The 57,288-nt window shown below is 37.1% G+C and carries 62 protein-coding genes and 1 riboswitch (1 of these 63 running past the window's edge); of the genes, 41 read left to right on the top strand and 21 right to left on the bottom strand.

The features are described from left to right. From E0E32_RS16960 to E0E32_RS16945, 3 genes are all read left to right on the top strand, one after another. On the top strand, positions 1–368 hold the end of the coding sequence (locus tag E0E32_RS16960) for an arsenic transporter (RefSeq protein ID WP_042533125.1). Its footprint begins 931 nt before the window's first position; only the last 368 of its 1,299 coding nucleotides appear in the window; its start codon lies beyond the left edge, outside the window; the stop codon is at positions 366–368. A 14-nt stretch (positions 369–382) separates the two neighbouring features. Next, positions 383–802 (top strand): arsenate reductase (thioredoxin), encoded by a 420-nt coding sequence (gene arsC / locus E0E32_RS16955; RefSeq protein WP_066186216.1) that lies wholly within the window; start codon positions 383–385, stop codon positions 800–802. A gap of 528 nt (positions 803–1,330) precedes the next feature. Further along, entirely contained in the window at positions 1,331–1,570 is a 240-nt protein-coding gene (locus E0E32_RS16945) for a hypothetical protein (RefSeq protein WP_042533132.1), read from the top strand. 69 nt (positions 1,571–1,639) lie between these two features. Here E0E32_RS16945 and E0E32_RS16940 read toward each other — a convergent pair whose 3' ends face one another. The 3 genes from E0E32_RS16940 to E0E32_RS16930 all read right to left on the bottom strand — a co-directional run bounded on the left by E0E32_RS16940 (position 1,640) and on the right by E0E32_RS16930 (position 4,114). After that, a complete protein-coding gene (locus E0E32_RS16940; RefSeq protein ID WP_042533134.1) occupies positions 1,640–2,551 on the bottom strand; it encodes a C40 family peptidase in 912 nt (303 codons plus the stop codon). A gap of 311 nt (positions 2,552–2,862) precedes the next feature. Next, the gene (locus tag E0E32_RS16935) at positions 2,863–3,210 is read right to left on the bottom strand and encodes an AbrB/MazE/SpoVT family DNA-binding domain-containing protein (protein ID WP_042533136.1); all 348 of its coding nucleotides are present in this window, start codon (positions 3,208–3,210) and stop codon (positions 2,863–2,865) included. Positions 3,211–3,508: 298 nt separating this feature from the next. Beyond that, positions 3,509–4,114, bottom strand: coding sequence for a YdhK family protein (locus E0E32_RS16930; protein ID WP_042533140.1), 606 nt, complete (start codon positions 4,112–4,114; stop codon positions 3,509–3,511). Positions 4,115–4,346: 232 nt separating this feature from the next. On the opposite strand from E0E32_RS16930, the gene E0E32_RS16925 reads away from it, so the two are divergent. The 9 genes from E0E32_RS16925 to E0E32_RS16885 all read left to right on the top strand — a co-directional run bounded on the left by E0E32_RS16925 (position 4,347) and on the right by E0E32_RS16885 (position 15,052). After that, positions 4,347–4,616 (top strand): SHOCT domain-containing protein, encoded by a 270-nt coding sequence (locus tag E0E32_RS16925; protein ID WP_052485020.1) that lies wholly within the window; start codon positions 4,347–4,349, stop codon positions 4,614–4,616. Positions 4,617–4,793: 177 nt separating this feature from the next. After that, the gene (locus E0E32_RS16920) at positions 4,794–5,525 is read left to right on the top strand and encodes a cytochrome c biogenesis CcdA family protein (protein WP_042533142.1); all 732 of its coding nucleotides are present in this window, start codon (positions 4,794–4,796) and stop codon (positions 5,523–5,525) included. A gap of 9 nt (positions 5,526–5,534) precedes the next feature. Further along, positions 5,535–6,923 (top strand): sensor histidine kinase, encoded by a 1,389-nt coding sequence (locus E0E32_RS16915; RefSeq protein ID WP_042533144.1) that lies wholly within the window; start codon positions 5,535–5,537, stop codon positions 6,921–6,923. After that, complete coding sequence (locus E0E32_RS16910; protein ID WP_066186214.1) at positions 6,916–7,590, top strand: response regulator transcription factor; 675 nt, start codon at positions 6,916–6,918, stop codon at positions 7,588–7,590. The genes E0E32_RS16915 and E0E32_RS16910 overlap by 8 nt, the downstream gene beginning before the upstream one ends. Positions 7,591–7,690: 100 nt before the next feature. Beyond that, positions 7,691–9,820, top strand: coding sequence for a copper-translocating P-type ATPase (locus E0E32_RS16905; RefSeq protein WP_042533148.1), 2,130 nt, complete (start codon positions 7,691–7,693; stop codon positions 9,818–9,820). 829 nt (positions 9,821–10,649) lie between these two features. Continuing rightward, positions 10,650–12,176 (top strand): multicopper oxidase family protein, encoded by a 1,527-nt coding sequence (locus E0E32_RS16900; protein WP_042533150.1) that lies wholly within the window; start codon positions 10,650–10,652, stop codon positions 12,174–12,176. A 439-nt stretch (positions 12,177–12,615) separates the two neighbouring features. Beyond that, positions 12,616–13,017 (top strand): mercury resistance transcriptional regulator MerR, encoded by a 402-nt coding sequence (gene merR, locus E0E32_RS16895; protein ID WP_042533153.1) that lies wholly within the window; start codon positions 12,616–12,618, stop codon positions 13,015–13,017. 38 nt (positions 13,018–13,055) lie between these two features. After that, a complete protein-coding gene (gene merA, locus E0E32_RS16890) occupies positions 13,056–14,696 on the top strand; it encodes a mercury(II) reductase (protein WP_042533157.1) in 1,641 nt (546 codons plus the stop codon). A gap of 140 nt (positions 14,697–14,836) precedes the next feature. Next, a complete protein-coding gene (locus tag E0E32_RS16885; protein WP_066186211.1) occupies positions 14,837–15,052 on the top strand; it encodes a helix-turn-helix domain-containing protein in 216 nt (71 codons plus the stop codon). 248 nt (positions 15,053–15,300) lie between these two features. Here E0E32_RS16885 and E0E32_RS16880 read toward each other — a convergent pair whose 3' ends face one another. After that, positions 15,301–15,951 (bottom strand): hypothetical protein, encoded by a 651-nt coding sequence (locus tag E0E32_RS16880; protein WP_042533181.1) that lies wholly within the window; start codon positions 15,949–15,951, stop codon positions 15,301–15,303. A 651-nt stretch (positions 15,952–16,602) separates the two neighbouring features. Between E0E32_RS16880 and E0E32_RS16875 the strand changes: the two genes are divergently transcribed. From E0E32_RS16875 to E0E32_RS22685, 4 genes are all read left to right on the top strand, one after another. Further along, a complete protein-coding gene (locus E0E32_RS16875) occupies positions 16,603–16,749 on the top strand; it encodes an SHOCT domain-containing protein (protein ID WP_042533183.1) in 147 nt (48 codons plus the stop codon). Between the two features lie 56 nt (positions 16,750–16,805). Next, positions 16,806–18,557: a recombinase family protein gene (locus tag E0E32_RS16870; RefSeq protein WP_066186208.1), complete on the top strand. Its 1,752-nt coding sequence runs from the start codon at positions 16,806–16,808 to the stop codon at positions 18,555–18,557. A gap of 189 nt (positions 18,558–18,746) precedes the next feature. Further along, a complete protein-coding gene (locus E0E32_RS16865) occupies positions 18,747–19,223 on the top strand; it encodes an NUDIX hydrolase (protein WP_066186205.1) in 477 nt (158 codons plus the stop codon). A 318-nt stretch (positions 19,224–19,541) separates the two neighbouring features. Continuing rightward, positions 19,542–19,730 (top strand): hypothetical protein, encoded by a 189-nt coding sequence (locus E0E32_RS22685; RefSeq protein WP_235817427.1) that lies wholly within the window; start codon positions 19,542–19,544, stop codon positions 19,728–19,730. 243 nt (positions 19,731–19,973) lie between these two features. On the opposite strand, the gene hepT is transcribed toward E0E32_RS22685, so the two are convergent. Together hepT and mntA are read right to left on the bottom strand one after the other, a co-directional pair. Continuing rightward, complete coding sequence (gene hepT / locus E0E32_RS16855) at positions 19,974–20,384, bottom strand: type VII toxin-antitoxin system HepT family RNase toxin (RefSeq protein WP_066186200.1); 411 nt, start codon at positions 20,382–20,384, stop codon at positions 19,974–19,976. Continuing rightward, the gene (gene mntA, locus E0E32_RS16850) at positions 20,377–20,787 is read right to left on the bottom strand and encodes a type VII toxin-antitoxin system MntA family adenylyltransferase antitoxin (RefSeq protein ID WP_066186198.1); all 411 of its coding nucleotides are present in this window, start codon (positions 20,785–20,787) and stop codon (positions 20,377–20,379) included. The genes hepT and mntA overlap by 8 nt, the downstream gene beginning before the upstream one ends. A gap of 290 nt (positions 20,788–21,077) precedes the next feature. Here mntA and E0E32_RS16845 point away from each other — a divergent pair, with 290 nt between their 5' ends. The 3 genes from E0E32_RS16845 (at position 21,078) to E0E32_RS16835 (ending at position 29,206) form a co-directional block, all read left to right on the top strand. Beyond that, positions 21,078–21,305, top strand: coding sequence for an SDR family NAD(P)-dependent oxidoreductase (locus tag E0E32_RS16845; protein ID WP_066186195.1), 228 nt, complete (start codon positions 21,078–21,080; stop codon positions 21,303–21,305). Between the two features lie 569 nt (positions 21,306–21,874). Continuing rightward, positions 21,875–28,783: a lamin tail domain-containing protein gene (locus E0E32_RS16840; protein WP_130860292.1), complete on the top strand. Its 6,909-nt coding sequence runs from the start codon at positions 21,875–21,877 to the stop codon at positions 28,781–28,783. Positions 28,784–28,876: 93 nt separating this feature from the next. Beyond that, a complete protein-coding gene (locus E0E32_RS16835; RefSeq protein WP_434059218.1) occupies positions 28,877–29,206 on the top strand; it encodes a hypothetical protein in 330 nt (109 codons plus the stop codon). A gap of 91 nt (positions 29,207–29,297) precedes the next feature. Here the strand turns inward: E0E32_RS16835 and E0E32_RS16830 are convergent, their stop codons facing one another. Further along, a complete protein-coding gene (locus tag E0E32_RS16830) occupies positions 29,298–30,194 on the bottom strand; it encodes an AraC family transcriptional regulator (protein WP_066186181.1) in 897 nt (298 codons plus the stop codon). 218 nt (positions 30,195–30,412) lie between these two features. Between E0E32_RS16830 and E0E32_RS16825 the strand changes: the two genes are divergently transcribed. From E0E32_RS16825 to E0E32_RS16815, 3 genes are all read left to right on the top strand, one after another. Then, positions 30,413–31,558: a sugar efflux transporter gene (locus tag E0E32_RS16825; protein ID WP_078059889.1), complete on the top strand. Its 1,146-nt coding sequence runs from the start codon at positions 30,413–30,415 to the stop codon at positions 31,556–31,558. Between the two features lie 477 nt (positions 31,559–32,035). Further along, a complete protein-coding gene (locus E0E32_RS16820) occupies positions 32,036–32,887 on the top strand; it encodes an aldo/keto reductase (RefSeq protein WP_066186174.1) in 852 nt (283 codons plus the stop codon). A gap of 92 nt (positions 32,888–32,979) precedes the next feature. Continuing rightward, positions 32,980–33,255, top strand: coding sequence for a Rossmann-fold NAD(P)-binding domain-containing protein (locus E0E32_RS16815; RefSeq protein WP_066186171.1), 276 nt, complete (start codon positions 32,980–32,982; stop codon positions 33,253–33,255). A gap of 406 nt (positions 33,256–33,661) precedes the next feature. Here the strand turns inward: E0E32_RS16815 and E0E32_RS16810 are convergent, their stop codons facing one another. Beyond that, a complete protein-coding gene (locus E0E32_RS16810) occupies positions 33,662–33,877 on the bottom strand; it encodes a hypothetical protein (RefSeq protein WP_165445065.1) in 216 nt (71 codons plus the stop codon). Between the two features lie 70 nt (positions 33,878–33,947). Here E0E32_RS16810 and E0E32_RS16805 point away from each other — a divergent pair, with 70 nt between their 5' ends. Both E0E32_RS16805 and E0E32_RS16800 read left to right on the top strand, forming a co-directional pair. Continuing rightward, positions 33,948–34,634 (top strand): ABC transporter permease, encoded by a 687-nt coding sequence (locus E0E32_RS16805; RefSeq protein WP_066186168.1) that lies wholly within the window; start codon positions 33,948–33,950, stop codon positions 34,632–34,634. Between the two features lie 30 nt (positions 34,635–34,664). After that, entirely contained in the window at positions 34,665–35,186 is a 522-nt protein-coding gene (locus E0E32_RS16800; protein WP_130860289.1) for a hypothetical protein, read from the top strand. 95 nt (positions 35,187–35,281) lie between these two features. Here E0E32_RS16800 and E0E32_RS16795 read toward each other — a convergent pair whose 3' ends face one another. After that, positions 35,282–36,787 carry an alkaline phosphatase gene (locus E0E32_RS16795; RefSeq protein ID WP_066186160.1) on the bottom strand — a complete coding sequence of 502 codons (1,506 nt, stop codon included), beginning with the start codon at positions 36,785–36,787 and terminating at the stop codon, positions 35,282–35,284. 259 nt (positions 36,788–37,046) lie between these two features. Here E0E32_RS16795 and E0E32_RS16790 point away from each other — a divergent pair, with 259 nt between their 5' ends. Together E0E32_RS16790 and E0E32_RS16785 are read left to right on the top strand one after the other, a co-directional pair. After that, the gene (locus E0E32_RS16790; RefSeq protein ID WP_078059878.1) at positions 37,047–37,430 is read left to right on the top strand and encodes an OsmC family protein; all 384 of its coding nucleotides are present in this window, start codon (positions 37,047–37,049) and stop codon (positions 37,428–37,430) included. A 50-nt stretch (positions 37,431–37,480) separates the two neighbouring features. Then, on the top strand, positions 37,481–38,062 hold the full coding sequence (locus E0E32_RS16785) for a class D sortase, LPxTATN-specific (RefSeq protein WP_066186158.1): 582 nt from the start codon (positions 37,481–37,483) through the stop codon (positions 38,060–38,062). 43 nt (positions 38,063–38,105) lie between these two features. Here the strand turns inward: E0E32_RS16785 and E0E32_RS16780 are convergent, their stop codons facing one another. Together E0E32_RS16780 and E0E32_RS16775 are read right to left on the bottom strand one after the other, a co-directional pair. After that, a complete protein-coding gene (locus E0E32_RS16780) occupies positions 38,106–38,792 on the bottom strand; it encodes an LrgB family protein (protein WP_066186154.1) in 687 nt (228 codons plus the stop codon). Beyond that, positions 38,785–39,153: a CidA/LrgA family protein gene (locus E0E32_RS16775; protein ID WP_066186152.1), complete on the bottom strand. Its 369-nt coding sequence runs from the start codon at positions 39,151–39,153 to the stop codon at positions 38,785–38,787. Before E0E32_RS16775 ends, E0E32_RS16780 begins: the two co-directional genes overlap by 8 nt. Before the next feature lie 257 nt (positions 39,154–39,410). Here E0E32_RS16775 and E0E32_RS16770 point away from each other — a divergent pair, with 257 nt between their 5' ends. Continuing rightward, positions 39,411–39,830, top strand: a complete 420-nt coding sequence (locus tag E0E32_RS16770) for an RrF2 family transcriptional regulator (RefSeq protein ID WP_066186150.1) — start codon at positions 39,411–39,413, stop codon at positions 39,828–39,830. A 34-nt stretch (positions 39,831–39,864) separates the two neighbouring features. Here the strand turns inward: E0E32_RS16770 and E0E32_RS22345 are convergent, their stop codons facing one another. Then, positions 39,865–40,032, bottom strand: a complete 168-nt coding sequence (locus E0E32_RS22345; protein WP_161485664.1) for a hypothetical protein — start codon at positions 40,030–40,032, stop codon at positions 39,865–39,867. A gap of 280 nt (positions 40,033–40,312) precedes the next feature. On the opposite strand from E0E32_RS22345, the gene E0E32_RS16765 reads away from it, so the two are divergent. After that, positions 40,313–40,855: a GNAT family N-acetyltransferase gene (locus E0E32_RS16765; protein ID WP_066186146.1), complete on the top strand. Its 543-nt coding sequence runs from the start codon at positions 40,313–40,315 to the stop codon at positions 40,853–40,855. Between the two features lie 45 nt (positions 40,856–40,900). Further along, a complete protein-coding gene (locus E0E32_RS22845) occupies positions 40,901–42,619 on the top strand; it encodes a phosphotransferase (protein ID WP_066186143.1) in 1,719 nt (572 codons plus the stop codon). Positions 42,620–42,671: 52 nt separating this feature from the next. On the opposite strand, the gene E0E32_RS16755 is transcribed toward E0E32_RS22845, so the two are convergent. From E0E32_RS16755 to E0E32_RS22505, 8 genes are all read right to left on the bottom strand, one after another. Then, a complete protein-coding gene (locus E0E32_RS16755) occupies positions 42,672–43,286 on the bottom strand; it encodes an RIO1 family regulatory kinase/ATPase domain-containing protein (protein WP_066186137.1) in 615 nt (204 codons plus the stop codon). Beyond that, a complete protein-coding gene (locus E0E32_RS22680; RefSeq protein ID WP_262361269.1) occupies positions 43,286–43,411 on the bottom strand; it encodes a hypothetical protein in 126 nt (41 codons plus the stop codon). The genes E0E32_RS16755 and E0E32_RS22680 overlap by 1 nt, the downstream gene beginning before the upstream one ends. A gap of 325 nt (positions 43,412–43,736) precedes the next feature. Further along, complete coding sequence (locus E0E32_RS16750; protein WP_130860288.1) at positions 43,737–44,825, bottom strand: HAMP domain-containing sensor histidine kinase; 1,089 nt, start codon at positions 44,823–44,825, stop codon at positions 43,737–43,739. After that, positions 44,812–45,495, bottom strand: a complete 684-nt coding sequence (locus tag E0E32_RS16745) for a response regulator transcription factor (protein ID WP_130860287.1) — start codon at positions 45,493–45,495, stop codon at positions 44,812–44,814. The genes E0E32_RS16750 and E0E32_RS16745 overlap by 14 nt, the downstream gene beginning before the upstream one ends. A gap of 37 nt (positions 45,496–45,532) precedes the next feature. After that, the gene (locus tag E0E32_RS16740) at positions 45,533–46,156 is read right to left on the bottom strand and encodes a redoxin domain-containing protein (protein WP_130860286.1); all 624 of its coding nucleotides are present in this window, start codon (positions 46,154–46,156) and stop codon (positions 45,533–45,535) included. A 27-nt stretch (positions 46,157–46,183) separates the two neighbouring features. After that, positions 46,184–46,774 (bottom strand): redoxin domain-containing protein, encoded by a 591-nt coding sequence (locus tag E0E32_RS16735; RefSeq protein ID WP_066186125.1) that lies wholly within the window; start codon positions 46,772–46,774, stop codon positions 46,184–46,186. 16 nt (positions 46,775–46,790) lie between these two features. Next, a complete protein-coding gene (locus E0E32_RS16730) occupies positions 46,791–47,549 on the bottom strand; it encodes a cytochrome c biogenesis CcdA family protein (RefSeq protein WP_066186122.1) in 759 nt (252 codons plus the stop codon). Then, a complete protein-coding gene (locus tag E0E32_RS22505; protein WP_207302296.1) occupies positions 47,536–48,195 on the bottom strand; it encodes a hypothetical protein in 660 nt (219 codons plus the stop codon). The genes E0E32_RS16730 and E0E32_RS22505 overlap by 14 nt, the downstream gene beginning before the upstream one ends. A 370-nt stretch (positions 48,196–48,565) precedes the next feature. On the opposite strand from E0E32_RS22505, the gene E0E32_RS16720 reads away from it, so the two are divergent. The 6 genes from E0E32_RS16720 (at position 48,566) to E0E32_RS16695 (ending at position 53,398) form a co-directional block, all read left to right on the top strand. After that, positions 48,566–48,856, top strand: a complete 291-nt coding sequence (locus E0E32_RS16720; RefSeq protein WP_130860285.1) for a hypothetical protein — start codon at positions 48,566–48,568, stop codon at positions 48,854–48,856. Positions 48,857–49,279: 423 nt separating this feature from the next. Further along, complete coding sequence (locus E0E32_RS16715; protein ID WP_207302295.1) at positions 49,280–50,200, top strand: Rpn family recombination-promoting nuclease/putative transposase; 921 nt, start codon at positions 49,280–49,282, stop codon at positions 50,198–50,200. A 272-nt stretch (positions 50,201–50,472) separates the two neighbouring features. After that, positions 50,473–50,685 carry an Rpn/YhgA-type helix-turn-helix domain-containing protein gene (locus E0E32_RS16710; RefSeq protein ID WP_130860284.1) on the top strand — a complete coding sequence of 71 codons (213 nt, stop codon included), beginning with the start codon at positions 50,473–50,475 and terminating at the stop codon, positions 50,683–50,685. Positions 50,686–50,908: 223 nt separating this feature from the next. Continuing rightward, positions 50,909–51,010, top strand: a riboswitch (purine riboswitch). Positions 51,011–51,198: 188 nt separating this feature from the next. After that, complete coding sequence (locus E0E32_RS16705) at positions 51,199–52,272, top strand: SulP family inorganic anion transporter (protein WP_130860283.1); 1,074 nt, start codon at positions 51,199–51,201, stop codon at positions 52,270–52,272. 15 nt (positions 52,273–52,287) lie between these two features. After that, positions 52,288–52,827, top strand: coding sequence for a phosphoribosyltransferase family protein (locus E0E32_RS16700; protein WP_066186106.1), 540 nt, complete (start codon positions 52,288–52,290; stop codon positions 52,825–52,827). A gap of 151 nt (positions 52,828–52,978) precedes the next feature. Continuing rightward, positions 52,979–53,398 carry a hypothetical protein gene (locus tag E0E32_RS16695; protein ID WP_066186104.1) on the top strand — a complete coding sequence of 140 codons (420 nt, stop codon included), beginning with the start codon at positions 52,979–52,981 and terminating at the stop codon, positions 53,396–53,398. 156 nt (positions 53,399–53,554) lie between these two features. Here E0E32_RS16695 and E0E32_RS22340 read toward each other — a convergent pair whose 3' ends face one another. Then, positions 53,555–53,743, bottom strand: coding sequence for a hypothetical protein (locus tag E0E32_RS22340; protein ID WP_165445064.1), 189 nt, complete (start codon positions 53,741–53,743; stop codon positions 53,555–53,557). A gap of 28 nt (positions 53,744–53,771) precedes the next feature. Here E0E32_RS22340 and E0E32_RS16690 point away from each other — a divergent pair, with 28 nt between their 5' ends. The 6 genes from E0E32_RS16690 to E0E32_RS16665 all read left to right on the top strand — a co-directional run bounded on the left by E0E32_RS16690 (position 53,772) and on the right by E0E32_RS16665 (position 57,259). Next, on the top strand, positions 53,772–53,975 hold the full coding sequence (locus E0E32_RS16690; protein WP_066186101.1) for a hypothetical protein: 204 nt from the start codon (positions 53,772–53,774) through the stop codon (positions 53,973–53,975). Between the two features lie 81 nt (positions 53,976–54,056). Then, positions 54,057–55,055: a LytTR family transcriptional regulator DNA-binding domain-containing protein gene (locus E0E32_RS16685; RefSeq protein WP_161485663.1), complete on the top strand. Its 999-nt coding sequence runs from the start codon at positions 54,057–54,059 to the stop codon at positions 55,053–55,055. A gap of 17 nt (positions 55,056–55,072) precedes the next feature. After that, a complete protein-coding gene (locus E0E32_RS16680; protein ID WP_066186099.1) occupies positions 55,073–55,771 on the top strand; it encodes an ABC transporter permease in 699 nt (232 codons plus the stop codon). 112 nt (positions 55,772–55,883) lie between these two features. Further along, entirely contained in the window at positions 55,884–56,279 is a 396-nt protein-coding gene (crcB, locus tag E0E32_RS16675; protein WP_066186096.1) for a fluoride efflux transporter CrcB, read from the top strand. Next, the gene (locus tag E0E32_RS16670) at positions 56,269–56,634 is read left to right on the top strand and encodes a fluoride efflux transporter FluC (RefSeq protein WP_130860282.1); all 366 of its coding nucleotides are present in this window, start codon (positions 56,269–56,271) and stop codon (positions 56,632–56,634) included. The genes crcB and E0E32_RS16670 overlap by 11 nt, the downstream gene beginning before the upstream one ends. Positions 56,635–56,659: 25 nt before the next feature. Then, the gene (locus E0E32_RS16665) at positions 56,660–57,259 is read left to right on the top strand and encodes a short chain dehydrogenase (protein WP_130860281.1); all 600 of its coding nucleotides are present in this window, start codon (positions 56,660–56,662) and stop codon (positions 57,257–57,259) included. Positions 57,260–57,288 lie beyond the last annotated feature (29 nt).

The raw sequence follows: 57,288 nt of genomic DNA, 5'->3' as shown, positions 1-57,288 counted from the left end.
GTATGATTCAAACCGTAGCTGACCAAGGTTTATTTGTTGGAACGGTTGCCATGGGATTTATTGCAGCATTCCTATCCTCCATTATGAATAACATGCCTACCGTAATGATTAATGCATTAGCCATTGCGGAAACAAATACATCTGGTGTGTTACGTGAAGCACTTATTTATGCGAATGTAGTTGGATCAGATTTAGGTCCCAAAATCACACCGATTGGTTCTCTGGCAACATTAGTATGGCTGTATGTATTATCACAAAAAGGCGTTAAGATTTCATGGGGAACTTATTTTAAAACAGGTATTATTTTAACCCTTCCTATCTTATTGATTACATTAGTAGGACTATATTTAACACTGATTCTATTTTAACAAGGAGAATGATTATGTCTAAAAAAACAATTTATTTCTTATGCACTGGAAACTCTTGCAGAAGCCAAATGGCTGAAGGCTGGGCGAAAAAATATCTTGGAGATGCTTGGGAAGTGAAAAGTGCAGGTATTGAGGCACATGGTTTAAATCCCAATGCAGTAAAGGCAATGCAAGAGGTCAATATTGATATTTCGAACCAAACATCTGATATTATCGACCCGGAAATCTTAAACAATGCGGACTTTGTAGTCACTTTATGCGGAGACGCTGCGGATAAATGTCCAATGACACCGCCACAAGTGAAACGTGACCATTGGGGTTTTGATGATCCAGCCAAAGCTCAAGGGAATGAAGAAGAAAAATGGATTGTATTTCAACGGGTTCGTGATGAAATAGGGAAAAGAATCAAACGTTTTGCTGAAACAGGAGAATAGTATATGTATATGTTTATTTCATATTGAAAGGTGAAAACTAGATGATTGTAGAATAAAGAGGAATCGTTTCATAAAAAATATATGTTATCTAGTGAACTTGCCTATTATGTAAAAGATAATGCTTTGCCCTTAATTGATCAAGAATATGCTTTTTCTGAGTTAATCAACCCTGTATAAAGAGAACCAAATAAAGGCCTGGGTAACAGTGAGATATTTAGATTAGACAATAAAGGCAGTGCAATTTTCACAGTATGAATTGACCTTGGAGAAAGATAGGAACTGGTTGATTATAGAGTGAAAATAATCATTTTTTATTATTCTTCGTTATAACTAGATAAAAAAGATGATTCTAATAATAGGAAACCCACATGGATTCATTGTTTTTTATTTATAGGTCTGCCTTATGCAGTTAAACGAATACTTGTTTTAAATTCCTTTTTTATGCTGACTTTCCGTTTTAAGGCACGATATAATTAAATAAAATTATGTGTATGTGCTAGGAAATAGGTTAATTGAAGGAGGAATTAGATGGTTAAAGATAATGAAAAAGGCCGCTTATTAACACATGAATTGAATCGGAAATTGTATTTTGCGGAAATGGAAGAAAAATTGGTTAAGGTCACTTACTGTTTGATGGCAGATGACCTGTATACGGTAGATCATGCTATTCCTGAATTAATAAAAATAATTAACTTATTAGAACAAGAGCAGAGAGCTATCATGAATAGTATTATTTGTATAGAGAAGCAAATAAAAATAGAAAATTGACAAAAGTGTGAGAGTATTATAAAAGCCATCAAATTATGATGGCTCATTTTTTGTTTCAATCGTTTTTTATTATCTATAAGATTTTGCACCAATATAGTGACTTTGCCAGTAATCAATGCTAATATCTGCTACGACAACCCCATTATCTCCGGAATGAATCATTTGATTGTTTCCAATATAGATACCGCTATGGGACGCACCTTGTACGTCATAAGTACCTTCAAAGAATACAACATCCCCCACACTAGGAGAGTTAACACGTACACCAGTATTTACCCAATTATCACGGTGTGTACGAGCAACATCAATGCCTACTTGATTAAATACATATTGAATAAAACCGCTACTATCTAATCCGGAAGCAGTAGTTCCACCCCATACATAAGGTGTTCCGAGAACACTCTCTGCTGCAGCAACAATATTATCATGACTAGGGGAAATAGCTGCCGATTCGCTTGATTCACTAGATACATTTGTGTTAGTTAATTCATTGGAATTTCCAGTCTCTTCAAGGGCAAGTTCCTCATCATTAGTCTCAGATATGGTGTCTTGAGGTAAAGAAGGTGTATCAGCAGGTAATGCTAATGCATTCTTTGTATTTGACCCAATAATACCATCTACTTGCAAACCTTGATCCGCTTGGAAATCTCTCACTGCTTGTGCAGTAATATCACCAAAAACCCCATCTACTTGATAAGAATAGTAACCAAGTGATTGTAGAGTATTTTGTACATGTTCTACCTCAGATCCTACACTGCCTTGTTGGAGTATAGATGTGTTTACAATTTCAGTTGTAGTTGGTGGTTGCTGCTCTACTTGAAAATTGGATAAGTTGCTTTCTTCAATAGAAATATCGCCTTTAGAAGAGCCTTCGCCAGCGCTTGCAAACACACTATCTCCTAAAAATGGAGTTAATGCTATAGAAGTAGCAAGTGCACTTGAAAGTACATATTTTTTCACTCTAAGATTGGGTGTTGCCATAAGTGTTCCTCCTTTTAATGTTAGAAATTCTAGTTATTTTGTAGTTAAGTTTGAAATTCTATGTAATAGATTTTTCGCTCTTAAATAGATTTTAGCATGTGCATATCACAATAGAAATCATAAAAAAATTACATAAAGATTACAAAATGTGATCATATGTTACAGTATTGTATAAAGATTATAACAATAATCGACAGTATTTTATTTTTATGAAGCCTCTTTCGTGTACCTCGTAAAGTTCTAAAAAATTGATAGAAGAAGGAAACGTTTTGAAAACAACTGTCTTTAGCTTGACGATTGAATTGCCTATCTCATGATTGTTTTCTCAACAAAACGATTTGCTTCTCTCTATTAAGGTATAGGCTAAAAATGTCGCCTATTTCCAAATTGAGAAATTTAATAAATTCTTTTGGTACTCTAAATGAGCCTCTTTCATTTAATATCATTATATTTTCTATTGAATTTCCACTAAATTTTTGCACTATTAATTCATTAGATTTATGTTTTGAACTAATTATCACCTCATCTCCAGGGCTTAAGTTTAAAATATCTCTAATGGGTTTTGGAATAGTAACAGAATAACTACTGGTTATCATACAATGTAATCCAGTTGGATTTATTTGGGGATTTTTTTCATTTATAGGACATGAATCGTACATAAATTTAACACTCCATTTGAATATATTTTTTTAATAGTAATGGGAAGTTATGCAGATTCTTTGCAGAATAAAAAATTATAGAAATAATTTTCTTGTCAAATATCAAATCCTTTTATCGTATTCAATAAAAGAAGACAAAAAATTACAGAAGATATCTTTTATAGAAGATTTCTTCTGTAATTTGCTTATAACCCTTCAAAAGGAGGGGACATCTTCCTCCTCTTGAATATATTTTTAAATGGGATTGTATTGTTTACAAAAAGGTGAGTTAGAAATTATATGCTAGTTAATTCTAATTTCATTCTACTGAGGATAATTCACTTTCTGTTACCCATTTGTGGTTTGTGACTTCTTCTCCATTTGTAGTTAAAACAAAATCTACCATATATACCGTGGTTTCTTCTGCTGAATCAATTTCAGCTGTTGCCCCATTCATGCCTTCCATATGATCAGCATTTATAATAGCTTCATCACCAGATTCTAACGGTGTTTCACTAGGGTCTTCTAATTCTTCATGAATGACCCACTTATGATTGGTTATTTTCTCACCACCTGTTGTGGGTATATAAGAAACTGTATAAACTGTGGTATCGTAGGCTCCTACTATTGTTGCCTCAGCACCTTTCATACCTTCCATGTGATCCGATTCAATTATAGCTTGACTGCCAACTTCATAAGTTGGATTGTTTGCTTCCTTTAAACCTTCGGGTACATCTCCAGAGCCAGACATATGCATTTCGGAATGGTCCATGCCTTCCATATCGTCCTGTGTACTTTCCTCGGAGTTTTGTTCCGTGTTATTTTCATTATTTGTATCTTCCGTTTCCGTTTCTCCCGCACATGCGGATAGTACGGAGATTGTAAATAAAGATACTAACCCTATTATAATTTTTTTAATTGCCATTTAATGTTGCTCCTTTCATTATTTTGAATTCATTGTTACAGTACCCTATTATTTTGCAGTTTATGTGCAGATTGTCTAAAGTTCTAAAGATTATTTAATATTTATCTGATATAAAGTAAAGATTCAGCTTTGTAAAACAGGGGAATTCATTTTTCTTGGCAGGCCTGCATATTTTCTTGATAAATAAAAGCTATAATAAATGATAATAGACCAAATGAGAAGGTGATGTAAATTGCATATGATGAATGGGTATGGATCATTTTGGACAGTGATTCTAATGATTATTTTCTGGATAGGATTAATTAGTTTTGGTATTTTTTTAATAGCAAGTTTTATTAAAGGAGATAAAAAGAGAACACCATTACAAATAATTAAAGAACGCTTAGCTAAAGGTGAAATTAACGAGTTGGAATATGAACGACTAAAATCAATAATAAAGGAAAAAAAGAGTAATGATTTGAAAGTGAACAGTAGTATAAGTGAAGGTGATGTAGATAGTTAGCTTTACCATCCTAACAAATATACTTTTTCTTAAACATGTCTTTGCAACGGTATATTATCAAGATAGCCTCATTCTCATTTTTTCGGAGCGACACATATATCAAGAAGTTAAAGAAAAAATCATTTAATTATTACCAAGGTCAAGTGATAAAATTATTATATAGTGAGTTGAATATATATGTTTGAACTATTTAACCAGATAAGTAACACATTAATGGAACCAATAATAGATCTCGCTAATGGTTTAGAACATTTACCATTATTATTTGCCTTTTTTCTTGGGGTGATTGGAGCTCTTGCACCTTGTCAGCTTACAAGTAACCTCAGTGCAATTACGATTTATGGTAATAAATCATTAGTTGATAAAGTTCCATGGTTGCATGTATTGTTATTTGTCTTAGGGAAGGTCGTAGTTTATTCTATACTAGGGATTATTGTTTGGTTGTTAGGTAGAGAGGTATATAGCACGCTTTCACAAATTCTACCCATTATACGTAAAGCAATAGGTCCAATGCTAATTATAGTAGGGTTATTTATGATTGGGATATTTCAATGGAAGAAAACATGGCGTATTTTTCATTTTCCCACAAAGGTACTTAAAGATAGTTATTTAGGCAGCTTTTTAATGGGAGTAAGTTTTACATTAGCTTTTTGCCCAACCATGTTTGTGCTCTTTCTTTTAACATTAATGCCAATTGTATTGATAACTTCGTATGGTGCAGTCCTTCCAGCTGTGTTTGGAATTGGCACTTCTCTTCCGCTATTGATTGTTATATTTTTAATTTGGTATTTTGGTGCAAGTGGTGCCATATTAAAAAGAAGTAGAAAAATAGGAGCTGTCACCCAAAAGATTGCTGGTTTGTTACTTTTAATTCTTGGTGTGTTGGATACACTTACTTATTGGTTATAGAGGTGTAGTATGTTTAATAAATTATCTTTTAAAATTGGATTACTGTTTTTTGTATTTATTCTGGTTATTGAATCTTTTTTGTTTTTTATTTTATATACGAACCTAGTAAATGATCGTATTGATGAAGTTATGAATAGTCTGCTGGCACGCGGGAACACACATCGTGACGTTTTAGAAGATCATTTCGATCAACCTACATTAGAACATGTCGGTATTATGGAATCAGCGTCTGAATTTATCGTTATCATTACAAATGAGAAAGGTGAGATTATTATTTCATCTGACCCTGTAAAACAAGAAATGATTAATGTGGTAGAACATACTAATGATGAAGAAATACCTACAGAAGGTAAAATAGTTGAAGATAGGTGGAGTGAAGGAAATTATATCGTGACAGATAGTCCGATTACAATAAGCGGGGAACATAAGGGGCATGTGTTTATGTTTGCCGATACAAGTTATGTAAAAAGAACAGTTGATCAGCTTAGCAATCAGTTTTTGATAATTAGCTTTATCACTGTGTTGTTAACAATTATGACTATATTTATTTTGTCTCGATTTATTACACAACCGTTAATTAAAATGAAAGAAGAGACAGAACAATTAAGTAAGGGAAGACACAATATAGCACTACATACAAAAAGGAAAGATGAATTAGGTGAATTAGCTAATTCCATCACCAAGCTATCACAGGAGTTGAAAGAACTAAAACAGGCTAGAAATGAGTTCCTGGCCAGTGTGTCACATGAGCTGCGGACGCCATTAACATATATCAAAGGATATGCAGATATCATTAATCGTCAAGGTACGTCTGAAGAACAAGTTAAAGAATATGTTGAAATAATTCGAGAAGAAACAGAGCAATTAACGGTATTAATTAAGAACTTATTTGAATTAGCTAAAATAGATCAAAATAATTTTCGGATTAGACGCGAACGAGTGAATTTATGTGAGCTTATTCAAAGAATAATTGAACGTATTCGACCAGCGTTAGCTGAGAAAAAAATATTACTTCATGTGAATTGCCTTGATGAAATAAAAGCTTATATTGATCCAGAACGTTTTCAACAAGTGTTAATAAATATCCTAGATAATGCGAAAAAGCATTCTAAGGAAGGTTCAAAAATCTTAATAGAGGTAAAGCAGACTGATCAGTATATCATTATTACAACTACAGATGATGGAGAAGGAATTCCTGCACAAGATCTTCCATATATATTTGACCGGTTATACCGTGTGGAAAAATCACGTTCAAGACAAAGTGGAGGAACTGGGCTAGGTCTAGCTATTTCAAAAGAAATTATTGAATCCCATGGTGGTAGTATTGAAGCAAAAAGCGAAATAGGACTGGGCACAAGTATCATTATCAAGTTGGCAAGGGGGAAAAGAAATGAATAAAGTTCTTATCGTTGATGATGAGAAGCGAATGTTAGATTTAATTGCGTTGTATTTACAACCTCATAAATATGTTTGTAAAGAAGCATTAGGTGCTACTGAAGCATTGTCCTATATAAATCAAGAAACATTTGACATTGTTTTACTAGATATTATGATGCCTGAGATGGATGGATGGGAATTATGCCAAGAAATTAGAGGCATTTCTGATGTACCAATTATAATGTTAACTGCCCATGACCAACATGAGGATATTGTAAAAGGATTGCGGTTAGGTGCAGACGATTATATCACAAAGCCATTTAACGAAGAAGAATTATTGGCTAGGATGTCAGCTATATTACGTAGAAGAGAACCAAAGAGTTATATTGAGGTGAATGGTTTAATTTGGAATAGGGATCAGTTTGAATTATCCTATAAAACTAACCCAATCAAGGTAACGCCTAAAGAATTTATTATGATTGGACACTTTATGAAGAATCCGAATCAAGTATTTGCTAGGGAACATTTGATTGATTTGATTTGGGGGTTTGATTCTGAAACAGGGGGAAGAACAGTTGATTCACACGTGCGGAATATGAGAGAGAAAATCCGTCAAACAGGATTTCCAATAGATGACTATTTTAAAACTGTGTGGGGTGTAGGATATAAGTGGGTTAATAACCCTTGACAGGGGAATTTGTATGATGTCTTAGTAATAAGAAAATTACCTATTGCACACTATATAGAAAATGATCTTAACATAATTATTCACTAGGAGGATTGATAGCATGGCAAATCACGATAGTAAGAAGAATAACCAAAGCCATAGTGAACACGATGGGCACAAGCACCATAATCACGAACATCATAACCACGAGCATCATGATCATGAACACCATAGCCATGATCACCGTGAGCATCATAATCATAATGGTCATGACCATTCGGGACACGGACATGGAGGAGGACATGCCGGTCATCATGAGCATATGATAGATGATTTTAAAAAGCGTTTCTGGGTATCTTTAGTGTTAGCGATACCGATTACTTATCTGTCACCGATGATCCAAATGTTATTCAACTATGAAGTAAACTTTACGGGTAACACGATAGTACTTTTCTTACTTTCTACCATAGTGTTTTTCTATGGTGGAAAACCGTTTTTACTTGGTGCATGGGATGAAATAAAAACAAAAACACCAGGGATGATGTTGTTAATTTCACTTGCCATTGTAACAGCCTATATTTATAGCACCTTAACAGCCTTCTTGATTGATGGCAGTGACTTTTATTTTGAGGTAGCTACGTTAATTGTCATTATGTTGTTAGGTCACTGGGTAGAAATGAGGTCCATAATGGGTGCTTCAAAAGCACTCGAAGAATTAATTAAACTAATGCCAAAAGAGGCACATAAAATTGACGCGTCCGGAAATATTGTAGAAGTGTCTGTTGAAGAATTACACCCTGGAGATGAGATTCTAGTTAAATCAGGAGAAAAAATACCCATTGATGGGGAAATTTTTGAAGGAGAATCTACCGTCGACGAATCTATGTTAACAGGTGAATCCGTTCCTGTGGAAAAAGGACCTGGAATGAAAGCAATAGGTGGGGCCGTTAATGGTGAAGGTGTATTAAAAATTAAGGTAAATAAAATTGGAAATGACACGTATTTATCTCAAGTTATTCAATTAGTAAGCGAGGCGGAAAATACCAAATCAAAAGCACAGGGGTTTGCTAATATTGCAGCAAAATGGCTATTTTATGTGGCGGTGGTTGCTGGAATCATCACGATTGCTTACTGGAGTACGACAGGGGATTTTGAATTTGCGCTAGAAAGAATGGTTACCGTTCTGATTATAGCTTGCCCGCATGCACTTGGTCTGGCTATGCCTTTAGTTACTTCAAGATCAACGTCTATTGCTGCTAAGAATGGTTTGTTGATTCGTAATCGTACCCCATTTGAAAATGCTCGAAAGCTAGATCGGGTTGTATTCGATAAGACAGGCACCCTTACTGAGGGAAACTTCGGGGTTACTGATATTCATCCAAGTAACAATGTAAGTAAAGATGAATTAGTGAAGTTAGCTTATTCAGTTGAGACCCAATCCGATCATCCAATTGCAAAAGGAATTGTGAAGGAAGGAAAAAATCGTAATTTAGAGCTATATGAGGTAACGAATTATAGAAATTTAACTGGTAAAGGATTAACTGCTGATGTGAAAGGAACTGAAATCGCAGTCATTAGCCCTGGAGCGATGAAAGCGAATAATATAGATTTCGATGAAGAAACGTATGAAAAGCTAGCCCAACAAGGGAAAACAGTTGTTTTTGTATTAAGAGACAATGTATTGCAAGGAATGATTGCTTTAGCGGATATCATTCGTGAATCCTCTTATGAAGTTATCAAGCAATTAAAAGATAGTGGCATTGAAACAGTTATGATGACAGGTGATAATAATCGTGTTGCAAATTATGTAGGTGAAAAACTTGGACTATCAAAAGTTATTTCAGAGGTTCTACCACATGATAAATCGGATAATGTGAAAAAACTGAAGGAAGGTGGCAAAAAGGTTGCCATGATTGGTGACGGAATCAATGATGCGCCTGCCTTAGCTGAAGCTGATTTGGGTATTGCGATTGGTGCTGGTACAGACGTTGCAATTGAGACAGCGGATGTTGTTTTAGTAAATAGTGATCCTGTTGATATCTTAAATATTTTGAAGTTATCGAAAGCTAGTTATAGAAAAATGATACAAAACTTAGGATGGGCAGCAGGTTACAACGTGATAGCCATCCCACTAGCAGCAGGTGTATTATATAATGTCGGTATCGTTATTACACCAGCTATTGGTGCTGCTGTCATGTCATTAAGTACAATTATTTGTGCAATTAATGCCCAATTGTTGAAGATTGATTAAAATTTAGTATGAAAATGAAATATAGGTTAAGTGTTAATAGTATAATGCTATTATTATACTCGGAAAAAGCTCAATCTGTAAAGAAAAACTTTAGATGTAAAGGTTCAAAAGTTTCATTGTAAAATTTGAAAGAAGTTGTTTAAGATTAAGGTTATGAATTTAGTGTCTAAATATAAAAATGAAAAAGCTGGTTTTCCGTTAGGTGAAAATCAGTTTTTTCTAGTTGAAAGATTAAAGTAATGTGAGAAAAAGCTGACTTGGGTAAAGGTGACCGCTGCAATAGCTGATTTCGTTTTAATGGATAATGTAAATGAGTAAAATACAATCGACGAATCACTTCTGATCCACAAAGTATATTAACGCCTTTATGGAAAAAGGTTGATTGTTAATAACTTTTAACGTTCTAGTTGATTTCCGGAATAGATAAAGAAATGTACATCTATGTTTTGCATAATATTTGTAGTCCCCATATATGATTAAAGATTTATCATTAAGGTGAAGGGTTTAAAACTGTAAATGATTCTCCATTTAGATATTTTATGATTATATTTAATTATGTAATTCATCAAACATTAACTTTTTCTTGATAAATTCTCGATAGTTTTAAAATATAGTTACGTCATAAGGATAATGAATCATTAACATAAATTGGTATCAAGTATCTAATGAAAGGAGAAAAGTTAACATCTATAATCGTAATTTAAGTGATGAAACAATAATCAAATATAATTCTTGAATCAAGTAAATTGGCTAATAGTCAAGTGTTATTGAATGTTAGCCTTTAAAGATGGATTAATATGTAAAATTTTCTTAATGGGAGTTATGGTATATGAAAAGAAAATCATTATTAATAAGTTTAATTTTTTTATTGACAATACTTGTCTTATCGGCTTGTGCAGGGAATGTTGAATCACCACCTGAAGAAAACTCAGATATGGAACAAGAGTCTGATTCCATGGAAGAAGGAATGGATCATTCATCTATGGATGATGATGCAATTGAGAATGGTCATATGAGTCATGATGAGGTGGTAAGTTTAAATGGTTCAACAGGGGAAAATGAATTGAAAATACCTCCTTTGCTTGAAAGCGATAATGAAGAAGAAGTTGTATACACTGTTCGAGCACAAGAAGGAGAGACTGAAATATTCGATGGTACTAATACGAAAACATATGGATACAATGGGTCATTTTTAGGACCAGTGCTTCAATTTGAAGAAGGCGATACGGTGAAAATTAGAACGATAAATGAGTTAGATGAGGAGACAACTTTTCATTGGCACGGGCTGGAAGTATCAGGTGAAGAAGACGGTGGGCCACATAATTCATTAAAGCCAGGAGAAGAAGAGCTGATCGAATTTGAAGTGACACAAGAAGCCTCGACGTTATGGTTCCATCCCCATCCAGAAGGGAAAACCTCTGAACAGGTTTACAATGGACTTGCAGGATTGATTTATATAGAAGATGACAACTCTAAGAGTCTTGGATTGCCAAATGAGTATGGAAAGAATGATATTCCCTTGATTTTCCAAGATAAAACATTTGATGATCAGAAACAATTGAATTACAGTGCTGCTATGAATGATGATGGAACAATCGGTGATACGTCATTGGTAAACGGGACGTTAAATCCGAAGTTGACCGTAGGGAAAGAAAAGGTTCGTCTTCGTCTCTTAAATGGGTCCAATGCGAGGAATTACACTTTTAAATTGAATACAGGGGATTCCTTTGTGCAAGTTGCAACGGATGGAGGTTTCCTGAATAAACCAGTGACACTAGATGAAATTACACTGACCCCATCAGAACGGGCGGAAATAATTATTGATTTTTCGCAGCTTAACTCTGAAGATGGGTTGGCGTTAATAAATGAGGAGGATGGTTCGATCCTTTTACCATTTGAAGTTTCTGGTCAAAGTGGAGAGGATAGCAGTATTCCAGAAGAGATGAATGATATTTCAATTACAGAAGAAGAGATGAACTTACCAGTAACAAAAAACGTGGAACTCTTTGGAATGATGGATATGGTAACGATAAATGGAAAGAAATTTGATCCGGAAAGAATTGATTTCACACAAGATCAAGGGGTCACTGAAGTGTGGGAAATTTACAATAAACCTGACATGATGGGCGGAATGATTCATCCATTTCACATTCACGGAGCTCAATTTAAAATACTTTCTCGAAATGGAGAAGAACCACCAGAAAATGAGCGGGGATGGAAAGACAGTATTTCTATTGAACCAGATGAAACAGTTAAAATAGCTATACAATTCAAGCAAAAAGGCGTGTATATGTTCCATTGTCATATTCTTGAACATGAAGACAACGGCATGATGGGACAGGTGAAGGTAGAATAGAGTATGGTCCATAATATAGCGTTAGACATGTAAAAAAGAATTATTAAGCTGCCAGTGTGATTAGTTCATACTGGCAATTTTAAAATTCATTAATCGATGAAAAAGGGGTATTTTACTTTTTTCCATGTTACATGATATCTATCAAGTCTGATGTTCAATTTATGCCCAACTTTTTACTCGCTCCATTGTAAAAAAGACGTGATATTTATAAAATATTTGAGTAATTTTCCCCATTTGGATTTTGATTTAAACGGATGTTCCTTATAAAGGACTTACTTAATCAAACAGTTAATTGTATACTGAATTTATCAAAAATTACATATATTATTTTTATAAATGTACTTAAACTAATTGGTAGGATACTTTAAAAAAAATTTAATAATATACTTGACTGTGTATCTAGATACACGGTTTATTATTTTTATAGGAGGTGAAATATGTGAGTTATCGTATTAGTGCATTTGCAGAAAAATGTGGAGTGAATAAAGAGACAATTAGATATTACGAACAAAAATCATTATTAAAGGAACCTTCTCGAACAAATGCTGGTTATCGGGTATACTCAGATAATGATGTTAGGCGAGTAGGTTTTATTAAACATATTCAAGAGCTTGGTTTCTCTTTAAATGAAATTTATAAATTACTTGGGATTGTAGATAAAGATGAAGTTCGCTGTGAAAATATGTTTGAATTTGTTTCCAAAAAAGAAAAGGAAGTACAAAAAAAAATAGAAGATTTAAAGCGAATTGAAGTCATGCTAAAAGATTTAAAACAACGGTGCCCAGATGAAAAACAACTACATGAATGTCCAATAATTGAAACACTGATTGGGGAACAATAAAAGGAATAAGAAAAAATATAGAACAGGATGATGAGTAAATGAATAAATTTAAGATAAACATTCACGGAATGACTTGTACAGGTTGTGAAGAGCATGTAGCATTAGCACTTCAAAATATAGGAGCTAATAATGTTGAAGCTAGTTTTCGTCGTGGTGAAGCAGTATTTGAGTTACCTGAGAATATTGGAGTTAAAACTGCAAACAAGGCGATTAAAGAAGCAAAATATCAACCTGGAGAAATAGAAGAAGTACCATCACAAGAAAATATGGTGCTAGGTAATGAAGGGGATTATGACTTACTTATCATTGGTTCTGGTGGTGCAGCTTTTTCGGCTGCGATTAAAGCAATTGAATATGGGGCGAAAGTAGTCATGATTGAACGTGAAACCATTGGAGGAACATGCGTGAATACAGGTTGTGTTCCATCAAAGACACTTCTTAGAGCTGGGAAAATCAATCATTTGGCTAAGGTGAATCCATTTAAAGGATTGCAAATTTCCGCGGGAGATGTAGAATTAGCACCTTTAATCAGGCAAAAAAATGAATTGGTTAATAGGCTTAGGCACCAAAAATACATTGATTTAATTAATGAATATGGCTTTGATTTAATTAAGGGTGAAGCTAAATTTATTGATAAAAATACAATTGAAGTCAACGGAGAGAAACTTTCTGCAAAGCACTTTTTAATTGCAACAGGTGCTTCTCCTTCTTTACCGGAAATTTCAGGACTTAAAGAAGTGGATTATCTAACAAGTACAACACTACTTGAATTAAAAAAGGTGCCTGAACGCTTAACGGTTATTGGTTCAGGATATATCGGAATGGAGCTTGGGCAACTATTTCATAATTTAGGTTCAGAAGTAACGCTTATGCAAAGAAGTGAACGTCTTTTAAAAGAATATGACCCAGAGATTTCAGAAGCTGTAGAAAAGGCTTTAGTTGAACAGGGTATAAATCTTGTGAAAGGGGCAACCTTTGAGTGGGTAGAACAAGTTGGAGGAAACAAAAAGATTTACGTAACGGTAAATGGTAAGAAAAAAGTTGTGGAATCAGAGCAGTTACTTGTGGCAACAGGGAGAAAACCAAATACGGATTCTTTAAATTTAAGTGCAGCAGGTATTGAAGTTGGAAAACGAAAAGAAATCGTGATAAATGATTATGCTAGGACAAGTAATGAGAAGGTTTATGCAGCAGGAGATGTAACATTGGGACCTCAATTTGTTTATGTAGCAGCCTATGAAGGTGGAATTGTTGCTGACAATGCGATTCGTGGGTTAAATAAAAAATTAAATTTGTCTGTTGTTCCTGGCATAACGTTTATAAATCCGGCAATTGCAACAGTTGGTTTAACAGAAAAACAAGCAAAAGAAAAGGGATATGAAGTCAAAACATCTGTGTTGCCTTTAGACACCATTCCAAGAGCGTTAGTAAATCATGAAACAACAGGGGTTTTTAAGCTTGTTGCTGATTCAAAAACATTGAAAGTGCTTGGAGTTCATATTGTATCTGAAAATGCAGGAGATGTGATTTATGCAGCTACATTAGTCGTTAAGTTTGGATTAACCGTAGAGGATTTAAAAGAAAGTCTTGCACCGTATTTAACAATGGCAGAGGGTTTAAAATTAGCTGCTCTTACATTTGATAAAGATGTATCAAAATTATCATGCTGTGCCGGGTAAAAACTCCTTATTGATAATAGCTTCAATTAATTGAATAAGTATAACTTCACTATTTTATGCTTTACTCGAACTATAGAATCCATTTTGATTAATCTTTTTCCAAAATGGATTCTTTTATTTAACGTAAAACACGAGTTTACATGGTATTTTTAATCAAACCTTATTTAAAAGCCACAAAGGGTGAGGTAGAAGCTATAAACGCAGTGCTTAAACATTATGAACCTTATATAAATAAACTATCGTTACGGTTAGTACAAGATGATTTTGGTGCTTCTCAAATGGTAGTAGATGATTATACACGTAGACGCTTAGAAACAAAATTAATTACAGCTATATTAAGATTTGAATTGACTTAGGGTTTTTATTCTTAAGCATTTTAATCCTCGTTCTTCCTAGTTGATATTTGATAAAGAAAGCTTTGAGAAAATTCAATGTTGTATCAGGAACAAATCAGAAATGTTTTAAATAAGAAAAGAGACAATTTGGAGGATTACAAGACAAATGATTATTATTAGCTAAAACTATCACCACTTTGTAAAGGTGATTAAAGGAAGTGGTGATAGTTTTGCAGGCCATGATGATTATAAGTTAATATTTAGCTTTTTCATTGTAACAAGTTTGCTAGGTTTATTGAGATCGTGGGCTCCTTTGCTGACTCTCTAAACATAAGTAAGATTTCATTTTTAGAATTAATTTGTTCTTCTAAACTATTTAGAAGATGATCATTTGTCATTAGTTGATTATACCTTTCTTTATTCACATTTATTGCTAAAAAGATTCCTTTTTTGTAGTTGTATCTATTAATGAATTGATCAATTTTCTTAATATCATTTAGCATATCTGTTGTAGAAAGTTTAGGGTTAGCTTTGACTTCAATAATTAAGTCTTGATTTTCATATGTACCCGGTTCATGTATTAAAAAGTCAGGGTAATATACTCCGTCTGTACTATTTACTCCAAATAATTGTGTGATTTCATCACTTACTTGAGCCTTGCGAAGTTCAGCTTGTAAAATCACTTTTTCATTCAACCTATTTTCTTCCATAATTTTACGCAATTGATGATAAAGCTCATAACAGAAAACTCGCTCATTATGCATACTCAAATATGGCATTAGCTTTTCACGCTTTTTATCCTGAGATTTAATATTATGAACATTTAACATAGAATCAATCCAATTTTGGTTTCCAAAATACACTTCTTCCACATTATTGATTGCTCTGCGAAGAAATTTAATGTATTCATGAATGTTCAAGTTTTATTCCTCCAATCCTACTTATTCTTTCCTTTAAATACATAATATCATAAACACGTTATAGCCAATTAGTATTAAATTCTTAATCGTAACAGCTTAACAAATGTAGAACATTTACCAAACACATGCAAGTTCAATTCATGATTTCTTTTTTTGGTTTTTACTCGTTTTTGGCAAAATGGTTCTTTCTATTTGTAGTAATAGCAAAGGAAGGAGAGAAAGGAAAGTCAGCATTTCTTATTTTAAAAAATAGATGTGTGGCATATGGAACTTTCCTTTTTCTTTTAGCAGTCACTTAAAGTGGGAGAATGATTTTTAACGTTCTTTGATAAAGAAAGCATGATTAATCTCATGCATTATAAATTGGAAAATCAGATACGTTCTGCTGATGAAGAGCTACTTGATTCTTGCGCCATGACTTTCTGCTGAAACGAGCGATAAACAAAGAATCTAATGTAATCGTGGTGGATTACTGGCGATGACTCATTAGCAGGATAATGATACTCCCCTACCGTCATGGTTCGAGCGTTTGGAGCGTCGCAAGCTATGAGTAGGGCTGGAAGAAATACTTGCAGGGGTGAAATTCCCGTGGAGCTGTACCAACAGCCGTCTGATTTTTTATTTTGAAATTCTTTGAGGAGGTAGGTTTTTATGAAAAAGAATTTGATTAAATACAGTATGCAAATTTCTATGTTAAAACAATTACTGACTTATAAGTTAATTTCAGAGGAAGAATATAAAATGGCAAAAAGTAAATTAATGAAAGATTATCATATTATCTCTGATATTACAGGCTGACTTTTATTTTAAATCGCCGTAGAATATTGGTAATAAAATCCAAGGAGGGATTTGTAATGTCAGAGGTTGAAATTATAAAAGGAAACAATTCCCGTTTTAGCCATCGGCGAGGCAAAGCTATTGAACAGCGTCGAGTAGCTGCATATTGTCGGGTTAGTACAGATGATGAGGATCAATTAAGTAGTTATAAGTCACAAGTTACCTATTATAAGGATTTAATTAATAACAATCCGGAATGGGTATTTGCTGGTATTTATGCTGATGAAGCGATTACAGGAACACAAACGGTTAAGCGGGAAGATTTTCAAAGAATGATAAATGACTGTATGAATGGAGATATTGATATGGTTATTACCAAATCAATATCTCGTTTTGCAAGAAATACTTTAGACACGCTTAAATACGTTCGAATGTTTAAAGAAAAAGATATTGCAGTCTTCTTTGAAGATGAAAAAATTAATACGCTTACGATGGATGGAGAATTGTTACTTGTAGTATTGAGTTCGGTTGCTCAACAGGAAGTTGAAAATATCTCTGCTAATGTAAAAAAAGGCTTAAAAATGAAAATGAGCAGAGGGGAGCTGATAGGTTTTCAAGGTTGCATTGGTTATGATTATAACCCGGAAGATAAAACGCTTACTATAAATGAAAAAGAAGCAGAAATAGTACGATATATATTTGAAAGATATGTGCAGGGTGCAGGAGGAAAGATGATAGCAAAAGAGTTGGAAGCTTTAGGCCATAAAACAAAAAAAGGCAATACAAAATGGCAAGACGCAACTATACTTCGTATTATTAAGAATGAGAAATATAAAGGTGATCTTTTAATGGGGAAAACCTTTACAGTTGATCCTATTACAAAACGTAGATTAAGTAATTTTGGAGAAGAAGATCAATACTATATAAAAAATAACCATGAACCAATTGTCAGTGCTGAAATTTTTGAAAAAGCAGAAGAGATTAGAACACGCAGGAATCGGAACAAACTTAGAGTAGACAGAAATGGTGGCAAGAGGGAAAAGTATAGTCGTAAGTACGCTTTTAGCAGTTTGCTTGAATGTCCTTATTGTGGAAGCATATTGTCGAGACGAAGTTGGCATGGTGGCAGTTCATATCATAAAATAATATGGCATTGTATGACTAGTACAAAAAAAGGAAAACAATATTGCCCAGAGAGTAAAGGGATACAGGAAGAAATAATTGAAAAAGCATTTTTAGAAAGTTATCGTCTTATGTGTAATAATAATCAAGATGTCTTAGAAGAATTTTTGGAAAGAATGGAAGAGAGTTTAAGTGTAAATATAGCATATGAGAAGGTTTCTAAAATTGAGATAGAAATTGAAGCTTTAGAGAAAAAGAAAAATAAGTTGATTGATATGCATATAGAGGGTAGGCTAGATAAAGAAACATATGAAGATAAATATAATAAGACAATCAAAAAACTCGATGACAAGAAACGAAGAAAAGCCTATTTACAATCAAGTCTTGATGATGAAAAAGATATTAAAGAACGATTGTTAGAATTTAGAAAATTACTAGAAAAAGAAAATGGTCTAAATACTTTTGATCGATATGTTTTTGAAAGTATAATAGAGAAAGTAATAGTTGGTGGTGTGGATAATGAAGGAAATGACAATCCATATAAGTTAACATTTATTTACAAAATTGGAACAGTCGATTCATTAGATGGAAATAGTTTTAAACCTCCGAGAAAAAATAAAAAAAAGGAATCTTTTAATGAATTGTATTCCAATACTGAAAACGAGGAAAACGAATTGCGTTCCAATAGCAATTACCACACATTGTGAAGTAGTCGTTTCGGTAGAACGGAAAATAATGTAGAAATCTTTAGTTTCAAGATGTTATCAATGTTTACTACATGGTGAAAATGGACGTAAAAAAGTGATAAAAAGCAGATTAATGTTTCAGTATGAGTCAATCTGGTATGAGGGAACATAATAAAATTAAAAGATCAATCTTGAGTTGGTAGGTGTAAAATGACTAAAGAGAAGTTCGAAGTGCCACTTAGATGTAAAGGGATTGCAGTGGTTTTGTTGAAAAAAATTGAACATGAGTATAAAGTGCTTCTATTAAAACGAGCAACTCCTGTTTTGCAAGATATGTGGTGTTATATTGGAGGGGGCATTGAAGAAGAAGAAAAGGCTTGGCAATCTGCATTAAGGGAAGTTGAAGAGGAAACTGCAATCACGAAGATTTCATTATACACTTCAAATAAATTCGATCAATTTTACTCACCTAATGAGAACTATATCTATATTGCACCAGTATTTGTAGGATATGTGTCTGACGAACAGGATGTAATATTAAACCATGAACATAGTGAATATAAATGGTTGAGTGTTAATGAGGCGATTGAACATGTCACCTTGCCTGGAAACGATGAAGTCCTTACTTTTATAGAAAAGCATTTTATAAAAAGTATTCCGATAGAATCGTTGCGTGTTGGGAGATAGAATAAAAATTTATTTATAAAGTAAAAGAATAATCATTATTACGGCGATGAGTCAGAACCATTATGACAATACGTGTGTCGAATTGTAATCAAAGAGAAATTATTTTTTTATAAACGTAAAAACCGTATTTCCGTGAAAAAGCTAGAGGATGAAGAAGAGCCAGAAAAGAATTTAATAAAGGTTTATGAGTAATTTGATTTTCTTCCTATGTCTAGAAATATACATGTTAGGATTATACAAAACATAAATATATAAATAAAAAAAGTAGTTAAATCTGTAGCGATTCCAACAGAGATAACAAGTATTATTTGGATTAACATGTGTAAAGGCAACTTCCCTTTAGGCTTTTCCATCATTTTAATTGATACATTATTAGCATCTCTCATTTTACCTGCTGTATTGTATTTTTTTGTGGGTGAAACAATATCAATTGATACCTTTTCAATCGTTATTGATTTACTGTGGATGATTGTTTTGCCATCCATACTAGCCATATTTATTGCTTAACGAATTCAAAAAAGGAAATATACAAACGTTCAGCAAAAAGCTTGCTCCATTTTCTAAGTTAAGCTTGTTCGCGGTTGTAATTATCAATAGTAGTGCAGTTGCCCTTTATTTGAAAGAATTTACTTGGGAACTGCTTGCTATTATTGCAGCTATGGTGTGGCTCTGTTTCTACCTTATATTCATCTGGTGTCCAATTAGCTTGATGTGATTCATTTCCTCAACTTGATATATGTAGTTACTCGCCTACTGTTGTTCCATTTTCAATATCATCTTCGTAAATTTTAAAAAATCATTGATATGTTTTTCTAAAATGGATTGTAGAATATCGAGTTCTAATGCCTGATAATCATGAACGGCAATATTCCTAAATCCGACCATATTCATTAATGTTGTAGCTAAGCTGCTATCAATTATGCCTTCCTCTTGCAAAATTTTAAATGCCGCGCGACTTGTTTTTGGAATACCGAGTTTACGTTCACTAATTAGATGCATCGCAAGGTCAATACTTGTCTCACAGGCACGTTGAATGTTTAATATAATACTATCTTGCTTGGTGAAATCGGACAAGTTTTCCGGATTATCTTCATACACTTCTTCTATACGAATTACGCATCGTTCAATCGTTGTAATTTTATTTAAAATGATATCATTCATGGCCAAACACACTCCCTCTCTCCTTAATCGCCTCAATAATCGGTGCACGTTGCTCATTTAAATTTGCATACATACTATATGCGCACATCTTCTGTCGAATATATTCATTTTCGTCTGTTATAAAAATCGGGTTACCTTGTGAAAAAATTTGCATCGTAAATACTGTATCAATTTGTTTAATATCTATTAAATCTACTTCACAGTTAGCAATTAAAGCAAGTTCATTCGTCAATATAAATCGTTCATATGAAGATAACTTTTTATCACTGAAATAAGCTAAGTCGATATCGCTTTTTTCATGATTTGTTCCTTTTGCAAACGAACCGAAAAGAAGAATAAAAGCTGGATTTAATTCCTGTTCGAGTTTCTCAATAAGTTGTTCTTTCACTGCATTTGACAGCATACATAGATCACCTACCCCTAGTCATTGAACTAACTGCTATCTTCTAATCATTTTAAAATAATAGATGTCTTACAAAAAATGGTCAAAACGTTTTTCATTCATTTGATGTCAAAGCCACCTGTTTGAACCATTATTATATAGACTTTTTAATAGTAGTATATACGAATATTATACTACTTTAAAACCTTTAAATCGATTTATTTATATATTCTAATGACTTTGTTTATGCATCTGAATGAATATGCATAAACAAAAAATTACGGGAATATATAAATGATTATACAATTTAAATGGAGGATAATAGAGGTGACACAAGAATAAGATTTTGCAAGTATAGTCTCGTCTTAATTACCGGTGCTGCCACAGGAATTGGACAAGTAATTGCTCTAAAATATGCTGAATGTAGGGCGAAAATCGCGATTGGTGACATTAATGAGGATAGTGATAAAGTTGTTCAGCAGATTAAAAATAATGAGTTTTTTGCTAGGTATGGCGCTATCACTCTTGACCATGATTAGTGTTGTTTCCGTCGTTTCTCTGTTATTCGTTTTGACCAAACATACCAGTGCTTCTTTAGGGATTATCCTTGTCTTAATGTTTGTTGCTCCAACTGTCGTGTATATGATGACCAACTTTGATCATGCATTTTTACATCTGTGGCCAGTACATTGGGATATGATATCAACCGGAATGGAATATATACTTTATCACTGGATAGGTAGGAATTTTCAACTAAATAGCCATAAAATGTTCCTAGCTTAGAATAGTACAAAGGGTATATCATATGTCAACAATTATACCGTTCTACTATTCATTTTGTAATCAGATAAGCCTTTGCGCATAAAAGGTTAGTGTACAGTAATAAAAAAGGATGTAAAATAGATGGTCACAAAAATACATCCAATAAATTTGAAGCCTCCTGCATATTCAGTCACAGATTGCAAAAGGTAACATTAGAATTTTCTTTTAGTTATTTTAGCTCGGTCCTAAAAACTTTACAGAATCTTCATGTTTTATTTAATCATGGTTAATATTCAAAATCTATAGTTAAGTTTGAATGCAAATTTAATTATGGAGGGGGAAGAGCATGGAGAGAACTTTTGCACTAATCATGGTCATTATGCTTTTATTTACGACATTCTTGCATGGAGTGGTACCCATTTCTGCAGCAACGATGAAAATGTCAGATGTAAAAGCAGGCGAACAGGATACCGAACCAGAGAAAGAACAAAAGGATTTACCCATTCAGCATGAACAGCCAAAACAGTTGACACTAAATAAGAGTTTCCAAGTAGAAGTTAGCATGCAAGAGGCAGAGGAAATTGTTTTGTTGTATAAGCAAGACGTGGATTCTGAAGAAATAGAACTGCCAATGGAACCTTCAGAGAATACAGACCGATATACAGCAGTCATTCCAGGAGAGGCTATCTCAGGTTCTAACTTAGAATATTGGTTTGAGGTCACAAATGAGGAAGAAAGTATTACTTCTTTACCGTATATTGTTGATGTAATAGAGGAAAAGCAGGAAACACAAAAAGAAGAAGATCAAGATGCTAAGTCTGTTAAAGAGTTGGCGATAGAGCACGAAGCGGTAACAAATATGGATGGCGAGGCGAATGTCACACTCAAAGCGAAGGTTAAAAATGCAGAGAATGTGATATTACAATTTGAAACAGGAGAACAGATGGCTGTGCAGGAGCTGTCGTTCACAAAAGATGAAGGAACGAATAACTATACGGTGGCAGTTCCAACAGAGTATATTTGGTCCGATCAATTTCAGTATAACATTATTGCTCAAGGTGAAGATGGGCAAGAACTGACATACCCTGAAGAAGGCTACATAGAAGCAACCGTACAAACAGAAGAACCAGAAACACAGGGACTCCCCCCTGTACTTATTACAGAAATTGCATCACAACCTGATGGTTACGGGTTTATCGAAATTTACAATAATAGTGATCATTCAATAAATGTTAAGGATTATCAACTGTCTTATCAAGAGGCAAACAACGAAACAGATCAGGTGATGGACCTGACGGAGGACAAAGTTATCCCATCCAAAGAAACATTTATCATCTGGACCCAAGATAAAGCAAGAACAATAGATGAGTTTAATACAAATTTTGATGCTGCATTAACAGAAGACCGTTTGACAATAATCGAAAGCAGCCTGGCAAATAATCATGAACAAACCATAGCGATTCGTAATGATGCAGGTGAAGAAATCGTGAGTGCTGCTTATCATAAACAGGATCAAGATAACCAGACAAGTGTTTTTCAATATCCATCTGAACAACATCATATGCGGTATGTTGGGCTTGGGGAGACAGCTACACCATTAGCGCTTATCCATGGACAAGTGCCAAGTAAACCAGTTGAGATAGAGACAGCCGATAATGAAGAAGAACAGACCACAAACACAGAAGTAGATAAGGAAATAAATACGGAAACAGACAGGGAAACAAATGCACCGTCGAACATAGAAACGGATAAGAAAGCGAATGCAGAGCTTCCTATTATGGGTGAACCTTCCATCTCTTTAACAGATGAAGTAGTTACGGTAGAAATGGAAGTAACCTCTGACGATGAATTGAAGGAAGTGCTCGTTCATGTTAGCCAAAGTAGTGCCCTTACAGAACAAGTTTTACCCATGGAATTAGCAGAAGATTCTATTTATAAACTTACCATTCCGCGCAGTCAGATTTGGAATGAGCAGATTCAGTATCATTTTACTGCGTCTATTGACAGTGATACGGTGACAACAAAAACCTATGAAGCCGTAATTCCACAACCGTCAGTTGACCCGCAAACCATGCCAAAGTTACTGGTTACGGAATTAGTACCAGATACAGTAAATAGGAATGGTGCAGACGCCTATGAGTTTATCGAGGTTTATAACAATACAGATCAGCCTATCAATATGAAGGATTACCAGATTATCTACCGCTATCCGACGGAAACGGCTGATCAGACTTGGGATATTACCGATGATAAGATGATTGCCTCACAGGAAAGTTTTATCATTTGGATTCATAATGATGGCAATCAACAGGCGACACTTGATGACTTTAATCAACAGTATGGGCTTGAGTTGACCGAGGATCAAGTGGCCATTGTTTCAAACAGCGGAATGGCCAATGGAAGTGAGCGAACATTGATTGTTGCAGATGAATTTGGCAATGAAATTGTCCAAGCTTCCTATAATGATGGCACGAATGATGTATTTACCGATCAGGGTATTATGTATAAATATCCGGAAAAAGGAGTTGATATGCAAAAGGTTGGTGTTGCAGAAAGTGTTTCTCCACTGACCGTTTTCCCAGAGCAAGTACCTCAAGATCCTGTGAAGGTGCAAACGGAGGCAGAGTTACCAGAGATTGGCGAACCTGACATAGACGTGACAGATGAAGAAATAACGATGCAGCTTGAAGTGACTTCCGAGCAAGCTTTACAAGGGGTTAATCTTTATGTAAGCCAAGCAGAATCCATGGGTTTTGATTCCGTTATGATGGAAGAGACAGAAACTGCTGGCATCTATATGGCGAGTATCCCTCGTACAGAAATATGGAGTAATAAGTTGCACTACTATATTGTAGCATCGAACCAAGCAGGCAAAGCAACGTCAGAACATGCCGAGTTCGATCTTCCACAAGCGCAAATAGACTATCAATCCGTCCCATCCCTATTTATAACAGAAGTGGTGCCGGATTCAACCAATGCAAATGGTTCGGATGCCTATGAGTTTATAGAAGTATATAATAATACAACAGAGGCGATTAATTATCAGGATTATACCGTGCGCTATCGATATCCTAATACCGGACCAGCAGGAGATGTACTTTGGAACACACCTTCGGATCAGAAGGATATTATGATTCCGTCTGGGGAAACAGTTGTTTTTTGGATTATTAATTCGGGGAATCCTGATTTGACAAGCGTGGATTTTAACAACCATTACGGCACAAACCTGACAGAAGGTGCGAATTTAATAAAAATATATAATAGCGGTATGTCCAATAGTGCAGAGCGTTCCCTTGTGATGGCAACAAAAAGTGGAGATGAACTTTCTAATGTAACTTATATGGATGAGGTCGGAGTAGATGACACGATTGCTAATAAAGGTGTTTTATTCCGCTATCCTAGTGATGGTAGTCAATCGTTAAGAAAGATCAGTGCAGGTGCTTTGGACGCCACACCTGGAGAAGTGATGCCAGAGCAAATACCGGAAGAAAAAGTACAATTGGCTGAGGACACTGTGCAACCGAACATTGAAGATACAACAGGAAAAGAAACGATAACGTCAGAGGAAGCTGCTCAAATTACAGCAACTATCACAGACGATATCCGAGTGAAATCTGTTAGTCTTTTTTACCGTACAATGGCTGGCGAGAGCTTTAGACAAGTAAACTTGGAACGACAAACAGATAATACGTATGAACATACTATTTACGAACCAGAACTAATTGGACAGCAGGAACTTGAATATTATTTTGAGGCATCGGATGGACGTAATCAAAGCTCTACTGAAATAAAAACCATTCCCATTGAACATGAGAATGTAGAAACAGGACTTCGTTTAAATGTAGAGGAAGATGAATTACTTGCTGGTGAAAAAGTCATCAAAGCGACAGAAGATGCGTATACTGAGAATCTGCAATTGTTCCTTGATAACGAACTAGTGACAGATACGTTTATGGCAATGGAAAAAGAAGCTTATTTTGCCTTTGATGTAAGTGAAACAAACATTTATTTCAAAAATGGGGTGACAATGGGCGATGAAATTTTAGAAATTTTTGATGATACGTATACGGATTTTGTTACTCTAACGGTTCCTATTCCTCCAGATATGTTGGCACCGGGGGAGAATACTATCACGATCCGTGCTGGAAATAAGGTAAGTCCATTTGATGAAACATCCGCGGAAAATCGGGATGATTTTACCATCAAAAACGTTCGCTTGGTATTGGAAGATGGCACTGTCATTTATGATCCAGACTACTCGAATCCAGAAACGAATTATGCTATCGGTGACAGCACTGGAAAAGATCCGGTTTACGATTTCCATTTTACGCTGGACCAAGATAAATTTGCTTCCCTTGCCTATTTATTTGACACAACCACCGTTGCAGATGGGACACATGAAATAAAGGCAGCATTAGGTGATGACGACACAACAGCAAATGTGATAGTGGATAATACGGCACCAGTCATCAAGCCAAGTATAGAAGAAGGAAAAGAGTTTAAGGGTGACTTTACCATCCATGCAGGAACGGAAGACGCCAGTGATGTGGAAGTAATGACGGCAACATTAGATGGAGGCAATATCACACTCCCTTATGAAACATCGTCTGCACAGCTTTCACCAGGTGAACATGAAGTCATCTATACGGCGACAGATGCAGCAGGAAATACCGGAACAGAGACCGTAACATTCCTTGTCGCAGAGGAACATCCTTGGCTTCCAGATTGGATGGAGAGCCAGCCGGATGCAGTAGAAGCAGATTTATCAGTGAAGGTAAATGATCCAACTGGTGACAAGATGAAAGTTGATTTTTATCAATCGTATCAGTACACGTCAGAGGACACAGAAAATCTCACCATTTCGCAAAATAGTGTGAGTACAGAGCCACCGGGAGAATTTTCACCAGAAGGAGAAACACATTTTACAGAAGGGGAACGGACACATCTCACCGATTTGAACGGCAAAGAAGTGGTAACGGAATCAACAACGGAGTTTCCCTATCATCGCTTTGACGTGACCGTTGATGAAAATGTTCAGCCTGATGATGAAATCGAGATGGTATGGAATGGCTCATCATTAGAAGGTCGAAAGGTAACGATGTATGCTTGGAACCATACTACCAATGGCTGGGATGAGCTTACATCGGTCATTGCTGGTGAAAAGGCCTTTGAACTGATTGGTTCGGTGACGGGTGAGGCATACTTACAAGATGGTAAGGTAAGTGTCATTGTTCAAGACCAAATAGCGAATCCTGGAGAAGATTTCACTTTTGTATGGATGTCGGATACCCAGTACTACGCGGAGAGCTATCCAAATATTTATCAAGAACAAGTGGATTGGATAGCAGCCAATCAAGAAGAACTGAATCTTGAGTATGTCATCCATACCGGAGATATCGTTAATATTTGGGATGATTTTGATCAATGGGAAGTTGGAGATAAGTCAATGAAAGTTCTTGATGATGCCAACATACCATATGGTGTTCTAGCTGGAAATCATGACGTCGATCAAAAGGATAATAATTATACAAATTATTATACGTACTTTGGCGATCATCGGTTTGCAGATCGACCTTATTTTGCCGGGTCTTATGAGAATAATCGGGGACACTATGATCTTATTTCGGTGAATGGGAATGACTTTATTATTGCTTATATGGGATGGGGAGTCGATCAGGCTGGTATTGATTGGCTGAATAATGTATTAGAAGAGCATCCAAACCATAAAGCGATTCTGGGCTTTCATGAATATTTGCTAGCCAGTGGTACAAGAGGTCCGATCGGAGATGAGCTTTTTGAGAAAGTGGTGGTACCAAACGAGAATGTGCAAGCTGTTCTCTCTGGCCATTATCATAATAGCCAGAAATTAATCGATGAAATAGATGATGATGGCGATGGTGTTGCGGAGCGCACGGTTTATCAATTGCTCGCTGACTATCAAGGTGGTCCAGAAGGCGGCCAAGGATATATGCGGCTGTTAAACTTCAACATGGAGACCAATCAAATGGAGGTTCAGACCTATTCTCCTTATATGGATGAATACAATTACTATGATCCAGAAGAACATCCAGAGAAAGATGCGTTTAATCTGGACTGGGATTTAGAACCTCAGTTGAAAAAAGTCGCCACAGACTATGTCGAGGTAAATGTGTATACTGATCATTTGATTGATTCCGTTGAGCAAGTCGACAGCGGGGCAACAGCCACAGCCGTCTGGGAAAACTTAGCCCCAAATAGTGAATATTTCTGGTATGTTATCGTAACAGATGACTTCGGTGGTAAGGTTCGTTCAGATATTTGGAGCTTCCAAACCATTGATGGAGAAATCATTGAACCGCCAGAACCAGAAGTACCAGAGGTTCCTAATCCAGAAGAGCCAGGTGAAAACCCTGATGATGAAAATGGAGAAGACACTGGTGGTGTAAATGACGGTGATTCTGGTGCTGATGAAAATAACAAGAACCCTGATGAAGATCCGAATGAGGCACTGCCTAACAATAAAAAGCAAACCATTTTACCTGAAGTACAAAATAACCAAGCTATGCTTGATGATAATGTATTCCATGAAATAATCAGTGATGGTAATATCATCGTTGATCTGAATGCCTATGCAGACCTAACCATCGTTGAACTGAAATTAATGGAGGAACAAGTTGATCTAATAAAAGAAAAGAATATCATGCTAACGATTCAAAAAGGTGATCTATCACTGGATATCCCAGCGTCTGCATTTAATGAGTCAGGCGATGTTATCATTAAGGTGGAACGCTTGAAACAAATCGAAGATGCGTTGAGTAACGTATATGACATTACCGTGACGCAAGATGATACACAGATTAATCAATTTGCAGAACCAATTACTTTCACGTTAGACGTCTTCACTGACAAGGTTACCATCCCTGAACATCTTCATTTATATTATTCCAATGAGGATGTGAAAGAATGGGAACTAGTTAACGGAAGTGAATTCGCCAATAATCAAGTAACTGCTCCCGTACACCATCTGAGTATATTCGCAGCATTTGAGGAGATAGATGAACACGAGGAATCTACTCCAGTGATGGGTGATCAATCTGATACAGACAAAACATCTGATAGTGAAGGTAAAGGATCAAATGCTGATTCTAAATGGTTTATGCCGAACACAGCTACGAATATGTTTAATTATTTATCGATTGGTTTATTACTTATCATAATCGGTGTGTGTATTTGGTTTATAAGGTTTTATAGAAGACAACGATCGTTGGATGGATAAGATACGTGAAAGAGCTTCAGTTATGGCTGGAGCTCTTTTTATCTGAATAAGCTCAATTTTTTTTTGAAAATATGCATAAAGAAAATAGGCTTGTTGAAAATAAATAAGGAAACAGTCAGTCAAATAATCATTGATAAAGGAAAGGATAGGGTGAAAATGAAAGATAAACCAAAAAAAGATCAATATGAAGATTTTAAGAATGTGCAATCACAGAAAGAGGATTTGACTTCGGAGGAGCTTCCAGAAGGACCTTATGGATCAGCACTGGAAGGTTCTTTAGGGAAGAGTGATAATTGGGAAGAAGGTCAGCATGTAACGAGCGCTTTCACCTATGAAAACCGAGAATTACATGCAGGAGATAAACGGAAATATCCAGGAGCACATCCCACTCATTCGAAAGGTAAAGGGAAAGAGGCGGATTAATCCAAGGGATACCAGAAAGCTACAGGAGAGATTGTTACTGCAGTGGCAGGTCATGTATCTGCTACACTGTGACCAATAGTCTCTTCTACCTTTATGTTATCTTCAAGCGCCGCACGTCTTCTTTTGGCGGGAATCCAAACATACGGACATATTCCCGACTAAACTGAGTGGGGCTCTCGTAACCTACTCGAAAGGCAACATCTGCCGCATCCCCAGACTCAGATAATAATAAATTTCGAGCTTCTTGTAGCCGAAGTTGTTTTTGATATTGAATAGGACTCATAGCAGTTATTGCTTTAAATGTACGATGAAAAGAAGACACACTCATATTGGCCATTTCTGCAAGTTCTTCGATTTTAAAAGCATCGGTATAATGTTGCATAATATGTTTGATGACATGGTTAATTTGGTGAGTGGAGCTTCCTTCAATGGCAATTTGCTTCAGAGCTTCTCCATGTTCTCCTCGCAACACTCGATAGATAATTTCTTTTGTAATTAATGGTGCAAGAATTGGGATATCTTCTGGAGTATTTAACAAGTGAACCAGCCGATTGATAGCATCTAATAATGGTGCTTCTATTCTGTTGACATACATCCCTCGCCTTGCTTTTTGTTTTCTAGCAGGGTTCATTTGATATTCACGTAATACTTCTAAAATATCCTTTGGTGTAAATATTAGTTTGATAGCTAAGTAAGGCTGATCTGGTGAAGCCTTGGTGACGCTGACGCTGGCCGGTAAATCAACAGAAGAAATTAGATAATCGCTCGGGCCATAGGTATAGTGTTCTTTGGCTAGAAATACTTCTTTCATACCTTGAGCGATAAAGCATAAAGAGGTACTATAAGTTCCATAATTTGGGCCGATTGTGGTAGGAGTGCGAGAGAAGAATAGATTGGGTACTGCTGTTGTATGTGTTCCATCTTGTGTGGAATGACGTTCAATGAGTTGGGCGATTTCTTTCTGCTGTCCACTGATTTGTTCAGACATTAGAAAATTCCTCCTTGCGTTATTGGTTATGGTTATTCCTACAATATAACCCATATAAGAGTATTAGGCAATCATTTAGCGGAAATAGGCTACCATTTCCTTTCTTTTTTGTTGCATAATAAAAAGAGAAAATAGATGTATGTAGGGGAGTGGAAGTATTGCTAAGCCGATTCAAAGAGTTATTTCAAATTAAACATTTTGGCCTTTTTATTATCTGTATGTTATTAGTAGGCACAAGCGTTTCGATTACGATGCCGTATCTTTCCTTATATGGTACAGGTGTCATCGGTATGAGCACGGGGACATTTGGGATATTTATGGCGATCAGTTCTCTATCTGGAGTAATTGCTAATACGATGATTGCCAATTATTCCGATAATGGGATGGATCGCAAGTGGCTTATTTTGGCGGCAATGCTTTCTTCTGCTTGCGGTTATGCGTCCTATTTGGTGTTTGAATCGTTTTTAGGATTGCTACTTTCCGTTAGTTTCTTTAATGGACTGGGTGCTGCAGCGATGCCGCAAATGTTTGCTTATGCCCACGAATCCGCCAGTGAAAGTAACTCAGATGATAAGACGTTCGCCAAATCCACCTTGCGTTCCTTATTCTCATTAGGATTTTTAATTGGACCATTGTTTGGAACTTTGTTGTTGGCAGCCTTTGATTATAAAGGCCTTTTTCTGGGTACATCCACTATTTTTGTCCTCCTTGCTTTACTCGTTTTTATTTTTTTGCCAAAACGTAAAATGACAATGATACGAAAACCCGAGACTAAACGGCCAACTTTATTTTCAACAGAAACGAAGCGATTATTTCTACCATTCTTAGCTTTTATCTTGCTTTTTTCCGTAAATGCGGTTAATGGAATGAATACACCATTATTTGTGATACATGAATTAAATGGAAGTCATGCCGATGTAGGTCTGATGGTTGGTTTATGTGCGGGACTGGAAATTCCTATTATGTTAACCTTTGGAGCATTAGGCAAAAAAATAGCTAATCATCATATTGTACTTATCGGTTGTGTAGTTTCGATGCTTTATTTCTCTGTCTTGGGAATGGCGACAGCTTCCTGGCAGTTGATTGCCGCCCAAGTTCTCCAAGCCACGTTTGTTGCCGTTGTGATGGGAAATGGGTTAAGTTATTTTGCCGATTTCCTTCCTGATTCTCCTGGAGTTGCGGCAACACTCTATGCCAATGCCAGTACGCTTGGGAGATTAGGCGGTAATCTGTTGGGTGGATTTGGAGCAGAAGTGGCAGGGTTTCGTTACTTGAACTGGGTATGTGTGAGTGTTGTCCTTCTCTCCTGTTTCCTTCTTTTGGTGAAGCGGCCGAGGCAAATGACGGAAAGAGAAGGACCGTAACGGTAATTCAGCTCAAAACTTGGAGGAAGAAACGTGTTCATCAACCAATCAGGCAGCTATTAGTTACTGAATTTGCCGCTTAAAAACATTGCTTTGTACATACTAATTGGTCACAGGATAGCTGGCTGTGAGATTCTAAGGAGATCAAACAGCCAGTACAACCCGATTGATTCAACTAATTGTATCTTTATATTGAGAAATAAGACTGTTATAATGATCGACTTTATTATCCAGTTTGATCAAGGTAGCGTCTATTTCTTTTTTTTCGATCGCGTAGTTTATCTCGTTCATCCATTAAAAGCTGTTGTCTTTCTTGTAATGTAGCATCTTCTTGAACATAAGAGGATTAGGCAATCATATAACATGAATAGGCTACCGTTTAGCTTCTCCTATGGTTCATAATAAATATGAAGCTATTGGAAGACCTACACTATGTTATCGAAAAGGATGGCTGAATATACAAAGGAGGAATTTATCATGAGAAATGTAACATTGAATAACGGAGTGGAAATGCCAATATTAGGATTTGGTGTATTCCAGATTCAAGATGAAGAAGAGTGCGAACAAGTGGTATATGATGCAATTAATACCGGCTATCGACTTATTGATACGGCAGCGTCCTATTTGAATGAAGCAGCAGTTGGTAGAGGGATTAAGCGAAGTGGTGTGCCGAGAGAAGAATTATTTATCACAACGAAACTTTGGGTGCAGGATACGGGTTATGAAGCTACCAAGAAGGCTTTTGACAATTCATTAAAAAGACTACAATTAGATTATTTAGATTTGTATTTGATTCACCAGCCTTATGGTGATGTACACGGTGCTTGGCGTGCGATGGAAGAACTGTATCATGAAGGAAAGGTAAGAGCAATCGGAGTGAGTAATTTTCAGGAAGATCGTCTCATGGATATCATCGTTCAAAATGAAGTAACTCCTGCCGTCAACCAAGTGGAAACACACCCATTCCATCAACAGATAGAAAATGCAGCCTTTATGAAAGAAAACAATGTGCAAATAGAAGCATGGGGACCATTTGCAGAAGGTAAAAATAATATGTTCCATAACGAGACATTGGCAGAAATAGCTGAGGAACACCACAAATCTGTCGCACAAGTCGTGTTGCGTTGGTTAACGCAACGAGACGTTATTGCTATTCCGAAATCCGTGCGTAAAGAAAGAATGGTAGAGAATTTCAATATCTTTGACTTTGAATTAAGTGAGAAAGATATGGGCAAGATTGCAACGTTAAATGAAAAAGAAAGCTTGTTCTTTTCCCACCGTGATCCGGAGATGGTTAAAGCGCTTAGTACGCGGAAACTAGATATTTAAACGATTATAACAGGTCAACTAATCATACTTTCTGCTAAGCGGAAAGTATGATTTAACTTGTTAGCGAATCAGAACAGAAAGGTGGAAAAATGATGAAAGTATTAATTCTAGGAGCTGCCGGACAAGTGGCAGGCCAGTTACGTGATAATTTGTTACAGGATACCAATAATTCTCTAGTACTTTATGCAAGAAACGCTCATCAACGTTTAACGATAAAAGATGAAACAGTGATTAGGGGTATTGACAGAATAATAATAAAAATACAGTATGAAAGAAAAGAAGATACAACAACAAATTGCACGAAGCAAATATTAAATGAAAAAGCCACTTTTGCAACAGCGACCTTTGGATTAATACGATGCAAATAGAAGAGATCAATATATTCCGCATCTAAATGTTGAAGTGCTTCATTCATCGCTTCGGTTATTTATTTTCTATATTTCCAAACAATTATTTTAAATAAAAAAACTCCATTACTATTTAGAGTAAAGAAGTTTCTGATTTCGATTGTCTGCTTTATCCGTAAAGATAGCTATTTCTTTCCATTGAATTCTGCTAACGTTACCCGTAACTGCTCATCTAAAATTTCTTTTCATTTCTTATACTTTTCATCCTGCTAAATGAATAATAATAAATCTCCATACCTAAAGAGTCTTTCTTTTCATCCAAAAATAATGTGTTAAAATTTAGAGAATACGTATAAAAATAGTAGCCAGGTGAAAGCGGTATTAAGATGTACTGCAAATTATTCTGAAACGAAGCAAGAAGACCATGTTATCCATTATAAGGACCTGAAGGTGGACATCCATAATTATTCCGTTGATAAAAATGGTAAGGAAAGGTGCTCAAAAAATCTGTTAAAACAACAATCATCACCTCTGTTATCATTGCCATTTGTTTCGGTATAAGTAACGAAGAGCTGCCAGACCTATCCATCCGTTCTTTCCTTGTCAGGTCATCGATATTTATCGTCATTGGTGCTGCTGCCACGTATTTATCGATAAGAAATATGGAACATAAGGATGTATTTTAATGATAATAGGAAGAGGGGTGAGGAAAAATGTTTAAGTTAATGCGTTTGGAAATGAAAAAATTAAATGTTGCGCGGTATGTAAGGAACGCTTTAGCAGCATGCTTGGCTATTAGCGGATTTTTATTCTTCATGTTATATGTCGACAGGGAGTTGTATACTGCTAGCAGTACAGATTTCTTCTTCTTAGTTGATAGTATTACAAGAATGGTGTTCATTGTATTCTCAGGTGTATTAATTTCAAGATTAGTTATTGAAGAATATAATGACAAAACCATCACTTTGATGTTTACGTATCCAGTTAGCCGAAAAAAATTAATGTGCTCCAAGTTATTGATGATCATATGCTTTACTTTTTTCTCGATACTCCTATCACGAATTTTTGCAACTGTTGTTTTAACGATGTTAGATAACAACTTGCATTTTATCGAGGGGAACATCACGATTCAAATGGTGATAGAGCATTTTAGAAATACAACCCTATATGATTTTTCTGCCAGCGGTATCAGCTTAGTTCCCCTATTTTTGGGATTGCTTAAAAAGTCGGTTAGAACGACGATTATTACATCCATTATCATTGCAGCTTTTTTCGGTGCAAGTAATGAAGACCTATCGATAGGTTCCATTATTGGTGTACCTGTGACATTTACCATCATTGGTGTGGTTGCTTCGTATGTATCGATAAGAAATATAGAGCATAAGGATGTACTTGAATGACGATCAAATCATCAATAGGAGGTAAAAGTGATGAGACAAGAACACATTTATCTGCTATTTACCAACACGGGTACATTACTGACCAAGGCTATTGGATTGTACACGAAAGCAGAATATAATCATGTTTCCGTGGCCTTGGATGTAAATTTAAATGAAACATACAGCTTTGGCAGAAAGCATCACCGTAACCCTTTTTGGGGCGGGTTCGTGAAAGAAAATATACAAGAGAGGTTCTTTCTAGAAGCAGACTGCTCGATTTATGCTTATCCTATTAATGCCAAGCAAATTAAAAAACTGCAAGGAACATTAAACTTTTTTAGGAGCAGGGAAAACACTTATCACTATAACCTATGGGGGCTATTTGGCTTAATGTTTAATAAGCCAATCCAACGCTCCAATGCATACTTCTGTTCTCAGTTTGTAGCTTATCTGTTGATAGAAGCTGGTATTGTTTCCTTTGATAAGCCGCCAGAGCTTATCACACCACAGGATATTCAACAGTTACCAGGCTTGATTGCCATTTATCAAGGGAAATTACAAGGGGCGGTGTAAATTAATGGTAGAAAAAACCCTTGTGCATGTTAGTAGAATTCGCATGCACAGGGGTTTTTCAATGAAATCTGGTCATCTATCATTTGGTTAGAAACTTATCTGACATACACTTCATCTCCTGGATAAATTAAATCTGGATTTGGAAATTGGTTGATCTCCTGTAGGGTTGTCCATAAATAATTATAGGTGAGTCCAATTTCAAATAAGGTATCTCCAGGTTGTACTATATATGTCGTTCCTTCTGACTGCTTTTGGCTGATGTCTCCGTGAAAGTGGGCGCCAATAGCCTTTGCTATGATTTTTGGTAAATCGGTATTATCATGGAATCCAGTGAATTGATCAGCTCCAGGACCATATGCGTAGAGGGGTAAATCCACTCCAGTGTGATTGGTGCTTGTCCATCCGACATTAGCCTTTGAGCTGATGACGGCATTGATGGCCATTTTAGGATCCTCTGCTTCTTGGATCGATTGAACCTCTTCTTCTGATAACTCCATACCTGAATACTGATTCACAACCTCACTCGCATTGGAGCGATCTTCATTTAATTCGGCTGCTATATTCTCACCAGTTGCGGTTACACTTTGAAGCAGTTCTGGATTGGCTGTTCCAGAACCATTGGCACCTGCCGTCATTCCACCTGTTTCATGATCTCCTCCAACAACTACCAGCGTATTCCCGTCTTTTTCAGCAAAATCGATCGCTGCTTGAACAGCGGCTTCAAATGCTGCTACATCCGTCATCGCCCATGCAGCATCGTTATCGTGGCCAGCCCAGTCAATTTGGCTACCTTCTACCATAAGAAAAAAACCATCTTCATCTTTTTTTAGTGTATCAATGGAGATTTGCGTCATTTCTGCAAGACTAGGTTCTTCTTCGGTGTCACGATGCAGCTCAGGGGACAAGGCTTCATCAGCGAATAAACCTAGCATTCTTTCATTGTTTACATCGATGTCTGCTTCCATCAATTGATTACGATTTTCTACCAGCTGATATCCTTGTTCCTCCGCTTGCTGGAGCACATGGGCTTCTTCCTGATTTCCACCTTCTGATTCTGGTAGGAAATTGTTTTTGCCGCCGCCAAGTAACACATCAATCTCATTATCTATTAACTGCCTGGCAATTTCCGTTTCATTGTTTCGATCATCTACATGCGCACCAAAGGCAGCCGGGGTTGCATGGGTAATAGTAGACGTGGCAACAAGGCCTGTTGACATGCCTTGATCTTTTGAGGCTTCTAAAATAGTCTGCTGTGTATTGCCTTCTGGATCTATTCCAATGGTACCGTTATTCGTTTTCACTCCCGTTGACATGGCTGTTCCTGCTGCTGCGGAGTCTGTAATGTTGGAATCAGCGGAGTGTGTAGAAAACATGCCTTGTAAATGTGGATCCCACACGGCCTCTTCACCCTTGAAATAACGATAATTGGTTGCGTAATCAGCGTTAAAGCCGTCTGGGATCATGTAAATGATATTTTCTGCTTTACCATTTTCCTCCCTATTGTTCATCTGGCTGTTTCCATCTGCGTTAACGGACGTAATATTAATGCTAGAGAAGATTAGTCCTGCACTTAACGCAGCAAATCCAAGCTTTCGTATCATTCCTTCATCCTCCTTCTAAATGGAACCTAGTCTCATTGTAGGGGAAGAATTTTAACGAAATATGAATGGAATGTAAATAGTATGTAATTTATATATAAGTTGAACTTATAAATGTAACAAAAACATGTGACAAGCAAGTCTTTGCTTGCCACACGTTTTTTAATGTAATGATGATAGAAAGCAAATTTATCGATGATTTTCATGAAACTTTCACATAAACAGGTTATTATTAGGTGTAGTTATGAAAGGAGACAGATAAATGCTTACATATTATATGACTGAGTATGGGTTTCAAGTGGATACCGAATATAGAGATCTCCCGGTTTCTGGACAAGGAGAACTTGGTTATCGACCTTATGAGCTGATGATATCATCTATTGTAGGTTGCAGTGGTCTGACGCTTAGAAAAATATTAGAGAAGATGAGGTTTACATTTATCGATATTCATGTGTCAGCCGATATCGTGCGAAACCCATCCGTTGCTAATCGTATTCAAGAACTACATCTAATCTATACAGTTATCTCAAGCAACGCAACGGAAGAAAAGTTAAAGAAAGCGCTGGAATTAATGAATAAAAATTGTGGTATGATTCAATCAGTAAAAGATAGTATGACCATCACAGAATCTATTATAAAAGCATGATATTTTAAAAGGTTAATATTCAAAATAGCGATTTTTGAGAGGTGAATCGGATGCTCAAGCTACTTTCCTGGACACTTATCATGGTAGGAGTTGTTACCTTAGCTTTTGGAGGCTATCAATGGTGGAGTTCCGCTTATAAGGAACAAGAAAGACTCTCTGAAGCGCAAACACTGTTTTCAACAGAGAACCAGAAACGTAAAGATACATCGATAGAAGACGTGTTAGATAGGGGGTACGAAAAAGGGGAAACGATTGGATTGCTGTATATACCTAAATTAGATCGTGAGATTCCCATAGTGGAGGGTACGGATGAAGAAGAACTCGCACAAGGTGTTGGCCATTATCATGATACAGGCTTGCCTGGTCAGAATAAACAAATTCTCCTCTCGGGACATAGGGATACGGTTTTCAGAAATTTTGATCAATTAGCACATGGGGATGAATTCCATGTGAAAATGGAGTATGGAACGTATAGATATAAAATCAGAGATCATGAAATTGTAGCAGCAGACAATACAACAGTGATTGACCCTTCTCGGGAAGATGAATATTTAACTGTCTCAACCTGTTACCCCTTTTCAATGATCGGAAATGCCCCTGATCGTTACGTATTATATGCTTATCCTCAATAACGTCCACGTAGGATTGGAATACAAGTATCAGCTTCAAAATATATTAGATAAACAGTAAGATGACAGGGACAAGTACAGAAACCACTACCGCGCTAATCGTCATGGACAATACACTGATGGCACCTTCCAGTTTGCCGAATTCTAATGATTTGGCAGCTCCCATAGCATGGGAAGATGTGCCGAAGCTCAATCCAATGGCTACGGGGTGTTGTATATGACAGAGTTTCAAAATAAAGGGTCCAAACATGCCACCACTGATTCCGGCAATCATAACAAAAATAGCGATTAATGAAGTGTTTCCGCCAGCGGCTTCGGTAATACTGATAGCAATTGGTGCAGTAACTGATTTTGCAGCAACCGTTTGAATCAGCCAATTATCAAAACCTAATAATTTAGCACCGATAACTCCAGTGACAACCCCAGTCAAACCACCCGCAAATATGCCGGTGCCAATCGCATTAGCATATTTTTTTATCAATGCGAGCTCCTTGTATAGTGGAATGGCAAAGGAAACAACAATGGGACCAAGGAAAAAATCAATCCATTGTCCTCCCATCATATAGGTATTATAAGAGATCCCCGTTAAAGATAAAATTATTACAATGGTAACCATCGATAAGAAAATAGGCAATGTGAATGGACTTGGGATTTCACCATATATTTTTTTCGAAATTCGGTAAAGCAGAAATGTCATCACGATCATAAAGATTCCAATTAGAACATTAGTCATTTGTTATCACCTTGTTTTTTAACATCTGATTCGTCACTATCCCACTAACACCAATGACCAGGCAGGTACTCACCACAATCAACAGGATGATCAGACTCCCTTTCCCAAGGAAGAAATTCAAATATTCCATTACACCAACGGTCACAGGAATAAAGAAAAAGGGAATATCTTTGAGCAAATAATCAACCCCGGTCTGGATTTTGGTTAATGGAATAACCTTCATGACCAATAGTCCAAATAATAAAAGCATACCTATGAGGCTGCCGGGAATAACAAGGGAAAAGAAATCCTGAATGGCTAGTCCTATATAATTAAAAAGAAACAACACACTGATTTGTAACATTATAACGAGATATTTCATCATTAGACTCCATTGTAAAGTGATGATTTGCTAGATATATCATGAGAAATAAAAAAAGTTCATCGCTTTTTTTAGCGTCTTGAACTTTTGATTGATTCGAATCCATTCCATGCCTATATAGTTAGAATGCCTGAGACTAGTACAATTAAAGTAAATGCTGCATATACATTAGGAGTTCCCAATAGATTATCATTTGACTGTTACTTAACGGTGATGCCATAATTATATGTAAAAACTATAAATAATGTGGTGATACAATGAAATTTTCCAAAGGTACCAACTATGCTCTGCACACCATGATTTATCTTGCATCCCAAAATGAAAAGGATACGATAAGCTTACAAGAGCTTGCGGAACAACGAAATGTGCCACCTTCCTATCTATCTAAGATGCTTACCAAACTTGCCAAAAAGGGTCTTGTTGCTTCCTATTCGGGAGCCTACGGTGGTTTTCGACTTGGTAAAAGCGCCAAAGAAATTAGTTTCTTAGATATCACCAAAGCAATTGAAGGTGATTTACCACTTTTTCAAGGATGTGATAAAGATAATGGGGTAGAATGTCTTGTTGAGAACATCATGAAAAACGCTGAAAACGAAATGGATACGTATTTAGCAAATACATCGTTACAAGACGTTTTAAACAAAGTAGAAAAGCATGATCTTGTAGACTCTATATAATAAAGAAGTCAGAAAGATTCGTTTGGTTACGCCATTACGAATCTTTTGTTACGGATATTACTTCTTCTCCAATACATTGATATTCATAATCCTTTATGCAGTCACAATCGTAGAACTTTTTCAGTGCTTCTTTTTCAGAGCTTGCATGAATCTCACGGATATTTTCGCATTCTTTTGTATATATGATTTTGTAGACTGGCATTTACTCCACTCCTTTATTGATTTAATTAATCAACACCTCGAAATGTCTCTGATTAATCTAATATAACATTCTATTTTACGTTTTCATAATATGTTGCTCAGACTTATTTGGATGTCATTTTATTTACCTAAGGTGATATTGAAATTCACCAGTGTTATGACCATTAAGCTGTCATTGTCGAAAATTATTCAGATGGTAGTTTTAATTGTGTCTAGACTTTCCTGTCCCCATCTGATAAAATACTCCCAATTTATCCGTTATGTTGTGAGGAGAGAGGATCATGTTCGTATATAAAATAGATGAAGACTTGTCGTTAAAATTAGTTGAATTAAGAGACAGTACACGGATTTTTTCGTTAACCGATCGTTCCAGAAATTATTTAAGAGAATGGCTTTCATGGGTAGATACGACAAACAAAGAGGAAGATACGATTGCGTTCATTAAAATCTGTTTACAAGGCTTTGCAGAAAACAAAAGCTTAAACGCAGCTATTTTATTTAAAGGGGAGATTGTGGGCGTGGCGGGATTTAATCACCTTGATTGGTCCAATCGCATCGCCTATATTGGTTACTGGCTGGCAGAGGATTACCAAGGAAATGGTATAATGACCAAAGTAGCAAAGGCCTTAACTGATTATGCTTTTAGGGAATTAAAACTGAATAAAGTGGAAATTCGTGCCGCTGCGGAGAATGATAAAAGCAGAAGTATACCAGAAAGACTTGGTTTTACCTACGAGGGGCATATCAGGCAAGCAGAATGGCTATATGATCATTATGTGGATCATGTTATTTACGGAGTGTTGAGAGAGGAATGGGGAAAGTAGCAGATGGAAGTATCATGAAGCGATAAAAACGAGAGAAGGTGTAGGGTGGAGGAGATTGCAGGATACCATTCATTCGTAACGATGGAGCCGATTGATAAGGGCTGGTCCAGTGATAAAAAGTATTACATAGAGACGAAAGATGGGCAGACATTACTTTTGCGTATAGCCGATATTTCCCAATACGATAAAAAAAAGAATGAATACGAATGGATGCAAGAGGTCGCCGCTTTAGGTGTACCCATGTCTAGGCCTGTGCATTTCGGAACTTGCGATAACGATAAGAAGGTCTATTCTCTGTTTACTTGGTGTGAAGGGGAAGATGCTGAAACGGTTTTACCACTTTTACCGGAGACGGAACAATATCAGTTGGGAATCAAGTCAGGGGAGATACTGCGAATGATTCATTCCATTCCGGCTCCTGAAGGACAGGCAGAGTGGAGTGAACGGTTTAATCGTAAGGCAGATGATAAAATAAAAAAATATCAGGCTTGTGGTATCCGTTTTGACGGAGATGATCAAGTAATCGATTATGTGGAGAAACATCGTTATTTATTATCCAATCGACCACAGTGTTTTCAGCATGGTGACTATCATGTTGGTAATATGGTTATTTCAGCTGACCAAACGTTGTCTATTATTGACTTCAATCGTTTGGATATTGGCGATCCTTGGGAAGAATTCAATCGAATCGTTTGGAGTGCAGGAGTTAGCCCTTATTTCGCAACGGGTCAGCTTAATGGCTATTTTGCTGGAAAACCACCTATCGAATTCTTTGAACGGTTAGCTTTTTATATTGCCACAAATGCGCTGGCTTCCGTTCCCTGGGCAATTCCATTCGGTGAGAAACAAATCATGACGTTGAAACAGCAAACAAAGGATATCCTGTCATGGTATAACGATATGAATCAAGTGGTGCCTACGTGGTATTTAGCGGATTTTTATGTGCAATATGTAGACGGTATTTCTTATCAATTGAAGGAACCTTTTGACATGTCTTTTATTCAACAATACGGTAAGGTATTTAAAGTGTTTGATAATCAAGATTCTGGGAATATCTGCTTTGGAGTAGAAAAACATAGGAAGAAATATTTCGTGAAATTTGCCGGGGCGCCAACCGCGAGATATGCGGGTACAACAGATGACGCTATCGAACGATTGAGGTCGATTGTACCAATATATCAAGATCTAGCTCATTCCCATTTAATTAAATATGTTCAGGCAGAGCATATTGGCGGTGGCTTTGCTGTAGTATTTGATTGGGTAGATGGAGAGTGTATGGGCAAACAATATCCGCTGACAAGACGACGATTTATGCAAATGCCGTTAAAGATAAAGTTAAATATATTTGATGATATCCTATCTTTTCATTATCATGTTATTAAAAAAGGTTATGTGGCGATTGATTTCTATGACGGTAGTATTATGTATGATGTTATGGCAGAGAAAACAATAATATGCGATATTGATTTTTATGCAAAAATGCCGTATATCAACAAGGTCGGAAGAATGTGGGGAAGTTCTCGTTTCATGTCGCCAGAAGAATGGCAACAAGGGGCAGCTATTGATGAGATAACTAATGTCTACTTGATGGGAGCAACCGCCTTTGCTTTATTTGCTAATGATAGTAGAGAATGGGAACGCTGGCAGCTTAACAAGGCGTTATATAAGGTGGCTTTAAAAGCTATTCATCACGAGCGCGACCAGCGACAACCATCGATACAGCAATTTATCGAGGAATGGAATAAAGAAAAGACATCATTTTAAGAAAGAAAAAGCAAACTCGTTGTCAGCTTAGGACATACAAGCTTGCTTTTCCTTATCCCCATTTATGATATAGGCGATAGAGTTTGGCTGTTGTATACATGATCCATTTCGGTACTTTTTTTGGAAAGAAGGGACGACAGTAAAGGCGCATATAGCCACGTTTTAAATCATCCCACTGCGTGCAGACTTTCGATTGGGAGAAGCGCGCCACATCAATAATACGTACCTCCCCATCTTTGTTCACGATCAGATTATGCAAATGGATGTCAGAAGGGTTAAGCCCGGCCTCTTTTGCAGTCTGTAAGCCCTGGTCAACCTCTTTCATATAGTGAGGTTTCAAGGGAATTCCTGTTGCGAGGCATTCAAAGAATGTTTTTCCTTCAATATATTCCATCACTAAATAATTGCTGCCTGATTCGTAGACAACTGGGTAATAATGATTACCTTGTAATTTTTCATAGTTTTGTTTTTCCTGCTCTGCCGCATGCTCAAAGGTTGGATGGAAAACTTTGATTATTTTATTCTCATTGTTTATCTTAAAGATCGCAGCACTTCGTCCCAGTCCATAAAGCTGTAAATCAGGGTGATGTTTACGTACTTTTATACGTCTATTACTTTTCGTAAATGACACAGTTGCTGTATAGCGCTCGTACTTAGTTGGTTCCATTACTTTTTGAGTGTACCTTTTCGTTTTGCTAGTTCTTTTTTGATTAAAGGTACGGCGTGTTTACGTGCTTGTCTGATGCCCTCTCTTACCGTTCTCGACTTTAGAAGTTTACTTAGTTTTGACATGTTGTAGCCTCCTTGAAGTTGTGGTGGGCAAAAGTGTACAAAAAGAGACCTTTGCCCACAGTATTGGACAAAGGTCTCGCAAGCAACGGAATCAGTTTGTTGCCAGCAGTGCCGAGGATTTCTCCCGTAATGACGACAGCTGCTATTATGCTACTCCCCTTTGGGATTGATTTCAATCAATCATTTCGTTTATTATATCGGCTTGGCTCCAAGTGTGCAAGTATTACGCAAATGAATGTTATATCAAAGTGGACATTTAATAGCCAGTAATGCTAGGTGCTTCAACGGACTTTGGCTTCTAACGGTTCGTTTATGTTAACAAGCATCATTGTGAGTAAGGTAATGTAAACCAAAAAGTATGCAGATTTCCTTCAGAATAGACACCAATGTTTCCATGATGTCGCTCGATGATTTCCTTAGAAATGGCAAGTCCCAGCCCTGAGCCTCCTAATTCCCTCGATCGAGAAGGCTCTGTTCGATAAAACCTTTCAAAGATGCGCTCCCTGTCTGATTCGGGAATGGTTCGTCCCGGTCCTGTGAGCGACAATTTATATTTGTCAGGGAGCTTTTCTCCTATTATCGTGACTGGCCCAGCACCTTCATAATAACGGATCGCATTATCCAATAAGTTGCTAATAACCTGTGAGATACTGGTGCGATGGACGGTAACGACACCTGATTGTAGGTGGACATCCAATTCCATATTCTCTTCTTGCAGGGACCAATAAAATAGGCCAATGACTTCTTCGATAAAGGCTTTCAGGTCAGTAGGCTCTTTTTCCGTAAATGTTTGGGAGGCTATATCGTCCCATTCTTTTAACTGTTCCATCTGCTCCACTAATGCGGTTAGTTTGGTTGATTCGGCATAGAGCGACTGGTATAGCTTCTCATCGCCCTCGATTACCCCATTTTGTAGGGCGCGTAAATATCCATTCAAATTCGTTAGTGGTGTCCGAAACTCATGTGATAAATCTGATACAAGTTTTTTTCTTTGCTGTTCATTGGTATGTAACTGTTGAACCAGCTCGTTCATGTTATTGGATAACGTTGCAATTTCTCCATTGGTTTTGACGTCAATTGGAGGCGGATACTGACCTTGCTTCATTTTCTGTGTGGATTGAATTAATTCTTTCAATGGCTGAGTCACTTTATTTGTTAGGTAAAAATGTATAAGGCTGCCAAAAAGGATTGTAGAGATACTAAATATGCATAAATATTGAAAAAGCGTCGTCCGAAACTGGTGTTGTCTATGGTCCGTCATGGCAAGAAGACCATCAGCAAGCGTACAGGCTGTATGATAAATAGCCCAACTGCTAAACGTAACAAATGCAACAATAACGATAATATTGATGAACGTTAGTCGAAATAAAAATGAACTTGGAAAGATATTGCGTTTCCAACTATTCCGTAACAAATTTATACCCCATTCCTCGAACGGTAATAATCCGCTCTGGAGAAGCGGGGTTATGTTCGATTTTTTTTCGTAATTTCTTGATGTGCGCGTCAATGGTACGATCGGATACTAATTTATCGGCGTAGGGATATAATTGGTCAATCAGGTTGTCGCGAGAAATAATGGCATTGGGGTTCTCCATAAAATAATATAACAAATTAAATTCATGCTTGGTGAGCTTGAGTTCTTGATCAAACAGCAAAACTTCCCCTTTTCGCGGTTTAATACATAAACCGTCATAAGCAATTTTTTGACAATATTGACCAGTACGACGTAAAACCGCCTCTACATGCGCTATAAGCTCTTCTGGATGGAAAGGTTTGATCAGATAATCATCTGCGCCTAGTTTTAAACCATGAATTTTATCCTCTGTTCGTGCCTTCGCTGATAACATAATGATGGACACCTCATTCCGCTCTTGCTCACGTATCCATGTACAGAATGCTTCTCCAGACATTTTTGGCAGCATTAAATCAAGGATTACCATGCAGGGGTGACTGGTCATAAATACAGTTTTTGCGGCTTCTCCATCTGCAGCCTCTACGACATCATATCCGGATTTTATTAGATACATCCGGATCAATTCTCGAATCATTTTATCATCTTCTACGACTAATATGGTCTGTTCCATTCTGTTCACCTCTTGCCATTCATCATACCATAGCGGATCAATCCATACCTTCCATCTCTGCTACCATTTGGTCATACGTCAAGGGACCGAAAGTTTTGAATTGAATAATCCCTTCTGAATCAATCATAAAGGAAGTGGGGATTGGCTGTATGGCATAGGTATTTGCTACTTCGATTACCTCATCCAGCAAAATCGGAAACGATAAGCCGTATTCATTGACAAATTGCTGAACTTGCTTTGTATTAGGCTCTGTTTCTGTTAAATTCACCGCCAAAATTTCTATTTCCGTATCCTGATGAAATTTTTCCATATCAGGCATTTCTACACGACAGGGGGGACACCAGGTTGCCCAAAAATTGAGCATCACCTTACTGCCACGATAATCCGATAAAGCTACCGTTTCCCCACTTAATGTTGCCAACTGAAAATCAGGCGCAAGGTTTCCCACCTCTAGCCCTACTGTTGGTTCTGATGCGGTTGTTTCTTTTTGTTCTTCATTTTCTGACTGGTCTGCTGAATCATTGTCCAAGTTCACTCCAGATTCAACTGTTTCTTCTTCGACTGCTTGCCCTGTTGATGCCTCATCCGATGGGAAAACAAACTCATACACGGCCCAGCCTATCATTCCTAACATAATAACAAGCATGATTGTTTTTTTCATTGCTATACACCTCGTATCATAAGTTTGTTACTCCATTCTTTCCAACTGTTGCAGCATTTGATCATGATTCATGGCACCGAGAGAGATGAATTGCGTTCTTCCATTCGAATCAATCATATAGGTGGTCGGGTAGGCTACGACCTGATAAGTATCCAAGACGTCGCCCTCTGGATCCATTAACACGGGAAAGGTCATGTCGAATTCATCGACAAAGTCAGCGACAACCTGCTGCCCACTTTCTGACGCAGTCATATTGACGGCCAGAATTTCCACATCCTTTTCGTCATAGAGTTTTTGCATATCGGGAATTTCTGCTCGGCAAGGTGGACACCAGGTGGCCCAAAAATTAAGAAAAACACGTTCCCCGCGATAATCTGACAATTGAGCCGTATCTCCTTCTAATGTTTTCACCTCAAAATCAGGTGCGATCTGTCCTTGTTCCAGTCCAACTTCATCCGATTCCGTCACTTCCTCAGATCCTTGCTGTAGGGGAGTAGTGATACGATTTCCTTGCAGGTTCTCTTCTTCTGCCTCCTGTTGATTCGAGTTGTTGACAAATGCAAAGATGGCCCAGCCAAACATGCCCAGCATTATTACGATAAAAATAGTTTTCTTCATTATATATTCCTCCTTATCAACCTAGGCGTGATAACCATGTATCCTGTATTAAATCAAGGAAAAAAGTAGAAATCTGTGGCATCCATCCGAAAAATAATACCAGTCCCATGGCAATCATTAGTGCGCCGCCAATTTTGATAATCACTCCACTGTGACGTGCAATCCATTTCGTTGAACCAAGGAAAAAAGTTAACACAATAAACGGCAACGCAAAGCCAATCACATACATGATCGTATAGAATATTCCTTGTCCTGGGTTGGAGGCTGCCAGTAGCAGGATGGAGCCAAAGATCGGTCCAATACAAGGAGTCCAGCCTGCTGCAAAACCTAGACCGACAAAGAAGGTGCCAGCAAATCCAGCTGGCTTTTTGGTGTAATGGAAACGTCTTTCTTTCATTAAAGCTGGTATCGTAATCCAACCAGCCACAAAAAACCCCATAAAGACAATGAAAATACCCGCAATACGTTGGATCAACAGTCCGGAATTCCCGATTAATAATTGCTGCATCCATTGTCCGAAGAAAGAAGCGCTGGCACCCAAACTGATAAAAATTAAGGAGACGCCGAGTAGAAAGAAAAAGGAATGACTTAATAGTTGTCTGCAAATGTTGACATCGTGGTCTCCTTGTAACTCTTTGACACTTATTCCAGTAATATACGACATATATGCTGGGAAAATCGGTAGCACACATGGAGACAGGAAGGACAAAGCTCCTGCTCCCATTGCTAAGAACATACCGATAAGCAGCATCGTATCTGTTTCAATAATTCCCATTAGTAACGCTCCTTTTTTGATAAATAAAAAAACAAACTAACATCGTTATGTAGAATAAACCAATAAACCAGATGTCCATCGTATAACCAAAGCTAGTAATAACTGGCTGTAACAAATTCAAGATAATCATGCCAAACGACCACCCATGTAACAGTAACAATAGCAGTGTTGGAACAGACCATCGCTCCTGTAGGAAAAAATACAAAATAATTAAGCAGGTAAGAAGTGCAAGTTGTGCAACTGCGTTCCCATTATGATGTAACGTAATCTCGATAAATTCGTAGCAAAAGGAAGCGGTCAGGAAAATAGGTGCAAAGGAATTTAAAAAATATAGTAAAGAAAGCTTTTTTTGTTTTTGTTTATACAGGAGTAACAGGGCAATAGAGAACACAGCAAGATAAAGAGCGATGGCATCACCAGGGTAAGCCAGCACCGCTAATGGATCAGAAAGAAAAAGGGAAAAATGCAAGATAATTTTCCAGCCCCATATAAATAGCACCACATTAATTAATTGGGAAATCACTTCACTGATATATTTCTTTTTATGCGCTGCAGATGTGTTTCCCATGATATAAAACAAAAGACACCCTATTAAGAAACTGGCGACCACGCTTCCTACCGCAACGAGCTTACTTGTTATTACCATCAAATGGTTCCTCCATTTCCAAACATCTTCCTATCTATCTTACCCCGCCAATGTGAAAGTTTGATGAAAAAAAGAATGGGAATTAATGTTAGTTGAAGTTGTTTCTCTTCTGAGTGATACATATTCTGAAAACAAATGTAGTCAGTTTAATTTTGGTAGATTGCGTAGGGTGAAAAATATTTAGATATTTATCGTATTCGTGTTTTCAATAGCGACAAGCGCAATATGATAGAGGGAAAATAGGTATATGATGACAAGTTTAGTAGTTTTTGAGTTAGAAAATCAAAAAAAATGGAGATGTAATCGACGTGTTTTTACGCTATAATAGACAGTGATAGATAATAAACACAGCAGGCTAGGAGGTGAAGAAATGAGTAACGAAAACCATCAAGTGATCGACAACGAAGCACTTATGTTAGCAATCAGAGAGCTGTCTAAAGACATTACAGGATTGAACAATAAGATAGACGCGGTAGAAGAAAGATTGAATAAAAAGATAGATGCAGTAGAAGAAACATTGAACACGAAAATAGATGCGGTCGAGGAAAGATTGGGAGAGAAGATCGATATATTAGATGATAAATTTTCGATATTATCAGATGATGTTGTATCAACCAGAACCGATGTAAAGAGGTTGAAAAGGGCAAGGTACACCAGCTGAGATTAATTAGTCACACCGACTGATCAAAAAAACATTATTACATCATTGCAATGAAGAAAACTTGGCTGATGGCAGTCTATCTAAAGTACCAAAAATCACAGAATATAGTGGAACTTGAAATGAAAAAGCTCATAACCAAGTAAACGAAATAAATAGGTTGCTAAATTCCTTATATTGTCTCTACGGATCCCCGCAATAACTTGATCAACAAGGTAATGGCCCAATTCATGAATCTAAACATATAAGAGAAAGAGAAAATATTCAAAGATAATCAAAAATACTACCTGCATGGATTTACTGATCTTTCATTAAAGCAAGATGATCCCATGTTCCGTACCTGTAAAATGGTTTTAGAAAGTTGGGCCTGGTTTTACTTTCGTATCGTTGTTAAAAGACAGATAATACACAGAAGGAAGTGTTCTATTGCTTACCGTACCAATTATCCAAGAAGAAAAAGCAGACTACATGAAGCATGATCGGCTGACAAAAAAGTTGATACAAGAGTTTTTTGAAGAGTTCATCGCAGAATTTTTCCCCAACCTTCACCCCTACATTGATTTCTCCGATGTCACATTCCTTGAGCAGGAAGTTTACATGGATTACCTAAAAGGTGACAAGAGGGAAATCGATGTTCTCGCCGAAGTAAAATTACATCATGAAGACAAAATCCTACATATTCACACCGAAGCACAATCCACTCATGAAGCGGATTTCCCCGAAAGGATGTTTCTCTACTTCAGTTATCTATACGCCAAGCACCGCAAACCAATTCAACCCATCGCCGTTTTGAGTTATAATAGAAAAGAAGAAGTACCGACACAATTCAAAATCGATACACCGACTCAGGAAGTACTTCAATTTAGTTATCTAAAATTACAATTAAAACACAAAAACTGGAAAGAATATATCGAATCAAACAACCCGGCTGCAGCAGCATTAATCAGTCAGATGGGTTATGAAGAACATGAGCGTGTCCAGGTGAAACTGGAATTTTTACGCATGATTACTCGGATGAAAATCAATCCGGCGCAACTGGAATTCTTGTATGGATATTTCGAGACGTATTTAAATTTGAGCGAAGAGGAGGAAAAACAAATGATGGAGAAAATGGAAAAGCTTCCAGAAGAGGAGAAAGAAGTGGTCATGCAGCTGCCGAATTCTTATTTTGAGAGAGGGAAAGAAGAGGGCATAGAAAAAGGCATAGAAAAGGGAATAGAAAAGGGGATAGAAAAAGGAAGAAAAGAAATCGCAGCAGAATTACTGGCGAAAGACATGTCCACCCGTCAGGTAGCAGAAATCACGAAATTAGCGGAAGAAGATGTAAAAAAACTTGCAGATAAATGATTGTATCGGAAAAGTGCCATCAGTAAATGTGAAAAGGGGGCGGTTATGAAACCAGCTCCCTTTTAGTAGAAAATCTTTATCAGGGAGTGTCTGTAATATTCCTTGCATTACTCAACTAACAGTGTGTTTAGTAGGGTGAGTAAACGTAACGGTTTTTATTGGGCGAATAACGGAACTCACAATCCCATTTAGAACCTCATGGAATGTAATTGCGCTTTATCTATGGATATTTCGAGACGTATTTAAATTTGAGCGAAGAGGAGGAAAAACAAATGATGGAGAAAATGGAAAAGCTTCCAGAAGAGGAGAAAGAAGTGGTCATGCAGCTGCCGAATTCTTATTTTGAGAGAGGGAAAGAGGAAGGTATAGAAAAAGGAAGAAAAGAAATCGCAGCAGAATTACTGGCGAAAGGCATGTCCACCCGTCAGGTAGTAGAAATCACGAAATTAACGGAAGAAGACGTAAAAAAACTTGCAGATAAATGATTGTATCGGAAAAGTGCTATTGTATCAGTAAATGTGAAAAGGGGGCGGTTATGAAACCAGCTCCCTTTTGTCGAAAGAGGAAGAAGATGCGCTTATGTAGCTTTCGAATGAAAGAAAGAAAGGAAAACATTTTGAAATTAATTGCAAAAGGCACTTCATCTATAAAGTTTTTCATTCTTCTTTTGTGTTTTCCATCTTGCCATAACCTAGCAACTATGATAAATTTCATAGAGTAAAATGAAATCATATAATCCTAGTAATAAGGTCTAGGAGTTTCTACGAAGCAACCGATAATTGCTTTACTATGGACGGTGGATACATTGGGAGAGACACAAGTCATTTTTTGTTTCTCATGTTATCTATACAATAGCTTTTGTTATTATCGTCTATCTTAAAAGTAGGCGATTTTTGTATTTATTTTGGTATCATCGCTTTTTGTCCTGTGTATCGAAATTGGTAAATACTCCTATCCATCAAAGAGTATCGTAGAAACGAAAGATAAGGAGAGAAAAGATGGACATATTAAAAGATTTGCTTGCCGCGTTAAGCGGTGTGTTAAACGGACTTCCACAGGGACTATTAGCATTAGCATTTGGTTTTGCTTCTGTTCCGACTGCGATGGCTTTTATTGTTGGTGCATTGGGCAATAGTGTGACAGGTTCCGTTGCGGTGATATCTTTTCAAGCGGAAACAATCACCGTTGCCGGGTCCATGGGGAAAAACATTCGTGAAAGACTTTCAATGATTTTCTTTGGGGCACTAGTCATGTTTCTTATTGGTGCCTTTGGTCTGCTGGAAAAGATTATGAGCTGGATTGGGCCGGTAATCACAAACGGTATGATGGCAGGTGTGGGCATCATGTTAACCAAAGTGGCTTGGGATATGGCCAAGGATAACAAAATTCCTGGAACGGTATCCTTTGCAACAGGATTAATCACCTACATGGCAACCCAAGATCTCGTTTATACGATTACGGTTTCGGTCGTGTTATCGAGTGTTGTTGCCTATTTCACGAGTAAAGAGGCAGAAAAGAAGGTCAACAAGCCATTTGTAAATGATAAGTTTCAACGGCTTCGTTTTGTGATTAATCCGATGGTTATTCGTGGGGCTTTGGCAATGGTCTGCTTAAATATTGGTGCCAATATTGCGTTCGGAAATATTAATAGTTCGATTGCTGCACGGGATGTCAATATCGATGTGCTGGCTATGATCAGTAGCTTGGCAGATATGGCTTCTTCCTTCTTCGGTGGAGGACCGGTAGAAGTCGTCATCTCGGCAACAGCAAGTGCTCCTCATCCGGTATGGGCAGGTGTACTAATGATGGCCATCATGGCGATGATCCTGTTATTTAAATTTCTTCCGAAAATAGGTAAGTATATTCCGACGGCATCGATTGCTGGCTTCCTTTTTGTTTTGGGAGCCATTGTAACACTGCCTGGAAATGCAGAAGCTGCACTACTAGAAGCGGAGGGTTCACAAACCATTGTAGGAGCAATGACGATGGTGATTACCGCAATCACAGATCCCTTTATCGGCATGTTATCAGGGGTTATTATTGAATTTTTGATCCGTTTATTTGGATTTTAGAAAGGGGAGTTTAGATTGGATACCTATACCTTACATATTCAAGGTCTGAATCGAGAATTACCGGTTATACCAGTCAGTGATGATTTACGTATTGCCAGCTTTGTTATCTTGGGTGATACCGAATTGGTTTGTCATGTGGCGCCACTACTTGCGAATAAACTGCCGGAGGTGGATTATATTCTAACCGCTGAGGCAAAAGGAATTCCTTTGATCCATGAAATTACCAGAGTATTAGCGATGGATCAATACATTATCGCAAGAAAAAGTGTTAAGGCTTATATGAAAGATCCGCTTGTCCATCAGGTTAATTCCATCACCACGACTAATGAACAGGTGCTATGCTTAGATGGACTGGACGCTTCCAAGCTACAAGGAAAACGGGTTGCTATTATTGATGACGTGATCAGTACAGGAGAATCACTGCGTGCGCTGGAAGAATTGGCTATGCAAGCAGGAGCAGAGGTCGTAGCAAAGGCTGCGATTCTAGCAGAAGGAGACGCAGCTGATCGGGAGGATATTATCTTTTTAGAGAAACTGCCGGTATTTCCCGGGTAATGGCGGAAGTAAGTTAGTGCAAAATGACGATCTTATCATGTAGAGATCGTCATTTTGTCGTTTGGAATAAATGAAAATTCTTGGTGATTTCTGCTATGCAACGTATAATAGATGATAAGTTAAATTGGTGGTGGATACGGAGGGACATCTTATGAGGGAAGCTATTCTATTACTTGTTGATATCATCAACTATATTCATGATGCAATTGCTGATATGGTTGGCGTAAATATGACAGATAAAGAGTTGCACTTTTGGATATTTGGTATCTTAGGAATGATCACATTCTTTTTTGTTTATGTGGTCTTTAAAATTATTTCGAAAATGAAATGGAGTATTGTGACGCTTTCCTTTTTCTATACCTTTACAGTGATGGTGGTGCTCGCTTTTGCTATCGAAATCCAACAGGCCTATACGCAGCGTGGAAATATGGAGTTTGCGGACGCTGTAATGGGACTGTGGGGGTTTGTTGTCTTCTTTGCCGTGTATGCGGTGATTGCTTTGGTTATCTATGGGGTTATCAAGCTATTAAAAAAAGATCGTAGTGAAAATCGCGGGAGACATGCGCGATAACAGATATGATTTGAAAACAGCGGCTGAATGGCTGCTGTTTTTTGTATTTCTTCTCCATGATAGTAATAACAAATCTAATACCGTTTTATAAGAGAGCATTTATCTTTTCTCACGTATCCGATAATCTGCGTGTGCTTGTTGTCCATTCAACTGTTTTTACAGCTGTTTCACTTTGAAATAAGTACCACTCACTTTAGCACAAGTACCGTTCATGCCTTCTTTTCTTTTATTCACTCGATAAATAATGTGATGATGATCATTCCGCCTTATACTAAAGGCAGAAAATAAAGGAGGCGTTTTATATGGAATGCGTGCAAGCTTTTGAAACAACTGTCGAATTTTCATCCATTTTCATAAGAAGGAACCCATCAGTATGAAAAAATGGATACAAATCGTTGTGTCACTTATTATGTTACTGCTGGCGATTATTCCGTTTTTGGTCATTTATGATGGGTTATCTCAAGCTTTACCAATACTTCCAATTTATAAGGTGCCAGGTTGGATGATTCCCGGTGGTTTTCTTTGTATAGCTGTTATCATCGTGTTTTCTTTCTTTATAAAAGGAAGAGAAAAGTAAGACGATACTTTTTCTTATTGTTTTATTCCCTGTTTTTGCGCTATGATGAAAGAAATAAGCATTGCAAAAAGGAGCATATCTATGGTTTTCTCTTTTAACCAGCTAATAAAAGTGGAGCAAAACACCGTACTTTTGCCAGAATTGAGCTTGTCCGTGCCCAATGGTGAGATTATTGCTGTTCAGACAGAAAATGAATATATCCAGCACGCTTTTGACTTGTTCAATCATCCACAACAGATCAAAAAAGACATGATTACCTTACCGGAAGCTGGTTTTCAATCAATCTATCTGTATCAGCAAACGGATGGTTTATACAAACGTTTAACCGTCCAGCAAATGTTGCGTTTTTGGAGCAAATTGTACGGACAACAAGCAGATATAGAGCAAATTTTGAATCTGTGTGAGCTACAATCGTGTGTGTCCAAGAAAACGAAACAGCTGACACTGTCGGAACAGCGCCGGCTGCAGTTAGCGCTGGCGCTTATTCAACCAGCTGAAGTCTACATTTTTGAGGATCCTTCGCTGATGTTAGATTTACAATCGAAGCATGTCCTTCATCATTTGCTGGTATACTTAGCAAAACAGGGTAGAGCTGTTCTTCTTTTTACCACAACGTTAGAAGAAGCGATTCGACTGGGAAGTAAGGTTTATCGTTATTCGGCTCGAGGTGTACATAAAGTGGAAGAGGACACAGGAGAGGTGGGAGAAGAAATACAGGAGGAAGAGACGGCAAGCACACAGGTGCAGTTGGAGAAAATAAGTGCCAAAGTGGAAGATAAACTGCTTCTTTTTCATCCTTTGGAGATCGATTACATCGAGGCGCGTGAAGGACACACCTTTTTGTTTGTTAATAATGAGGAATTCGCCTCCTCTAATACGATTAAGACGTTAGAGGAAAGGTTGTCACCATTGGGTTTTTTTCGCTGTCATCGTTCTTATTTGGTTAATTTACAGCGGGTGCGCGAGATTATTATTTGGAGTAAAAACAGTTACAGTTTGAGCTTGGATAATCCATCAAAAAGTACGATACCTTTATCCAAAGCGAATTACAGTAAGCTGAAAGAACAGATTCAATTATGACAGAGAGGGAGAGACTAATGGCTGTAAAACAATGGAAGGCTTTAATCTATAAAGATATGTGTGATTTGCGCTGGAATGGACAGATTCTTTTTAATATGATGTCTTCGATCGCTTTTGTAACCGTGTTTTCATTTATTCCGGGACAGCAGCTGCAACTATCGTTTCTCATCGCCTTTATCCTCTTGATGTTAACCATGTATATGCAGGGAAATATGGTAGTGGAGGAATATGAACAAAAGACACGCCGCCGACTGTCGCAAGCAAATGTCTCATTCAAGATAATGTTTCTAGCTAAGATGGCTATCACTTTTATGATCACTTCCATCGTGTTAATTGCCTTTTTCTTCTTTCATAGTGACCGTTTATTAGCCTGTATCAGCATCTATTTGTTGACACTGCCTTTGATCATATTAATACAGCTTGTAGGATTGATGTTAGGAATAAAAACGAAAAATACGATCGAACTCAGTATGTATGGTATGCCTATTATGCTACTCTATTTCTTTGTCGAAGGACTACTGATGAATAGTAATCAACCAGATGAGTGGAAATGGCTCGCCGTCCTTCCCAACTATCATCTCCATCATGGGATCGAACAGATTCAATTACAGCAGCCTTTCATGTCTTCACTGATTGTACCTCTTATTTGGATGGCAGCCGCTATTTTATTATTTGTCTGGTGGTTTCGTAAGCAACGTCATCGCTTGATAAGCTGATAGTGAGGGGATGAATGCAAGCAACCCTTGTGACGTACTAATGAAAAGGGATATAATGGTGAAAGAATGAGTGCAGTTATGACATTGTAGAAGGTGTGAAAGTTGGGGTAAAATGTATTATCTATTACTAATGATCTTCGGCATGCTGGGTGCTACCTCCAGATATGGCTTGGAATTGTTTATCAATGCTGGGAGTTTTCCATTAGCTACTTTGATGATTAATATATGTGGCTGTTTTTTGCTCGCCTTTGTCACTCGTTTTGTAGTGGAATTGCCATTTATGTCACCGAAAGTCACTTCTGCCATTGGAACAGGCTTTATCGGTTCGTTTACTACTTTTTCTACGTTTGCATTGGAATCGGCAGAGCTGATGCAAGCTGGTGCCTATCTTAGTGCGGCGGGTTATATCTTAGCGAGTTTGTTTGGTGGTTTGGCAGCAACTTTATTAGGTTATCAGATCAGTCAAGTGCTACTAACATGGAAAGAGGGGTGGCGTAATGGTGCTTAATGTTGTGTTGGTTGCGATTGGTGGGGCGTTTGGTGCATTAGCTCGAGCGCTAATGACAACCTGGCTCAAACGAAAAGCAAGTTCGTCTTTTCCTACGCCTACTTTTCTGATTAATATGCTCGGATCTTTTTTATTAGGTATACTCACTAGCTTAAGCCTTGGTTCAGCGATGGCTCTTTTGCTAGGCATGGGGTTTATGGGTTCGTTCACTACTTTTTCTACTTTTAATGTTGAAAATATGGAATTGTTGCGCGAAGAAAAGTATAAAGTCTTTTTTAGCTACATAGGTGCCTCTTATCTGGTGGGAATTGTTGCCTTGTTTGCAGGGGTAGCTATTGGTATCGTGTTAAAATAGTTTTTAATGTAATGGAGGTAATAGGATGAAAGTATTATTGATTGGAGCTACCGGTACGATAGGCTCTATTGTAGAAAAAGAAATGAAAAATGAGGCCGAGATTATTACGGCAGGGATTGATCAATCAGACATCACCGTAGATTTGACGTCTACAGAAAGCATTCAACAGATGTATGAGCAAGTGGGCGAGGTCGATGCGGTGGTGAATACAGCAGGAATAGAACATTATGGATCATTGCAAGAAATGACACCCGAACAAAATCAAGTCGCTGTACAGAGTAAACTGTCTGGACAAGTGAATTTAGTTTTGCTTGGCATGGACGCTGTAACCGATCGGGGCAGTTTCACTTTAACAACCGGTATTCTGATGGATGATCCGATTGTAAAAGGAGCCTCAGCCGCAATGGCGAACGGTGGTGTACGTGCTTTTGTTCAGTCCGCTGCGATTGAAATGCCTCGCGGGATCAGAATTAATCATGTCAGCCCGACGATCCTGGAAGATTCAGTCGAGAAAAATGGTCATCTGTTCCAAGGCTTTGAACCGGTCTCGTCAAAGCGAGTTGGCTTGGCTTATCGTAAAAGTATACTAGGGGCACAGACGGGTCAAGGGATTTATGTGTATTAAATTAATACAAAATAGAATTAGTTATTGTA

The sequence above is a fragment of the Gracilibacillus phocaeensis genome, assembly GCF_900626275.1.
Classification (GTDB): domain Bacteria; phylum Bacillota; class Bacilli; order Bacillales; family Amphibacillaceae; genus Gracilibacillus; species Gracilibacillus timonensis.
Note: the sequence above shows the minus strand (reverse complement) of the source record. Positions and strands in the feature narration are given on the sequence as shown.

What these genes read in the sequence shown, in the direction of transcription:
- arsC (WP_066186216.1), top strand. Translation starts at nt 383, where the DNA reads ATGTCTAAAAAAACAATTTATTTCTTATGCACTGGAAACTCTTGCAGA.
- E0E32_RS16945 (WP_042533132.1), top strand. Translation starts at nt 1,331, where the DNA reads ATGGTTAAAGATAATGAAAAAGGCCGCTTATTAACACATGAATTGAAT.
- E0E32_RS16940 (WP_042533134.1), bottom strand. Translation starts at nt 2,551, where the DNA reads ATGGCAACACCCAATCTTAGAGTGAAAAAATATGTACTTTCAAGTGCA.
- E0E32_RS16935 (WP_042533136.1), bottom strand. Translation starts at nt 3,210, where the DNA reads ATGTACGATTCATGTCCTATAAATGAAAAAAATCCCCAAATAAATCCA.
- E0E32_RS16930 (WP_042533140.1), bottom strand. Translation starts at nt 4,114, where the DNA reads ATGGCAATTAAAAAAATTATAATAGGGTTAGTATCTTTATTTACAATC.
- E0E32_RS16920 (WP_042533142.1), top strand. Translation starts at nt 4,794, where the DNA reads ATGTTTGAACTATTTAACCAGATAAGTAACACATTAATGGAACCAATA.
- E0E32_RS16915 (WP_042533144.1), top strand. Translation starts at nt 5,535, where the DNA reads ATGTTTAATAAATTATCTTTTAAAATTGGATTACTGTTTTTTGTATTT.
- E0E32_RS16910 (WP_066186214.1), top strand. Translation starts at nt 6,916, where the DNA reads ATGAATAAAGTTCTTATCGTTGATGATGAGAAGCGAATGTTAGATTTA.
- E0E32_RS16905 (WP_042533148.1), top strand. Translation starts at nt 7,691, where the DNA reads ATGGCAAATCACGATAGTAAGAAGAATAACCAAAGCCATAGTGAACAC.
- E0E32_RS16900 (WP_042533150.1), top strand. Translation starts at nt 10,650, where the DNA reads ATGAAAAGAAAATCATTATTAATAAGTTTAATTTTTTTATTGACAATA.
- merA (WP_042533157.1), top strand. Translation starts at nt 13,056, where the DNA reads ATGAATAAATTTAAGATAAACATTCACGGAATGACTTGTACAGGTTGT.
- E0E32_RS16885 (WP_066186211.1), top strand. Translation starts at nt 14,837, where the DNA reads ATGGTATTTTTAATCAAACCTTATTTAAAAGCCACAAAGGGTGAGGTA.
- E0E32_RS16875 (WP_042533183.1), top strand. Translation starts at nt 16,603, where the DNA reads ATGAAAAAGAATTTGATTAAATACAGTATGCAAATTTCTATGTTAAAA.
- E0E32_RS16870 (WP_066186208.1), top strand. Translation starts at nt 16,806, where the DNA reads ATGTCAGAGGTTGAAATTATAAAAGGAAACAATTCCCGTTTTAGCCAT.
- E0E32_RS16865 (WP_066186205.1), top strand. Translation starts at nt 18,747, where the DNA reads ATGACTAAAGAGAAGTTCGAAGTGCCACTTAGATGTAAAGGGATTGCA.
- E0E32_RS22685 (WP_235817427.1), top strand. Translation starts at nt 19,542, where the DNA reads ATGTGTAAAGGCAACTTCCCTTTAGGCTTTTCCATCATTTTAATTGAT.
- hepT (WP_066186200.1), bottom strand. Translation starts at nt 20,384, where the DNA reads ATGAATGATATCATTTTAAATAAAATTACAACGATTGAACGATGCGTA.
- mntA (WP_066186198.1), bottom strand. Translation starts at nt 20,787, where the DNA reads ATGCTGTCAAATGCAGTGAAAGAACAACTTATTGAGAAACTCGAACAG.
- E0E32_RS16845 (WP_066186195.1), top strand. Translation starts at nt 21,078, where the DNA reads ATGGAGGATAATAGAGGTGACACAAGAATAAGATTTTGCAAGTATAGT.
- E0E32_RS16840 (WP_130860292.1), top strand. Translation starts at nt 21,875, where the DNA reads ATGGAGAGAACTTTTGCACTAATCATGGTCATTATGCTTTTATTTACG.
- E0E32_RS16830 (WP_066186181.1), bottom strand. Translation starts at nt 30,194, where the DNA reads ATGTCTGAACAAATCAGTGGACAGCAGAAAGAAATCGCCCAACTCATT.
- E0E32_RS16825 (WP_078059889.1), top strand. Translation starts at nt 30,413, where the DNA reads ATGTTATTAGTAGGCACAAGCGTTTCGATTACGATGCCGTATCTTTCC.
- E0E32_RS16820 (WP_066186174.1), top strand. Translation starts at nt 32,036, where the DNA reads ATGAGAAATGTAACATTGAATAACGGAGTGGAAATGCCAATATTAGGA.
- E0E32_RS16815 (WP_066186171.1), top strand. Translation starts at nt 32,980, where the DNA reads ATGAAAGTATTAATTCTAGGAGCTGCCGGACAAGTGGCAGGCCAGTTA.
- E0E32_RS16805 (WP_066186168.1), top strand. Translation starts at nt 33,948, where the DNA reads ATGTTTAAGTTAATGCGTTTGGAAATGAAAAAATTAAATGTTGCGCGG.
- E0E32_RS16800 (WP_130860289.1), top strand. Translation starts at nt 34,665, where the DNA reads ATGAGACAAGAACACATTTATCTGCTATTTACCAACACGGGTACATTA.
- E0E32_RS16795 (WP_066186160.1), bottom strand. Translation starts at nt 36,787, where the DNA reads ATGATACGAAAGCTTGGATTTGCTGCGTTAAGTGCAGGACTAATCTTC.
- E0E32_RS16790 (WP_078059878.1), top strand. Translation starts at nt 37,047, where the DNA reads ATGCTTACATATTATATGACTGAGTATGGGTTTCAAGTGGATACCGAA.
- E0E32_RS16785 (WP_066186158.1), top strand. Translation starts at nt 37,481, where the DNA reads ATGCTCAAGCTACTTTCCTGGACACTTATCATGGTAGGAGTTGTTACC.
- E0E32_RS16780 (WP_066186154.1), bottom strand. Translation starts at nt 38,792, where the DNA reads ATGACTAATGTTCTAATTGGAATCTTTATGATCGTGATGACATTTCTG.
- E0E32_RS16775 (WP_066186152.1), bottom strand. Translation starts at nt 39,153, where the DNA reads ATGAAATATCTCGTTATAATGTTACAAATCAGTGTGTTGTTTCTTTTT.
- E0E32_RS16770 (WP_066186150.1), top strand. Translation starts at nt 39,411, where the DNA reads ATGAAATTTTCCAAAGGTACCAACTATGCTCTGCACACCATGATTTAT.
- E0E32_RS22345 (WP_161485664.1), bottom strand. Translation starts at nt 40,032, where the DNA reads ATGCCAGTCTACAAAATCATATATACAAAAGAATGCGAAAATATCCGT.
- E0E32_RS16765 (WP_066186146.1), top strand. Translation starts at nt 40,313, where the DNA reads ATGTTCGTATATAAAATAGATGAAGACTTGTCGTTAAAATTAGTTGAA.
- E0E32_RS16755 (WP_066186137.1), bottom strand. Translation starts at nt 43,286, where the DNA reads ATGGAACCAACTAAGTACGAGCGCTATACAGCAACTGTGTCATTTACG.
- E0E32_RS22680 (WP_262361269.1), bottom strand. Translation starts at nt 43,411, where the DNA reads ATGTCAAAACTAAGTAAACTTCTAAAGTCGAGAACGGTAAGAGAGGGC.
- E0E32_RS16745 (WP_130860287.1), bottom strand. Translation starts at nt 45,495, where the DNA reads ATGGAACAGACCATATTAGTCGTAGAAGATGATAAAATGATTCGAGAA.
- E0E32_RS16740 (WP_130860286.1), bottom strand. Translation starts at nt 46,156, where the DNA reads ATGAAAAAAACAATCATGCTTGTTATTATGTTAGGAATGATAGGCTGG.
- E0E32_RS16735 (WP_066186125.1), bottom strand. Translation starts at nt 46,774, where the DNA reads ATGAAGAAAACTATTTTTATCGTAATAATGCTGGGCATGTTTGGCTGG.
- E0E32_RS16730 (WP_066186122.1), bottom strand. Translation starts at nt 47,549, where the DNA reads ATGGGAATTATTGAAACAGATACGATGCTGCTTATCGGTATGTTCTTA.
- E0E32_RS22505 (WP_207302296.1), bottom strand. Translation starts at nt 48,195, where the DNA reads ATGGTAATAACAAGTAAGCTCGTTGCGGTAGGAAGCGTGGTCGCCAGT.
- E0E32_RS16720 (WP_130860285.1), top strand. Translation starts at nt 48,566, where the DNA reads ATGAGTAACGAAAACCATCAAGTGATCGACAACGAAGCACTTATGTTA.
- E0E32_RS16710 (WP_130860284.1), top strand. Translation starts at nt 50,473, where the DNA reads ATGATGGAGAAAATGGAAAAGCTTCCAGAAGAGGAGAAAGAAGTGGTC.
- E0E32_RS16705 (WP_130860283.1), top strand. Translation starts at nt 51,199, where the DNA reads ATGGACATATTAAAAGATTTGCTTGCCGCGTTAAGCGGTGTGTTAAAC.
- E0E32_RS16695 (WP_066186104.1), top strand. Translation starts at nt 52,979, where the DNA reads ATGAGGGAAGCTATTCTATTACTTGTTGATATCATCAACTATATTCAT.
- E0E32_RS22340 (WP_165445064.1), bottom strand. Translation starts at nt 53,743, where the DNA reads ATGAAAATTCGACAGTTGTTTCAAAAGCTTGCACGCATTCCATATAAA.
- E0E32_RS16690 (WP_066186101.1), top strand. Translation starts at nt 53,772, where the DNA reads ATGAAAAAATGGATACAAATCGTTGTGTCACTTATTATGTTACTGCTG.
- E0E32_RS16685 (WP_161485663.1), top strand. Translation starts at nt 54,057, where the DNA reads ATGGTTTTCTCTTTTAACCAGCTAATAAAAGTGGAGCAAAACACCGTA.
- E0E32_RS16680 (WP_066186099.1), top strand. Translation starts at nt 55,073, where the DNA reads ATGGCTGTAAAACAATGGAAGGCTTTAATCTATAAAGATATGTGTGAT.
- crcB (WP_066186096.1), top strand. Translation starts at nt 55,884, where the DNA reads ATGTATTATCTATTACTAATGATCTTCGGCATGCTGGGTGCTACCTCC.
- E0E32_RS16670 (WP_130860282.1), top strand. Translation starts at nt 56,269, where the DNA reads ATGGTGCTTAATGTTGTGTTGGTTGCGATTGGTGGGGCGTTTGGTGCA.
- E0E32_RS16665 (WP_130860281.1), top strand. Translation starts at nt 56,660, where the DNA reads ATGAAAGTATTATTGATTGGAGCTACCGGTACGATAGGCTCTATTGTA.